Annotated in this window: 53 protein-coding genes and 2 tRNA genes (1 of these 55 running past the window's edge); 22 read left to right on the forward strand and 33 right to left on the reverse strand. The window is 45.4% G+C overall.

Features of this window, described 5'->3' with window-relative positions:
• On the reverse strand, nucleotides 1-260 hold a 260-nt coding region (locus UF05_RS14495; protein ID WP_048852542.1), incomplete at its 3' end, for a transposase.
• 18 nt (nucleotides 261-278) lie between these two features.
• On the opposite strand from UF05_RS14495, the gene UF05_RS14500 reads away from it, so the two are divergent.
• On the forward strand, nucleotides 279-644 hold the full coding sequence (locus tag UF05_RS14500; RefSeq protein WP_231583817.1) for a tyrosine-type recombinase/integrase: 366 nt from the start codon (nucleotides 279-281) through the stop codon (nucleotides 642-644).
• A gap of 187 nt (nucleotides 645-831) precedes the next feature.
• Here the strand turns inward: UF05_RS14500 and UF05_RS14505 are convergent.
• From UF05_RS14505 to hppD, 8 genes are all read right to left on the reverse strand, one after another.
• Nucleotides 832-908: transfer RNA gene (locus UF05_RS14505), tRNA-Val, on the reverse strand.
• Between the two features lie 32 nt (nucleotides 909-940).
• Nucleotides 941-1,017: transfer RNA gene (locus UF05_RS14510), tRNA-Val, on the reverse strand.
• A gap of 179 nt (nucleotides 1,018-1,196) precedes the next feature.
• Complete coding sequence (locus tag UF05_RS14515) at nucleotides 1,197-1,535, reverse strand: hypothetical protein (RefSeq protein ID WP_021486447.1); 339 nt, start codon at nucleotides 1,533-1,535, stop codon at nucleotides 1,197-1,199.
• Between the two features lie 118 nt (nucleotides 1,536-1,653).
• The gene (locus UF05_RS14520) at nucleotides 1,654-2,313 is read right to left on the reverse strand and encodes a DUF2726 domain-containing protein (RefSeq protein WP_025516687.1); all 660 of its coding nucleotides are present in this window, start codon (nucleotides 2,311-2,313) and stop codon (nucleotides 1,654-1,656) included.
• A 186-nt stretch (nucleotides 2,314-2,499) separates the two neighbouring features.
• Nucleotides 2,500-3,168 (reverse strand): maleylacetoacetate isomerase, encoded by a 669-nt coding sequence (gene maiA, locus UF05_RS14525; protein ID WP_005454866.1) that lies wholly within the window; start codon nucleotides 3,166-3,168, stop codon nucleotides 2,500-2,502.
• 21 nt (nucleotides 3,169-3,189) lie between these two features.
• Nucleotides 3,190-4,227, reverse strand: coding sequence for a fumarylacetoacetate hydrolase family protein (locus UF05_RS14530; RefSeq protein WP_020840518.1), 1,038 nt, complete (start codon nucleotides 4,225-4,227; stop codon nucleotides 3,190-3,192).
• A gap of 9 nt (nucleotides 4,228-4,236) precedes the next feature.
• Complete coding sequence (locus UF05_RS14535; RefSeq protein ID WP_025558189.1) at nucleotides 4,237-5,367, reverse strand: homogentisate 1,2-dioxygenase; 1,131 nt, start codon at nucleotides 5,365-5,367, stop codon at nucleotides 4,237-4,239.
• On the reverse strand, nucleotides 5,360-6,433 hold the full coding sequence (gene hppD / locus UF05_RS14540; protein WP_017448597.1) for a 4-hydroxyphenylpyruvate dioxygenase: 1,074 nt from the start codon (nucleotides 6,431-6,433) through the stop codon (nucleotides 5,360-5,362). The genes UF05_RS14535 and hppD overlap by 8 nt, the downstream gene beginning before the upstream one ends.
• An 815-nt stretch (nucleotides 6,434-7,248) precedes the next feature.
• Here hppD and UF05_RS14550 point away from each other — a divergent pair.
• The 7 genes from UF05_RS14550 (at nucleotide 7,249) to UF05_RS14580 (ending at nucleotide 16,052) form a co-directional block, all read left to right on the forward strand.
• Nucleotides 7,249-8,355, forward strand: a complete 1,107-nt coding sequence (locus UF05_RS14550; protein ID WP_025516695.1) for a M20/M25/M40 family metallo-hydrolase — start codon at nucleotides 7,249-7,251, stop codon at nucleotides 8,353-8,355.
• A 267-nt stretch (nucleotides 8,356-8,622) separates the two neighbouring features.
• Nucleotides 8,623-10,233 carry a peptide ABC transporter substrate-binding protein gene (locus UF05_RS14555; RefSeq protein WP_045545108.1) on the forward strand — a complete coding sequence of 537 codons (1,611 nt, stop codon included), beginning with the start codon at nucleotides 8,623-8,625 and terminating at the stop codon, nucleotides 10,231-10,233.
• A gap of 166 nt (nucleotides 10,234-10,399) precedes the next feature.
• Entirely contained in the window at nucleotides 10,400-11,320 is a 921-nt protein-coding gene (gene oppB, locus UF05_RS14560; RefSeq protein ID WP_045545107.1) for an oligopeptide ABC transporter permease OppB, read from the forward strand.
• A gap of 9 nt (nucleotides 11,321-11,329) precedes the next feature.
• Nucleotides 11,330-12,262: an ABC transporter permease subunit gene (locus UF05_RS14565; protein ID WP_025537636.1), complete on the forward strand. Its 933-nt coding sequence runs from the start codon at nucleotides 11,330-11,332 to the stop codon at nucleotides 12,260-12,262.
• Between the two features lie 10 nt (nucleotides 12,263-12,272).
• Nucleotides 12,273-13,256: an ABC transporter ATP-binding protein gene (locus UF05_RS14570; RefSeq protein ID WP_045545106.1), complete on the forward strand. Its 984-nt coding sequence runs from the start codon at nucleotides 12,273-12,275 to the stop codon at nucleotides 13,254-13,256.
• Nucleotides 13,257-13,265: 9 nt separating this feature from the next.
• A complete protein-coding gene (locus UF05_RS14575; protein ID WP_045545105.1) occupies nucleotides 13,266-14,246 on the forward strand; it encodes an ABC transporter ATP-binding protein in 981 nt (326 codons plus the stop codon).
• Between the two features lie 9 nt (nucleotides 14,247-14,255).
• Nucleotides 14,256-16,052, forward strand: coding sequence for an aminopeptidase P family protein (locus tag UF05_RS14580; protein ID WP_045545104.1), 1,797 nt, complete (start codon nucleotides 14,256-14,258; stop codon nucleotides 16,050-16,052).
• Between the two features lie 248 nt (nucleotides 16,053-16,300).
• Here UF05_RS14580 and UF05_RS14585 read toward each other — a convergent pair whose 3' ends face one another.
• The gene (locus UF05_RS14585) at nucleotides 16,301-18,745 is read right to left on the reverse strand and encodes a collagenase (RefSeq protein WP_045545103.1); all 2,445 of its coding nucleotides are present in this window, start codon (nucleotides 18,743-18,745) and stop codon (nucleotides 16,301-16,303) included.
• 307 nt (nucleotides 18,746-19,052) lie between these two features.
• On the opposite strand from UF05_RS14585, the gene UF05_RS14590 reads away from it, so the two are divergent.
• Entirely contained in the window at nucleotides 19,053-19,493 is a 441-nt protein-coding gene (locus UF05_RS14590; RefSeq protein ID WP_025547428.1) for a hypothetical protein, read from the forward strand.
• A gap of 110 nt (nucleotides 19,494-19,603) precedes the next feature.
• On the opposite strand, the gene UF05_RS14595 is transcribed toward UF05_RS14590, so the two are convergent.
• The 7 genes from UF05_RS14595 to UF05_RS14625 all read right to left on the reverse strand — a co-directional run bounded on the left by UF05_RS14595 (nucleotide 19,604) and on the right by UF05_RS14625 (nucleotide 27,407).
• Nucleotides 19,604-20,452 (reverse strand): ABC transporter permease, encoded by an 849-nt coding sequence (locus UF05_RS14595; RefSeq protein ID WP_005455010.1) that lies wholly within the window; start codon nucleotides 20,450-20,452, stop codon nucleotides 19,604-19,606.
• Nucleotides 20,453-20,454: 2 nt separating this feature from the next.
• Nucleotides 20,455-21,735 (reverse strand): ABC transporter permease, encoded by a 1,281-nt coding sequence (locus UF05_RS14600; protein WP_031817933.1) that lies wholly within the window; start codon nucleotides 21,733-21,735, stop codon nucleotides 20,455-20,457.
• On the reverse strand, nucleotides 21,732-22,853 hold the full coding sequence (locus tag UF05_RS14605) for an ABC transporter ATP-binding protein (protein WP_045545102.1): 1,122 nt from the start codon (nucleotides 22,851-22,853) through the stop codon (nucleotides 21,732-21,734). Before UF05_RS14605 ends, UF05_RS14600 begins: the two co-directional genes overlap by 4 nt.
• Before the next feature lie 72 nt (nucleotides 22,854-22,925).
• Entirely contained in the window at nucleotides 22,926-23,840 is a 915-nt protein-coding gene (locus tag UF05_RS14610) for a dihydrodipicolinate synthase family protein (RefSeq protein ID WP_045545101.1), read from the reverse strand.
• Between the two features lie 56 nt (nucleotides 23,841-23,896).
• Nucleotides 23,897-24,871, reverse strand: coding sequence for an ornithine cyclodeaminase family protein (locus UF05_RS14615; protein ID WP_045545100.1), 975 nt, complete (start codon nucleotides 24,869-24,871; stop codon nucleotides 23,897-23,899).
• An 80-nt stretch (nucleotides 24,872-24,951) separates the two neighbouring features.
• The gene (locus UF05_RS14620; protein ID WP_005480736.1) at nucleotides 24,952-26,025 is read right to left on the reverse strand and encodes a polyamine ABC transporter substrate-binding protein; all 1,074 of its coding nucleotides are present in this window, start codon (nucleotides 26,023-26,025) and stop codon (nucleotides 24,952-24,954) included.
• Nucleotides 26,026-26,150: 125 nt separating this feature from the next.
• Nucleotides 26,151-27,407 (reverse strand): NAD(P)/FAD-dependent oxidoreductase, encoded by a 1,257-nt coding sequence (locus UF05_RS14625; protein ID WP_031851138.1) that lies wholly within the window; start codon nucleotides 27,405-27,407, stop codon nucleotides 26,151-26,153.
• Between the two features lie 110 nt (nucleotides 27,408-27,517).
• On the opposite strand from UF05_RS14625, the gene UF05_RS14630 reads away from it, so the two are divergent.
• The 6 genes from UF05_RS14630 (at nucleotide 27,518) to UF05_RS14655 (ending at nucleotide 33,967) form a co-directional block, all read left to right on the forward strand.
• The gene (locus UF05_RS14630; RefSeq protein ID WP_020903878.1) at nucleotides 27,518-28,519 is read left to right on the forward strand and encodes a 4-hydroxyproline epimerase; all 1,002 of its coding nucleotides are present in this window, start codon (nucleotides 27,518-27,520) and stop codon (nucleotides 28,517-28,519) included.
• Nucleotides 28,520-28,537: 18 nt separating this feature from the next.
• Complete coding sequence (locus UF05_RS14635; RefSeq protein ID WP_045545099.1) at nucleotides 28,538-30,064, forward strand: aldehyde dehydrogenase (NADP(+)); 1,527 nt, start codon at nucleotides 28,538-28,540, stop codon at nucleotides 30,062-30,064.
• A 167-nt stretch (nucleotides 30,065-30,231) separates the two neighbouring features.
• A complete protein-coding gene (locus UF05_RS14640; RefSeq protein ID WP_005480641.1) occupies nucleotides 30,232-30,906 on the forward strand; it encodes a GntR family transcriptional regulator in 675 nt (224 codons plus the stop codon).
• 24 nt (nucleotides 30,907-30,930) lie between these two features.
• On the forward strand, nucleotides 30,931-31,695 hold the full coding sequence (locus UF05_RS14645; RefSeq protein ID WP_031854220.1) for a hypothetical protein: 765 nt from the start codon (nucleotides 30,931-30,933) through the stop codon (nucleotides 31,693-31,695).
• Between the two features lie 294 nt (nucleotides 31,696-31,989).
• Nucleotides 31,990-33,573 carry a S41 family peptidase gene (locus UF05_RS14650; RefSeq protein ID WP_045545098.1) on the forward strand — a complete coding sequence of 528 codons (1,584 nt, stop codon included), beginning with the start codon at nucleotides 31,990-31,992 and terminating at the stop codon, nucleotides 33,571-33,573.
• A 73-nt stretch (nucleotides 33,574-33,646) separates the two neighbouring features.
• The gene (locus UF05_RS14655) at nucleotides 33,647-33,967 is read left to right on the forward strand and encodes a hypothetical protein (RefSeq protein ID WP_020840499.1); all 321 of its coding nucleotides are present in this window, start codon (nucleotides 33,647-33,649) and stop codon (nucleotides 33,965-33,967) included.
• A gap of 67 nt (nucleotides 33,968-34,034) precedes the next feature.
• On the opposite strand, the gene rlmF is transcribed toward UF05_RS14655, so the two are convergent.
• From rlmF to UF05_RS14690, 7 genes are all read right to left on the reverse strand, one after another.
• Complete coding sequence (rlmF, locus tag UF05_RS14660) at nucleotides 34,035-35,162, reverse strand: 23S rRNA (adenine(1618)-N(6))-methyltransferase RlmF (RefSeq protein ID WP_045545097.1); 1,128 nt, start codon at nucleotides 35,160-35,162, stop codon at nucleotides 34,035-34,037.
• The gene (locus UF05_RS14665; protein WP_005454903.1) at nucleotides 35,149-35,664 is read right to left on the reverse strand and encodes a M48 metallopeptidase family protein; all 516 of its coding nucleotides are present in this window, start codon (nucleotides 35,662-35,664) and stop codon (nucleotides 35,149-35,151) included. The genes rlmF and UF05_RS14665 overlap by 14 nt, the downstream gene beginning before the upstream one ends.
• Before the next feature lie 149 nt (nucleotides 35,665-35,813).
• On the reverse strand, nucleotides 35,814-36,623 hold the full coding sequence (locus tag UF05_RS14670; protein ID WP_005455037.1) for a LicD family protein: 810 nt from the start codon (nucleotides 36,621-36,623) through the stop codon (nucleotides 35,814-35,816).
• Nucleotides 36,624-36,629: 6 nt separating this feature from the next.
• Nucleotides 36,630-37,676 (reverse strand): NAD-dependent epimerase/dehydratase family protein, encoded by a 1,047-nt coding sequence (locus UF05_RS14675; RefSeq protein ID WP_079766678.1) that lies wholly within the window; start codon nucleotides 37,674-37,676, stop codon nucleotides 36,630-36,632.
• Nucleotides 37,669-38,385: an IspD/TarI family cytidylyltransferase gene (locus UF05_RS14680; RefSeq protein ID WP_005454982.1), complete on the reverse strand. Its 717-nt coding sequence runs from the start codon at nucleotides 38,383-38,385 to the stop codon at nucleotides 37,669-37,671. The genes UF05_RS14675 and UF05_RS14680 overlap by 8 nt, the downstream gene beginning before the upstream one ends.
• A gap of 9 nt (nucleotides 38,386-38,394) precedes the next feature.
• Entirely contained in the window at nucleotides 38,395-39,534 is a 1,140-nt protein-coding gene (locus UF05_RS14685; RefSeq protein ID WP_045545096.1) for a polysaccharide pyruvyl transferase family protein, read from the reverse strand.
• Nucleotides 39,535-39,538: 4 nt separating this feature from the next.
• Nucleotides 39,539-41,029: a flippase gene (locus tag UF05_RS14690; RefSeq protein WP_045545095.1), complete on the reverse strand. Its 1,491-nt coding sequence runs from the start codon at nucleotides 41,027-41,029 to the stop codon at nucleotides 39,539-39,541.
• Between the two features lie 305 nt (nucleotides 41,030-41,334).
• On the opposite strand from UF05_RS14690, the gene UF05_RS14695 reads away from it, so the two are divergent.
• Nucleotides 41,335-41,565, forward strand: coding sequence for a glutaredoxin family protein (locus UF05_RS14695; protein WP_005454961.1), 231 nt, complete (start codon nucleotides 41,335-41,337; stop codon nucleotides 41,563-41,565).
• Nucleotides 41,566-41,619: 54 nt separating this feature from the next.
• Here the strand turns inward: UF05_RS14695 and UF05_RS14700 are convergent, their stop codons facing one another.
• Nucleotides 41,620-42,489 (reverse strand): LysR family transcriptional regulator, encoded by an 870-nt coding sequence (locus UF05_RS14700; protein WP_029852156.1) that lies wholly within the window; start codon nucleotides 42,487-42,489, stop codon nucleotides 41,620-41,622.
• A gap of 106 nt (nucleotides 42,490-42,595) precedes the next feature.
• On the opposite strand from UF05_RS14700, the gene UF05_RS14705 reads away from it, so the two are divergent.
• From UF05_RS14705 to UF05_RS14715, 3 genes are all read left to right on the forward strand, one after another.
• Nucleotides 42,596-43,819 carry an MFS transporter gene (locus tag UF05_RS14705; protein WP_017448620.1) on the forward strand — a complete coding sequence of 408 codons (1,224 nt, stop codon included), beginning with the start codon at nucleotides 42,596-42,598 and terminating at the stop codon, nucleotides 43,817-43,819.
• A gap of 50 nt (nucleotides 43,820-43,869) precedes the next feature.
• Nucleotides 43,870-44,451, forward strand: coding sequence for a DUF1415 domain-containing protein (locus UF05_RS14710; protein ID WP_015296612.1), 582 nt, complete (start codon nucleotides 43,870-43,872; stop codon nucleotides 44,449-44,451).
• Nucleotides 44,452-44,564: 113 nt separating this feature from the next.
• Entirely contained in the window at nucleotides 44,565-45,140 is a 576-nt protein-coding gene (locus tag UF05_RS14715; RefSeq protein WP_005454856.1) for a nucleoside triphosphate pyrophosphohydrolase family protein, read from the forward strand.
• 78 nt (nucleotides 45,141-45,218) lie between these two features.
• On the opposite strand, the gene btuD is transcribed toward UF05_RS14715, so the two are convergent.
• The 8 genes from btuD to cobT all read right to left on the reverse strand — a co-directional run bounded on the left by btuD (nucleotide 45,219) and on the right by cobT (nucleotide 53,451).
• Nucleotides 45,219-45,986: a vitamin B12 ABC transporter ATP-binding protein BtuD gene (btuD, locus tag UF05_RS14720; protein ID WP_029801432.1), complete on the reverse strand. Its 768-nt coding sequence runs from the start codon at nucleotides 45,984-45,986 to the stop codon at nucleotides 45,219-45,221.
• Complete coding sequence (gene btuC, locus UF05_RS14725; RefSeq protein WP_023667280.1) at nucleotides 45,973-46,968, reverse strand: vitamin B12 ABC transporter permease BtuC; 996 nt, start codon at nucleotides 46,966-46,968, stop codon at nucleotides 45,973-45,975. Before btuC ends, btuD begins: the two co-directional genes overlap by 14 nt.
• An 82-nt stretch (nucleotides 46,969-47,050) precedes the next feature.
• Nucleotides 47,051-48,079 carry a succinylglutamate desuccinylase gene (locus UF05_RS14730; protein ID WP_020840491.1) on the reverse strand — a complete coding sequence of 343 codons (1,029 nt, stop codon included), beginning with the start codon at nucleotides 48,077-48,079 and terminating at the stop codon, nucleotides 47,051-47,053.
• Nucleotides 48,080-48,509: 430 nt separating this feature from the next.
• A complete protein-coding gene (locus tag UF05_RS14735) occupies nucleotides 48,510-50,309 on the reverse strand; it encodes a M3 family oligoendopeptidase (protein ID WP_020840489.1) in 1,800 nt (599 codons plus the stop codon).
• A gap of 144 nt (nucleotides 50,310-50,453) precedes the next feature.
• Nucleotides 50,454-51,068: an alpha-ribazole phosphatase gene (gene cobC / locus UF05_RS14740; protein WP_005480583.1), complete on the reverse strand. Its 615-nt coding sequence runs from the start codon at nucleotides 51,066-51,068 to the stop codon at nucleotides 50,454-50,456.
• Between the two features lie 12 nt (nucleotides 51,069-51,080).
• Nucleotides 51,081-51,614, reverse strand: coding sequence for a bifunctional adenosylcobinamide kinase/adenosylcobinamide-phosphate guanylyltransferase (gene cobU / locus UF05_RS14745; protein ID WP_045545094.1), 534 nt, complete (start codon nucleotides 51,612-51,614; stop codon nucleotides 51,081-51,083).
• The gene (locus UF05_RS14750; protein WP_045545113.1) at nucleotides 51,611-52,363 is read right to left on the reverse strand and encodes an adenosylcobinamide-GDP ribazoletransferase; all 753 of its coding nucleotides are present in this window, start codon (nucleotides 52,361-52,363) and stop codon (nucleotides 51,611-51,613) included. The genes cobU and UF05_RS14750 overlap by 4 nt, the downstream gene beginning before the upstream one ends.
• 44 nt (nucleotides 52,364-52,407) lie before the next feature.
• The gene (gene cobT / locus UF05_RS14755) at nucleotides 52,408-53,451 is read right to left on the reverse strand and encodes a nicotinate-nucleotide--dimethylbenzimidazole phosphoribosyltransferase (RefSeq protein ID WP_045545093.1); all 1,044 of its coding nucleotides are present in this window, start codon (nucleotides 53,449-53,451) and stop codon (nucleotides 52,408-52,410) included.
• A 682-nt stretch (nucleotides 53,452-54,133) separates the two neighbouring features.
• Here cobT and UF05_RS14760 point away from each other — a divergent pair.
• From UF05_RS14760 to sbcB, 3 genes are all read left to right on the forward strand, one after another.
• On the forward strand, nucleotides 54,134-54,829 hold the full coding sequence (locus tag UF05_RS14760; protein ID WP_045545092.1) for an NAD(P)H-binding protein: 696 nt from the start codon (nucleotides 54,134-54,136) through the stop codon (nucleotides 54,827-54,829).
• Nucleotides 54,830-55,021: 192 nt separating this feature from the next.
• Nucleotides 55,022-56,395: an L-cystine transporter gene (locus tag UF05_RS14765; RefSeq protein WP_020840484.1), complete on the forward strand. Its 1,374-nt coding sequence runs from the start codon at nucleotides 55,022-55,024 to the stop codon at nucleotides 56,393-56,395.
• 155 nt (nucleotides 56,396-56,550) lie between these two features.
• On the forward strand, nucleotides 56,551-57,671 hold the 5' portion of the coding sequence (sbcB, locus tag UF05_RS14770) for an exodeoxyribonuclease I (protein WP_024702674.1). It continues 301 nt past the right edge of the window; only the first 1,121 of its 1,422 coding nucleotides appear in the window; the start codon lies at nucleotides 56,551-56,553; its stop codon lies off the right edge, out of view.

A 57,671-nucleotide genomic window follows, 5' to 3' on the forward strand; every position in this document is an offset into this window, starting at 1 on the left:
GTGGCGGCCTTTTTTACGATATCTAGCTCTTCTGCTTGTTCTGCCAACTGTCTTTTGAGTTTGGCTACTTCAGCAGCTAGCTCTTGTTCTCGCTGACTGGTTGTAGTGTTTTTCTTTACAGTCTTGCGCCAAGCGTAGATCTGAGATTCATGTAAGGAGAGCTGTCTTGCTGCCGCAGCGACTCCCACTTTCTCTGCTAGCTTCAGAGTTTCGGCTTTAAATTCAGGAGAATGGATAATACGTTTCTTCTTGTTTGTCATGATTCACCTCGTTAGTGATTGTACTCACTTAACTCGGTGTCCAAAACTGGTGGTGCGGATCATTGCCCTTACGTAGTGCATCGTAGACCTGCAAGAAACAATAATATCGCTAAGCAGTGTGACCACCGTTACCAAGTAACCAGTCGCATGATCAGCGAAACATTTTCCAAAGTACGCGACGAACTCGGTTTGTACTCTAACGTAGAAAAAGCTAAGCGCCCTACTTTCCATGAAATCCGGAGACTATCGGCAAAACTCATCGATGAAATGGGTGTAAATCCTCGCCAACGCATGGCACATGCCAGTGATAGAACCACTCAGATTTACACTGATACTCACGACGTAGAATGGCATGAAGTACCAGCCATAAGCGTCGCAATATAGCCCATTTCAAGCGCTGTACAAACTACTGTATTTTACCACCCTTTTACCACCCCCTCGAACTTTACTCAGTACTAACGCAGAGTAATAACAAGGGGAGAAAAAAGGACAAAAGAAGGAGTTTCACTTGAATATCAATAAGTTACAGACACAAAAAAGCCCACCAGAAAGGTGGGCTTCTTCTAAAATTTGGTGGGTCCGGGCGAACTCGAATCGCCGACCCCTACCATGTCAAGGTAGTACTCTAACCAACTGAGCTACGGACCCAAATTTTTTATTCCTGACCATTCAATTCAGAATGGTGCGTCCGAGTGGACTCGAACCACCGACCCCCGCCATGTCAAGGCGATACTCTAACCAGCTGAGCTACGGACGCATATCTCTGGAACGAGAAGGATATTAGCTATATCCGATCAGGGGTGCAAGCATAAATTCATCAACTTTGAATCGTTTGGTGAAAATGTAAACTCAACACCCGTTTTCAGATGATTTTATCGGCAAGCCCTTCGTCTATTGGGGATAAAAGTGTGATCTATATAACTTTTACGATTTTGTTCAATTGTCGTAAGGCACTTCACTTAACATCCAAATTTGTAATGTCTGGGAAATATCAGGGCAAAAACCAAACAGAATTTGATATTTAGGCTCAAATGGCTCACCAATGTAGGTAGTGCGGATCAGTTTACCCGTTTTGACATCGACTTGAGTACTTACTCTGCCTTTAAAGTTTTGGAAAATCACAAACTGCTCGCTGTGATAAACCATCTGTTCACGATAAAACAAAAAGTGGTCTTGTGGCGTCTCCGTCAGTTTGCACTCCAGCGGCTTTAAGCTCTGCATTCCTTGCACGTGTGGAGCTAGCAGCAACAGTACAAATATCCATCCATATCGCATACGACTTCCCTATTCCGCTTTCTTTCTCAAAGTATAGGTCTTGGCGTATTGGGCGATACAAAAAAGGCTTTGATCTACACAAATCAAAGCCTTTAGGTTTATCGTTTGATTGGTTGTATTAGTCGTCAGACTCAAACACCACATTGTAGTTTTCAGTGTAAGTACAATTAGGTTGACGACTACAGGTGAAAAATCGTCGTCCTTTAAATTCACCTTGGCTGGCAGTTTTGATGATCATAGGGCTGCCGCATTTCTTACAAAAACGCACTTCTTTCTCAGGCTCGATCAAATCAATATGCGCTGCCAACAAACGGCGTAAACGCCCCACTTGATAACTGTGTTTTACTGAAGTCCCGATCAGAGGCAAGTTGGCAGATTTACATACGTGCATCAGCAACTTCTGACGCTCCACCTTGCCTTTATTCAATTGCTGCCCGTTATCAAACTCGATAATCACGCGCGGTTCTAACGTTCTGGGATCACAAATTACGTAGTCGAAATAACTGCGCGAGATGCGATTATTGGCCACGAAAAACTGCTTTTTATTCTTGATGTCTTTCGGAGCAACCAAAGTAGACATGTTCACCTTGGCAAACACGACAGCATGCTCTCCAACTGCAGCTCTTAGCGCATTGAAAAAAGCACCTTCTTGCCCTCTTAGTAACGGGCCTTTCGCACGATATGGATAGTCACGCGTGTCATCGTGCTTAATCACGTACTTTTGAATAATAAAGAAGAATACAACCAGAAGAACAACAATGATAAAGATGTTGGTCATAGATAAAGTGCGCCCAAAACAACTAGTTGCTCAAAGCGTAAATGGAAATGCTATACAGAGCAACAAAACCTATCAATTTTGAGGTGCGATGACATAAGCCATGAAGAAAAGTTCGCGGAGGATAAGCAGAAACAAGCCAATCTTTCTAGGGATTGGCTCTTGTACGTTGTGCCTGATTAACAATCATTAAGTGTTAGCATCTGGTTGATTGTCTGGCATGGCATCAATGAAAGTTGGCAGCTGGTTGCAAGCATCTACAATTGCGTTGATAACCGGATAAGGCGACATATCCACTCCAAAACGTTGCGCGTTGTAGACTTGAGGCACAAGGCAAATATCAACGATGCATGGTGAGTCAGTCACACTGTATTTACAGTTTCCATGCTCTTCTCGATATTTGGCCAGTTTCTCTTCTAACGCAGCAAAGCCTTGTTTGATCCAGTGATGAATCCACTCCTCTTTCTGCGCTTGTTCACAACCTAATGTTCCTTCCAGGTACTGCAAGACACGCAGATTGTTTAAAGGATGAATTTCCATGGCGATGTCCTGCGCCATCGCCAACGCTTGATAACGTAATGGCGTTTGTTCAGGAATGACCGATACATCTGGGTAGTTTTCTTCAAGATATTGAATGATCGCGAGCGACTGGTTTAAGCGTAAGTCGCCATCCACCAGCACAGGTACCAGCTCTGAGGCGTTAAGATCGTGGTATTGCTCATTGTGCTGTTCACCGCCATTGCGAACTAAGTGAACAGACACTGAATCATACGCCAGTTGCTTTAAATTCAAACATATACGCACTCGATATGCCGCCGAAGATCGCCAATATCCATAAAGAATGATGTCATCGCCCATGGCTTGTCCCTATTTTGCTGTTTAATGTTTCAAGTATTGACTAACTTGCTGATCAATAGCACCAAAAATAGTATTACCTTCAACATCAAACATCTCAAGTTTGATCGAATCACCAAACGACATAAAGTTTGTCGTTGGCTTGCCATCACGAATGGTTTCGATCATACGGACTTCAGCGATACATGAATAACCAACGCCACCTTCCTCAATCGAAGTGCCATGGTCAGTGCCTTGCTTGTTGGACACCGTGCCAGAACCGATGATTGCGCCAGCCGATAGTGGGCGCGTTTTTGTGGCATGAACGATTAAGTCTGCAAAGTCAAAAGTCATATCAACGCCAGCATTAGGGCGACCAAACGGCTTGTGGTTGTAGGTGGAAACCAATGGTAAATGAACTTTGTTTTCATACCATGCATCGCCCAATTCATCAGGGGTAACCGCTACAGGAGAAAACGCTGAAGACGGTTTAGATTGGAAGAAACCAAACCCTTTTGCGAGCTCCGCAGGAATCAAACCACGCAGCGAGACGTCGTTCACCAACATAATGAGACGAATAGACTCTTGCGCCTCAGCAATACTTGCGCCCATCGGAACATCGCCAGTTACAACGGCAACTTCGCCTTCAAAATCGATACCCCATTCGTCGCTGGCAAACTCAATATTGTCGCAAGGGCCAATAAACGCATCTGAACCACCTTGATACATCAGAGGATCAGTCCAAAAACTCTCTGGCATTTGTGCACCACGGGCTTTGCGAACTAACTCGACATGGTTGACATAAGCACTGCCATCCGCCCACTGATAAGCTCGAGGTAACGGAGACTCACAGTAATGCGCCTCAAACTCTTCAAACCCAGTGACCGTGCCATTGTTCAGCGCGATGTAAATTTCTTCCAACTGTGGTGCAACAGCTTCCCAATTATCGAGCGCGACTTGCATGGTCGGTGCTAGATTTCTCGGGTGGAAAACTTCTGTTGCGGGCACGCAGCGCGTTAAGTCTTTGCTCACGACCATCAACAGACCGTCTCGAGTGCCATTTTTCTTGGTTGCTAATTTCATCCTTGCCCCTTACTTCTCTTGCCAGCTATAGACGTATTCTTTGTTTTCTACTTTATCCAGTTCATCCGAGAACTGGAGTGCATGACGGGTATCGATCATGACTGCGACCTCATCCGTAAACTTCTTCTTATATTCTCGACCCGCTTTAAACGCTTTAGGATGTGGGCCATGAGTAAAGCCTGCCGGATGAAACGTTACCATACCCGCTTCAATGTTATCGCGACTAAAGAAGTCACCTGCGTGGTAGAACAACACTTCGTCATAGTCATCATTGTTATGGTAGAACGGTACTTTAAGTGCACCAGGGTCGCTCTCAATTGGACGAGGAACAAACGTACACACTACAAATCCCGCTCCTACAAATGTAGTATGCGCCGACGGTGGTAAGTGGTAGCGATGTGACATAAGTGGACGTATATCACGCCAATTCACTTTCACTACTGCTAAGTCGCCATGCCAACCAATCGCGTCTAAAGGATTAAACGGATAGGTAATCACGCTGACTTTATCGTGGCGTTTAACCTGAACCTCAGTGCGGTTTTCAGAATATTGCGCACGAAACTCATCATTGATAGACGGAACTTCCAACACCGCAGGGTCAAATACCGCGTGATTCCCTACCATGCCCTTTTCAGGTAAGGAGTACGCTGCATCGGTGTTTTCAATCATGAGAATGAACATGGGTTCACTCGGTTCTAAACGCCAACTCGTTGAGCGCGGGATCATGACGTAATCCCCTTCGCTCACTTTCAGATGACCATAGTCACAGTAAAGATCTGCCGTGCCTTGGTGGATGAACAGCAGCTCGTCGCCATCGGCATTTCTTACCAAGAAATCCATCTTTTCATCCATGCGCCATACACGTATTTTACAGTTAGCGTTGTGCAATAGGTGCGGTACTGACCAAGGAGAGATTTGACTGGCTTTATCCACTAAGGTGAAGTCAAAAGCGCGTGGGCGTAAGTCACCTTCCCACTCACACCAACCGGTTGGCGCATGTTGATGATGAAAATGTGCCGCAGGGCCGAAAAACCCACTTCGGCCAGCTTCACGTTCATAAATTGCCTCATCCGGGAAATCCGCATGTGCTTGTTTAGAGCACACTCCCTCCCGATGCGGAAATGTGATCCATTTATGCATCGCTTAGTACTCCTCGGCGAATTTGATCTTCTTCAATCGATTCAAATAGCGCTTTGAAGTTACCTTCACCAAAGCCTTCATTGCCTTTGCGCTGAATGATTTCAAAGAACACAGGGCCAATAACAGTCTGAGTAAAGATTTGCAGCAAGATTCCGTCTTTCATTGGCGCGCCATCAATCAAGATCTGCAAATCACGAAGTTTGCTGACATCCTCAGTATGGCCTTCAACGCGCTCATCGACTTTCTCGTAGTAGGTGTCTGGAGTTGGCATAAAGTCCATACCGCGGTCACGTAACGTTTGCACCGTTTGATAGATGTCATCCGTTGTCAGAGCGATATGCTGAATACCTTCCCCGTTGTATTCGCGGATAAACTCTTCAATCTGCGATTTGTCATCCGAGGATTCATTGATTGGAATGCGGATTTTGCCACACGGCGCCGTCATTGCGCGGCTGACAAGGCCGGTCAGTTTACCTTCGATATCGAAGTATCGAATTTCTCGAAAGTTCCCGATGCGCTCATAAAAACCAGACCATACATCCATATTACCTTGCTTAACGTTGTGCGTGAGATGGTCTATCTCGTACAAGCCAACGTCTGATTTTGCTAAGCGATCGTCTGCATCGTCATAAAAACGGAAATCGACGTCGTAGATGCTCTGCTTGCCATAACGATCAACGAAATAAAGCAAGCTTTCACCAATACCGTAAATGGCAGGGATACTCAGTTCCATCGGACCAATTTCAGTTTTGTACTCTGTGCCGCCGTTTTGAATAGCATGTTCAAGCGCAACCGTCGCGTCTTTCACACGAAACGCCATACCACATACAGATGGGCCGTGAACTTTAGCAAACTCCTCCGCCTGGCTATGAGGCTGGGCGTTCACGATAAAGCTGATGTCACCTTGTCGATACAACCATGCTTCTTTCGAACGATGTTTGGCTATTTCAGCAAAGCCTAGCGATGTAAATAACGCTTTTAGTTGTTCAATGCCTTTGCTGTCAGCAGCTGTGTATTCAACAAACTCAAATCCGTCTGTACCTAATGGGTTGTATGTGTCCACCATGACTTTCTCCTTGCGTCACTAATTTGTTTACAGCCTCACTGAGCTGTTTGAACTGATTTTTCTAACTTGGCGCAGGTAGAGAGAAATTGGAATACATCAGCCGAAATCTCTATTTCTATGGGTCTTACGGAGAAATGTAAAATTAATGTTACACCACAAAATCATCAATACATTCGGTTAAAAACAACCACAAATCCAATTAAATTTCAATAAATTAGGTTGATATTTTTCGATTTACGCCACACCACCGAATGTAAACAACTTGTTACCATGGTGATTTTTATTGGCACCTAGCGACTTTAGATAAGTCTTTGGTTTCATTTAAAGAGAGGTTGGAGAGAGTGAAACAAGCGAGAGTTTCAAAACAACAAAGCGCACGTAAAAAGCGGCCAAGCTCTTATTGAACTTGGCCTATCCAGTTGGCAGTGCGAGGATATGAGTAAACAGAGACGTCATTAATCCACAAATGTGATTTTGCTTCAAATACACCCCACTTATTTACAGTGCACCTTGCAGCAATTATTGACTGCTTTCATTAGTTACATATTTGCTTCGAGCCATAGTGCATTACTGTCTCCGCTCTCAATTACCAAATTGTCACTTGCTAAACCACTTTCGTGATTGCGTCGTCACTTCTGGCATTATCCTCGGTCAGAATCGTGTCAGGCAGTGATTTTCTTTGATTCAACGCAGCTTCACCTACATAAAGCTGTGCAATAAGAGAGATTCTGTTCCCTTTCGAGTCCGTGCCATTGATTTCGAATTCACATCGTTTCTCGGTATCGCCCTCGACCCCAAAAGAAAGAGACACCCAAATGACACAAATTAATCAAGAACGTCTAGTTGAACATTTCTGCCAACTGGTTCGTATCGACAGCGAATCTATGAATGAAAAACAAATTGCAGAAACGCTGGCTGAGCAACTGGGCGAGTTAGGTTTTACTGTTCACAAACTTCCTGTACCAGAACACATTTCTAATGGCTTCAACGTGTACGCACGTTTAGAAGGGAAAAAAGAAGGCTCAATCCTAATGAGCTGTCACATGGATACGGTAACGCCGGGCATTGGTATCGAACCAATCATCGAAGACGGTATCATCCGCTCGAAAGGCAACACCATTCTTGGCGGTGACGACAAATCTGGCATCGCTGCCATCATGGAAGCAGTGCGCTGCATCCAAGCTGAAAATCTAGAACACAAAACGCTCGAATTGGCGTTCACTGTACATGAAGAAGGTGGCCTGTTCGGTTCTGAATACTTCGATATGTCTCACGTAACCTCAACAGAAGCGATCGTACTGGACACAGGTGGCCCAATTGGAACTATCGTAACGGCTGCTCCGGGCCAACAAAAGATCGTCGCAACCATCAAAGGCCGCCCTGCACATGCAGGTCTTGCACCGGAAGAAGGCATCAGTGCGATCATGGTTGCGGCAGACGCAATCAACCAAATGAAACTGCTTCGCATCGACGAAGAAACCACAGCGAACATCGGCATGGTCAACGGTGGTCAGGCAACCAACATTGTGATGCCAGAGCTTAAAATCGTTGCTGAAGCTCGCTCTCTAAATGGAGAGAAACTAGAAGCCCAAGTCAACCACATGATTTCAACATTTGAGTCGGTATGCGAAAAACATGGCGCAGAAGTCGAAATCGAATCTAGCCGCGCGTACGACGCCTTTGTTATCGAAGAAGACAACGCGCACGTAACCGCAATCAAAGCGGCGTTTGCAGATATGGGTATCGAAGCGTTCACGAAAGGCACTGGCGGCGGCAGCGATGCGAACAACTTCAACAAGAAAGGTCTGACAACCGTTAACCTATCTACGGGTATGGCTAAAGTGCACACCACTGAAGAGTTCATCGCCGTTGACGATATGGTAAAAATCTCTGAGTTCGTTAAGCATTTTTTGGTGAAGTAGCCTCACTCAAATATTTAGATTAACTTCCGACTTTCATCCCCTTCTCGCCCTGCGCGAAGGGGATTTTTATTTTTGCCCTCCATAAATATTCTTCCCTTAATGCCAACTTGGCAATCAACCGCGATAAAAATTCTACTAGCTCACTTTTTGAGACCGAACAGCCCGACTTTCAGCACCTTGTTACAACCATGTTAAAACTCGATTGTGCAGACAATTTATACAATATACATTTTGAACACCTTTCAGGATGAATAGAGTGAGACAAGGATGAAATTACCTAAACTACTTTTGCTAGCATCGATAATGAGTCCGATACTGGCTACACCGAGCTACGCAGTGCCGTATCCGGTTGGTGTGACGCTTGCAGAGACGCAAGAAATTACACTCAACAACGGGGCGGAAGTCACCTCTATCGATCCTGCAAAACAAGCCGCGGAGCCTGCGTTCAACCTTGGTCGAGACTTGTTTGAAGGCTTAACCATTCAGGACAAACAAGGCAAAACGATTCCTGGGATTGCAGAATCTTGGACGGTGAATGACAACAATACGGTTTACACCTTCCACTTGCGCGATGCGAAATGGTCAAACGGCGACGCAGTGACCGCTCAAGATTTTGTCTATAGTTGGCAACGATTACTCGACCCTAACACGGCATCACCTTACGCTTGGTTTGCCGCCATACCGAATATCCTAAACTCGCAAGCCATTATGAAAGGCGAAGCAAAACCTGATTCATTGGGAGTGAAAGCGTTGGATGAAAAAACCTTCCAAGTCACTTTGGAGCAGCCAATTCCGTTCTTCATAAAACTCCTGAGCCACCCCGTTCTTGCTCCGGTTCATCAAACAACGGTAGAGGAACACGGCAGTAACTGGACACAACCAGAAAACATCGTAACCAACGGCGCGTTTACCGTTTCGGAGTGGAAGGTAAACGAGAAGATGGTAATGAAGAAAAACCCGGACTATTGGGATGTAAACAACGTCGTCCTAGATAAAATCACTTGGCTGCCGATCGGTGATGCGAATGTCGTGCTAAATCGCTACCTAGCAGGCGAAATTGATCAGGTCATGTCGATTCCTGCCGCACAAAAAAGGAAACTAATAAGCAAACTGCCTCAAGATGTGGCTGATACAAGTGCTTCGCTCAGTTCGACTTTTTACTACCTAAATACGCAAGAAGGACCGACCAAAGATCGTCGAGTTCGCCAAGCCCTCTCCTACGCCATTGATCGCAATCTACTGACTGATTCGATTTTAAGAAATGGTGGCATTCCGATGTTCACGCTAGTACCACCGCAAACCGATGGGTTTCAATCGCACACACCGGAATATTCAAAGTGGGACCAAATCCAACGAATTGACGAAGCAAAGCGTTTGTTAGCAGAGGCAGGCTACAACCAAAGTAACCCACTTAAGTTGACGTTTACCGTCCCGACTTTCTCGATGGATGTAAAAATGGCGACAGCCATGGCGGGCATGTGGAAGAGCCGTTTAGGCGCACAAGTCACCATCAAGCAGTTGGAACCTAAAGTCTTCTATGCCTTGAAAGAACCCACAGAAATTACGCGCGGCGGTTGGACAGCCGACTACAACGAGGCATCGACTTGGTTAGATATCTTCGTCTCAAATGGCGAGTACAACGATTCACGTTACCACAACCCGAAATACGATGAGTTGATGTCACAATCTAAGACCATGAGCGACCCATCTGAGCTGTATCTGCAAGCAGAAAGCATGTTGATTGATGATATGGCGATCATTCCAGTTTACCGTCCCGGCAACGATCAATACCTGATCAAGCCTTATGTCGGTGGCTACGAGCGCACTAACCCCGAGTCCTCGTACTACCGCAAGAATGTCTATGTGAAAGTCCACTAAAGGCATGTTTCGGCCTGTGTCGATAAGGTAACTAGCACTGACATTGCCAATACATGGCATACCTTCTCGAACCTCTCTTTCCTCGGTAATGAGCACAGGCCAATTTTTTTCACCTTTTATTCGACGCGGCAGGATGTGGCGTCGTTTTACCAAAGGATGATGGATCATGATTTGGTACATTCTGAGACGGCTAGCCATCGCCGTTCCAACCTTACTGTTTATTGCACTGGTTTCTTTCTGGTTGATGCACATCGCGCCGGGTGGCCCGTTTGATATGGAACGCCCAATGCCAGAAATCGTGCGCGCCAACATCGAAGCAAAATTCCACCTTGATGAACCGTTTCTGGTTCAGTTTTGGATTTACATTACAAACTTTGTGCAGGGTGATTTAGGCCCAAGCTTTGTTTACCAAGACTTCTCTGTCACTCAACTGGTCGCCCAATCTTGGCCCGTATCGGCAATGCTTGGGGTGCTTTCTTTTAGCATCTCAGTCCCACTTGGGATGCTGCTCGGCACTATTGCCGCATTAAAGCGCAATAGCCGTTTGGACTACGGATTAATGACACTCTCGATGACGGGCGTGGTTGTTCCTGCTTTTGTTTTGGCTCCCGTGCTTGTCACCATTTTTGCTATTCAACTTGGTTGGCTCCCCGCAGGTGGCTGGGAAGATGGGCAATTAGCTTTTCTTGTTTTGCCGGTATTAAGTCTTGCCATTGGATCAGTCGCTAGCATCGCGCGTGTCATGCGCGGCGCGATGATTGAAACCCTCAATCAGCCTTACATTCGCACCGCAAAAGCGAAGGGATTATCGACCGCCTACATATTGTTCCACCATGCCCTGCGTCCGTCATTGATCCCCGTCGTCGCCATGCTCGGGCCAGCGTTTGTCTCTGTCGTGACGGGCTCTGTCATCATCGACATCTTTTTCGGCACTGGTGGTATGGGCCAGCACTTTGTCTCTGGTGCACTGAATCGCGACTACGGCTTAGTCATGGGCATCACCTTAATTGTCGCCTCACTCACCATCATCTTTAATCTTGTGGTCGATTTGTTGTACACGGTGATCGACCCACGTATCCGAGTTTAGGAGTCAAACATGTTATCGATTAAAAAACTGGATACTCAATCTTTACAAGACCAAGTCGTAGACAATATCGAAGCGGTGGAAGGTCGCAGTTTGTGGCAAGACGCCTGGGCTCGTTTTCGAAAAAACCGCGCCGCGATGACATCGATTTATGTGCTCGCATTCATCACTTTGTGCATCACGTTTGGCCCCTCGATTGCGGCCTTTGGACACGATGAGATTGATTGGGACGTACTCGCCGATCCATACGAACTAGGGAAGCCATCACTTAGCAGCGGCCATTACTTTGGTACCGACGATCTCGGCCAAGACCTGTTTGCCCGCACCATGCAAGGCGGTCGCCTTTCAATTTTAGTTGGCTTCGTGGGCGCGTTAGTCGCCGTCGTTATCGGAACGATTTGGGGCAGCATTTCAGGCTACCTAGGCGGCGTCGTAGATAGCGTGATGATGCGCATCATCGAAGTGTTGGATTCAGTACCATTTATGTTCATGGTCATCCTTTTCGTCACCCTCTTTGGCAACAACATCTACCTGATTTTTATCGTAATTGGCATGGTGTCATGGTTGGGAATCGCTCGCGTGGTACGCGGCGTGACCTTCGGGATTAAAAAGCGCGAGTTCATCGAAGCGGCACATTCCATTGGCGTGTCAAAGTTCACCATCGTTCGTCGTCACGTGCTGCCAAACGTATTGGGAATTGTAATGGTCTATTCATCGCTCATGGTGCCCGGTTTCATCATGTTTGAATCCTTCTTGAGCTTTTTAGGCTTAGGCGTCCAACCACCCGACACCAGCTGGGGAATACTGATTTCCGAAGGCGCAAAAACCATTGATGTTGCCTTGTGGATGCTACTCTTCCCATCCCTATTCTTGGTCACAACCCTATTCTGTTTCAACTTCATCGGCGATGGCTTACGCGACGCTCTTGACCCAAAAGATCGATAAGGACAACTCCATGCTATCTATTGAAAACATGAACGTGCGCTTCGATACGCCAGACGGACAAGTCCAAGCGGTCAGTAACCTTTCCTACTCTATTAAAGCAGGAGAAACGCTCGGCATTGTGGGTGAATCAGGCTCTGGTAAAAGCCAATCGGTATTTGCGCTGATGGGGCTCACCGCCGACAACGGTAATGTCTCCGGTGAAGCCTTATTTCATGGCGAGAACTTACTCTCAATGTCCAAGAAACAGCTCAACCGTATTCGCGCAGAGAAAATCGGCATGATCTTCCAAGATCCCATGACCTCTCTGAATCCATTTATGAAGATAGGTAAACAGCTAAGCGAAGTGTTGATGGTGCACAAAGGCATGAGTCGCAAGCAAGCCATCGCGGAATCAATACACATGTTAGATGCGGTGCGAATCCCATCGCCGGACACTCGCCTGAATCAATACCCGCACGAGCTGTCTGGTGGCATGCGCCAACGTGTGATGATTGCCATGGCGCTCCTGTGTAAACCAGAGCTGCTCGTCGCTGATGAGCCAACCACCGCATTGGACGTGACCGTACAAGCCCAAATTTTGACTCTGTTACGTGAGTTACAAAAAGAGTTTAATACCGCGATATTGCTGATCACGCACGACATGGGCGTTGTTGCCGAAATGTGTGACCGCGTGTTGGTGATGTACGGCGGACAAAAAATGGAACAAGCGGATACGGACACCCTCTTTGCTCAGCCCGCACACCCTTATACCCAAGGCTTACTGAGAGCAATTCCGTCGATCACCGAAGACATGCCTCGTTTGCCAACCATCCCTGGCAATCCACCGAGCGCCTTGATTAACCACCAAGGCTGCCCGTTTAGAGATCGCTGTGATTACCGACTCGCTCGCTGCCAAGCCGAAACGCCGAAGTTTATGCCGCTCAATGGTCGTCAATCCATCGCCTGCCATGTCAAAGCCCAAAGCAGCATTTCACTCATCCACCTGTCGGCTTAAGGAAACGTTATGAATCAGAAAGAAGTGTTATTGTCCGCTCGCGACCTGCAAGTGCATTTTCCTGTTTCGCGACACCTCATTCCGAGCCGAAGAAAGATCGTACAAGCCGTCAACGGCATCGATTTGGATGTTTATCGAGGCGAAACGCTCGGCATTGTTGGCGAATCAGGCTGCGGAAAATCCACCTTAGCACGTGCTCTGCTGCGCTTAGTTGAACCCACGCACGGTAAGCTCACTTGGAAAGGTGAAGACATGCGTGGCTTCAGCAAAAACAAGTTAGCACGTCGTCGCCAAGAATTTCAGATGATATTCCAAGACCCATCGGCGAGCCTCAATCCGAGATTGACGATTTCAGAATGTATCGCAGAGCCGTTACTCACACACCAGCCTCAACTTAAACGCGCCGAAGTCGAAAAACGCGTCATTGAGATGATGGACAAAGTGGGTCTGTTGGCAAGCCAACGTAACCGATATCCGCATGAGTTTTCTGGCGGTCAGTGCCAACGTGTTGGCATCGCGCGAGCCTTAATCCTCAATCCGGACTTGGTGGTGTGTGATGAACCCGTCAGCGCATTGGATGTCTCGATTCAAGCGCAGGTCATTAATTTGCTCGACGACCTTAAACAAGAAATGGGACTGACACTGGTGATGATCGCTCATGACCTAAGCGTTGTGCGCCATATCAGCGACCGAGTGATGGTGATGTACCTTGGCAAACCAATGGAAGTGGGACGCTACGACCAAGTGTTCGACGATGCTCAGCATCCCTACACAAAAGCATTGCTTTCTGCGGGGCCGATTGCCAATCCGCAACTTGCACGCAACCGCGACATCCAATTGTTGCCCGGAGACCTCCCCTCTCCGCTCAACCCACCAAGCGGTTGTGTTTTTAGAACCCGATGCCCAGAAGCTACGGAACTATGTGGGCAGCAAAGCCCTGTAAAAACAGGCACTGAGCAACATCATATTTACTGTTCAAACATGATTTAGGACGTTTTCATGAATACAACAAACTCGGTTAACCAACGCCTTTCATCGCTACGCGACGCAATGGCAAACTACAAGGTTTCGGCCTACATCGTCACAAACAATGATCCCCACAATAGTGAGTATTCCGCTGACCATTGGGCTGGACGCACGTGGATTTCTGGCTTTACTGGCTCGGCTGGTAATGTCGTCATAACTCAACAAGGCGGTGGATTGTGGACAGATGGTCGCTACTACATTCAAGCAGAAGAACAATTGCATGGAACAGGGTTAGACCTTTTCAAAGCGCGTCAGCCGGAAACCCCCACCATTCCTAAATGGCTTGCGAATACCCTCGACGAAAACAGCGCGATTGCCGTGGATGGACGCTCGATCAGCTACGCATTTTACCAAGAGCTTAAACAAGCGCTTGAGCCAAAGAACATCGAGATTGTTCTCGACCTCGATCTGATAACGCCAATTTGGACTGACCGCCCGAGCAGACCGAGCGCAGAAATTTTTGACCATCCGGTTGCGTTTTCTGGTGTAGAAACCAAACAAAAACTCGCAGATATTCGTAAATGGCTCAATGAAAACCATGCGGACTGTTTATTGGTTTCAACCCTTGACGATGTGATGTGGACACTGAATATTCGTGGCGGTGACACGCTTTACTGCCCGGTTTCAGAGTCCTATCTTATCGTCGAACGAGACCGCGCAACGGCGTTCATCGATAAACAAAAGTTACCAGCCGAGATAGAGAAGAAGCTGACTGCGCAAGGTGTGAGCGTTCGTCACTACGAGTACGTCAGCCAGTATTTGAATCAGCAATGTGAAGGCTTGTCGCTTGCTTTTAGCCCGGTTTATACCGACAGCTTGTTGGTTAACTCCATTGAGCAGAACCTTTCACTAAAGCCAATGGCTTGCCCCGTCACCGACATGAAAGCCATCAAAAATCAGACCGAGTTAGCCAATCTCGAACAGTCATTGACGGACGATGGTGTGGCCGTCGTGAAGTTCATGAGCTGGTTAGAAGACCAAGTCCCAAGCGGGCTTGTTACTGAGCTGTCAGCCGAGGCTCAATTGAAAAGCTATCGCCGTCAAACCCGCCATTATGTGAGCGACAGTTTCCGCACGATTGCGGGCTTCGCCGCACATGGCGCGAAAATGCACTACGCCGCCGATGAAGAAAGCAATGCCGTTGTCAATGAAAGCAATTTCTTCCTTGTAGATTCTGGCGGTCAATACCTTGGCGGCACAACAGACATCACCCGTACTTTCCACTTCGGGTCACCGACCATTAAACAGCGCAAAGACTACACGTTAGCGCTGAAAGCGGTCATCCGACTGACTCAGACTCAATTTATGAAAGGCTCTACGGGTGCCAATCTCGACATCATGGCGCGAGGTGTGCTGTGGCAACATGGTATTGATTACAAATGCGGTACAGGACATGGTGTGGGTATTTGTTTGAATGTCCATGAAGGGCCACAAAACTTCTCGCAAAGCCACCGCGAAGTTGAGCTAAAACCTGGCATGGTGATCACCAATGAACCCGGTGTTTACCGTGAAGGTGAATACGGTGTTCGGATCGAAAACATCATGAAAGTGGTTGAAGTCGAGCAAAATGAGTTCGGTATTTTTTATGGCTTCGAGACCATTACGCTGGCACCAATCGCCACGAACATGCTTGATGTCTCTTTGCTAAGCCATGATGAAATTAACTGGCTAAATCAATACCATTCTCGCGTCTACCAAGCACTCAACCCATCTCTTGATGAGCACGACAAAGCTTGGCTTCAGCGCGCAACTCAGTTTGTAGAGCTTTAGACAAACTGCCCTATCTCCCGATTTCATTTTCATTTCAAACTCCCTGTTTGATTGCCAGCCTTCGGGTTGGCTTTTTTTATCCGACTATGTGCGCACCTCTTCTTGTTGCTGAAAGCTTTTCTTTGCACAAATAAATATGATTAACACTCATTAGTCGTCACAGAAAGCACTAAATACGCTCCGCCGATGACCAGATACAAAAACGCCCTGCCAATATGACAGGGCGTCTATTTGTGTCAAAATGCGCGTTACTCTCGGCAAGCTTCCGCGTCAAAATCTACAACAATCGCGGCATTTTCAAAACTGCCAGAGACTTTTATGTAGCCCCAATAATTGGCTTGGTTTGAAACGGTTATGCACTCTTTGTTACCAGCATTGTCTGACCAACCATGTAGGTTTGAACCATCTGGCCAGCCTAGATTGCTGTATTCAATTTTGAGGTCACCCGTGCCATTGCCAGTTGAGATAGCAATATTCGCATGTTCATTAACTGCCGGCACACTCAGCCAAATGGTTTGCTGATTTGACAAACAGACAGGCTCGCCAGCATTTAAACGACCACCACTCACTTTGCTTTGTACCGCGCAATTTTGCGGAAGCGTACTACTACCGCCAGTCGCCGAAACCGTCACATTGTGGGTCGCGGTAGCTGTCAAACCGTCATTATCTGTCACTGTTAAACTGACCGTGTACTGACCTTCACTCCCATATTGGTGCGTCGGCTGGGTTTGTGTGCTGGTCGTGCCATCACCGAAGTCCCACAACACACTGACGATTTGCCCGTCTGTATCCGTACTGTTCTCACTGCTGAATGTAATGCTTTCACCGACTTTTCCCTCATTGTTTGCGGTTATTACTGCATTAGGAGCGCCACCTGAAACCAATGACTGTTGCCACTGTTCAAACTCGCTCTGGTATAGGTTTGCCCATTGATTGATGGTCGCCTTGTAATTGCTCCAATTACCTTGGCGTGTTTCCACCAGCATTTGGTTTACATCATCTTTATGTCGTTCGAACATAAATCGAACGGCCAGATAGCCCCAGCGATAAATTCGGTCAACATCAAAGCCATCGTATGTGGTTTCAAAAACCTCGCTCAAGGTGTAAGTTGAGCCGTCTCGAATCGTATCTAACGCCGCTTGATTGTCTTTTTCGTTTGCGATGTATTCTGCAATGCCTTCACTCCACCACACTACCTTTTCAGTTGGATGACCAAAACCGCCATAAAGGTCGAATCGGCCATCTAGGTAATGCACGTATTCATGTTCTAAGTTCCAAACAAAATGGTCAGGGTTCGCGTAAGACGCTTCATAAGCGACAAAGTTAGGAATATTGCCCGGCTTGGACGGATCACCTTCAAGGTACATGCCGCCGTTGTTGGTACTGATATCAAAGATTGGCCCCGCATATTTGCCGTAGTCATCGCTGGAATCAAAAATATTCACTTGAAGCTGTGTATTATGATCATCAGCGACTGGCTGCTCGCCTGTTTCCAAAGATTGATGAAAATACCCTTCTTCGTAACCCATTTTGTTACAAGCGGCCACATGCTGCTCTTGCGTCATGTTTTGCGACAGAATACGGATGGTTGGGCTACAAGTGTAGGTTTGCGATAACACCAAACCTTTGAGCTTGGTTTCGAAATCACAAATTCCGTACTCGCTGCATTCGGCGTAGTAGGAGACCGTATCCGCAGCAGCAAGCCAAACGGCATCGCCTTTTCCGTACATCTCGTAGCGAGCAAAAATATCTTTTAACTTGCTACTCACCGTTGTGGCGGCACTGCCCGAATATTTGGTCAGACGCCCCAATTCGCGACCCGCATTTGCCACCATGAACTCGTCACTCGCTCCTATCGAGGACTCTCTCAACGCAAAGTCACCCAATGCTTTTGCAAGTTCGGTTTGGTTACCGATGGTTTGCAAATATTGGTCGTTCCACTGACCACCAAATAAGATGGTGAACACCCCATTCACCGCGTTGCGCATGTACCAGTTTTGAGCGTATTGGTCATTCCAGCGCGTCAGCCACTCCGTCACTTGCGGTAAATAAGCGTGTTGCAGCCCCGCACTGTCCATCGTAATGATCACTTCACTTAATACCTTGCCGTGCGGGTCGCTGTTTTCGTAAAAATTAGCGTTGTTTACAAACGCGTCTACCGCCTCTTGCACTGCGGGCGTGACCCAAGAAACAAACGAGATATTGTTGTTGTAAAACTCGGCGTAATAGCCAGCGCGCAAATACAAGTACAAGGCTTCAAGCTCATCACTACCACCGCCAGTATAGGCCTTCGCCAAAGTCACCGTATGCTTTGCCACGTTGTACATGTGGTCAGAATTAAACGCCGCTTCTTGCACTCGGCTTTGAGCAGAGAACAGCTCGTTGATGCAACTTGCACCTTGAGTTTTTATCGCGCTGATCAAGTCGTTGCTGTTTGTGGTTGTGAACGATTCTACGTCACAAACCACGCTTTCCGCTTCAACCGATTGGGTAGCCCGCGTACGTAACGTCTGTTTCGGTAGCTGTGGTAACAATTCAGTCGGTGCATACTCAGGCTGCGCCGTTTCTACACCATGTTCGTGCTGATGATGTTCAACTTTCTCTGTGACTTGCGCTACTGGCTCGCTCATTGCGAACGCAGCAGTGCTGCTCAAGGTTGCCGCGATCGCGACGCTGAGGGTTTTCAGTTCCATCTTTGTTCTTCTATATAATGTGTTCCTTAAATGCCGATACCACGTGACATCACTTCGTGCTCTTTTCACAACAAAGAGCATCCTCATATAAATCTGATTGAGCTTTAAAATAAACAATTTGTTAACAAACAAATTTAGCGGTATCACTTTTTAGTACCCAATTCGCCACACTACGAACTTTATTAAAATCGATTTGCTCAATAGACTTTGATGAACTAGCACTTAAAGACGCTACAACGAAGGATTTTGGCGTTATGAAAAAACCAAGCTACACTATCGCTCTCCCAACATATTTAGAATGAAATCTATGACCGATGCCGATATCGAACTTCAGCACCTGTGGTTAGAAATCCAGACGCAACGCTGGCAAAACGTGTCCCGTTTTTTATTCAGTTACTACTGTTATAAAAACAATTTAGTAAATAAAAACAACAAGGTTTGTTGGGAAACAGCCCGTGATTCGTTGCCAGCCTCTATCTGCCTTAAAACTCGTAAACAAGCGGTGATTGAGCCTTTAATTCCTGAAGAAACCGTGGTTGGTTTGCTCAAAGCCATCAGCAAAGATGGAGAGATGACGTTTGATGTAATGACGGCTACGCTTAACGCGTTTTTGCACTATGTGGTGATCAGCAAACAGGAGAAGCTACAACTTAAACCCAACATGCCAGCGAGTTGGTATCAGCAGCATCACAAGCCTGTATTCGCCCGTTTTGAGCAAGCGGGAATAGAAATTCAACAAATCAAATAGCCCCCCTATCGAGCCGCAGACGTAAAAAAGCGCCCACAAGGAGGCGCGTTCGGTCAAAATGGTGAGTAATTCCTGGACGAGAAAGCTCTGAGCAACCGAAAAAGGCTTATTTATTCTTGAATCCCACGAATACGGACATTGCGTCTGCGTAAGATCTCCAACGTCACGAGCAAACACACGGACATAAAAATCAGCAAGGTTGCAACAGCCAAAATTGTCGGGCTGATTTGTTCTCGGATCCCTGACCACATCTGCCTTGGGACGGTTTTTTGTTCTGCGCCTGTTAAAAACAACGCCACGACCACTTCATCAAACGACGTGCCAAACGCAAACAATCCACCGGAAATCATGCCGGGACGGATCAACGGAAAAGTCACGTGCCTAAAGGTATAAACCGGATTTGCGCCCAAACTGGCCGCCGCTTTGACGAGGCTTTGATCAAAACCACTCAGCGTCGCGCTCACTGTGATCACGACAAAAGGCGTACCTAGCGCGGCATGCGCTAAGATAATGCCAAAATAAGTCTGAGATAAACCCAACCGAGTGTAGAAAAAATACATCGCAGCGGCAGAAATAATCACAGGCACAATCATTGGAGAGATCAGCAACGCCATAATGGCATTTCTAAACGGCAAATTGCTGTTGGCTAGTCCCAATGCGGCTAACGTACCCAGACCCGTCGCGATCAAAGTAGCCATGAGCGCAATAAACGTGCTGTTTTTGAGTGCCAATAACCACTGCTCATTGGTGAACATTTCTTGATACCAGCGTACCGAATAGGCGTCTGCGTCCAAGTTCAGCATACCTTCTGTAAACGTAAAATAAGGGGTGGCATTAAACGACAAGGGGATGATTGTCAGAATAGGCGCAATGAGAAAGAACAGCACCAGTCCACAAAATACCAAGTAGCCTGCGTAAGCCATTCTCTCACTTTTTGAAGCGTAGTTTGGTAGTGCCATGGTTATCCTCCTACCTTAATGTTATTTATGCCAACCACACGGTTAAACACATAAAACAGCGCGAGCACGACAAACAAAAGCAGCCCACCTAACGCCCCCGCCATTCCCCAGTTGAGCGAGGTTTGCATGTGGTATGCAATCATATTGGAGATCATTTGCCCACTCCTTCCTCCCACGAGTGCCGGCGTAATGTAAAAACCAATCGAAAGAATGAACGTGAGCAACGCTCCAGCGCCAATACCCGGTAAAGTAAGCGGCATGTAGACTTTGACGAATGCAACAAGAGGGGTCGCCCCTAAGGAACGAGCGGCGCGGAAATACGTTGGACTGATGCCTTTCATTACACTGTAGAGCGGCAGAATCATAAAAGGCAATAAGATGTGTACCATAGAAACAACCGTACCAAAGGTATTGTGTATCATCTGAATTCGCTCAGACGTTAAACCAGACCAAATCAGTAAGTCATTAATCACCCCCTGATTTTGCAACAACACAATCCAAGAGGTCGTACGGACCAATAGGGACGTCCAAAAAGGCAGTAGCACCACAATCAACAGCAAGTTGGCGCGTTTGTCTGGCAAGTTTGCTAACAGATACGCCACGGGATAAGCCATCAACAAACAAATCACGGTAATTAAGATCGACATCCAAAAGGTTTTAAAGAAAAGGTCAACGTAGATCTGCCGTTTTTCTGGTTGCGCTTCAATCTCGCCCATTTCGTTCACCTGCATATCCAATGCCGCAAGGTAATGGTTGACGGTTATCGCACCGCTCAGGTTCTTAAAAGCAACCCAATGTTTTGCATCCGTCCAGCGTTTATCGAGCCTACTCAGTTCATTTATTGACGTAGGAAGCACTTCTAAACGAGACAATTTTCGTCCCGTTTTCATCATCAAACTGCGCATGCCAGAGACTTCTATGTTCATGCGATTGGCGATTTTAGGCAGGGCTTTGGTCTCATACAGTGCCAGCAGCTCAACCGAAAATGCCTCTACCACTTCGGAATCTGGCAATCCTTGATAATCCCAATGCGCTAACGCTTGGATTGTTTTCGGCAAGGCCTGCGGAATATCTCGGTTGTCGATACTGCGATAAAGCATTTCTAAAATAGGAAACGCAAATGTGAGCAAAATAAAGCATACCAACGGCAACGTCAGCATGATTGAGCGTAGGTTTTTATTGCGCTCCGCTTTTTGCAGTTGGGCTCTGAGATCGCTCTTTTGGTGATTCACATGTCGTTCGATTTCCAGCACCGAATCTAACGAAGTTAGCTCTCGACTCATGCCGCCACCTCTTCGCTTTCTGGTTGAATCGCATCTAGCGCATGGCAATCTGTACTTTGCCACCCAATTCGACACACCGTTCCCGGAATAAGGTTCAGATGCGTTCGGTTGTCGTTCGGCACTTTCACGACAAACTGACCAACCAGTTCAACGTCGACCACTAACCGATAATGATCACCGTGATAAATTAGCTCACGCAGCACGCCTTCAATTTGGTTATCACACGATTCGTCATCAGGCTGGATGGAAATTTTCTCTGGTCGAATAGACAAGGTGGTGCGCTCGCCGTTTTGGGTCACTCGAACCGGTTTGGCAACGAAGTGAGCGGAGCCGACCTGGACTTGGCATCGCTCTGATTGCCACTCTTTTACCACACCAGAAAGCTGATTATTTTCACCAATAAACTGAGCGACGAACGCGTTACTCGGAGATTCATACAGTTCCGTTGGCGGGGCAAGTTGCTGCACTTCGCCTTGATTAAAAACTGCGATTCGGTCAGACATAGTGAGCGCTTCATCTTGGTCATGCGTGACATACAAAATCGTAATGCCGAGCTTTTCGTGCAGGTGTTTAATCTCCATCTGCATTTGCTCACGAAGTTGCTTGTCCAACGCGCCCAAAGGCTCATCCATCAGGACGAGTTTCGGTTCAAACACAAGCGCTCTCGCCAACGCGACACGTTGTTGCTGCCCGCCAGATAACTGCTTTGGATAACGGCTGGCAACGTGCCCCAACTCGACCATGTCCAGTGCGCTCTGTACTTTATTTTGAATGGTTTGATTATCGAGCTTGCGCACTTTTAGAGGAAAAGCGAGGTTCTCCGCAATCGTCATGTGAGGAAACAGCGCGTAGTTTTGAAATACCATTCCGATGTCGCGTTTATGTGGCGCGAGATTGTTTACCGGAACGCCATCAATGTAAATCTCTCCGCCTGTTGCCGTTTCAAAACCCGCTAGCATCATCAGACACGTTGTTTTGCCTGATCCAGAAGGCCCCAACATGGTGACAAACTCTCCGGGTGCTATGTCTAAGTTGAAGTCTTTAACCACCAAGTTTGCACCGTCGTAGGTTTTTTTAACATGTTGAAAGCTCACATAATCCTTGTTTGCTGTGCTCATGGCATCCCTCCGTTCATTTTTGTATAGCGAAAATAAGTAGAGCGCCACAAAGCGCCCTACTCACTAGCTCAATTACAGATTGTATTTTGATAGGTCTAAGCGGGTAGCAAGCGCGTGCTCCACCATCTCGATCACTTGTTGACGCTCCTCACCTTTAAGCAGTTGGCGCGGTGCACGAACTTGCTCTGAACCACGGCCACACACTTGTTCAGCAAGCTTAATGCACTGAACCAGCGTAGGAATGGTGTCGAGACGCAGCAGCGGTAAGAACCAACGGTAAATTTCTAACGCTTCTGCATAACGGCCTTGGCTCGCCAGCTTGTAAATTGCAACTGATTCTTCTGGGAACGCATTGGTTAAGCCAGAAATCCAGCCTGTCGCTCCTAACATCAGCGACTCAAGCGCAATATCATCAACACCGCTGAACACGGTAAAACGATCATCGAACTTGTTGTAAAGCTCAGTGATACGACGCGTGTCGGTAGTCGACTCTTTGATTGCAACAATGCTGTCAAACTCAGCCAGCTTCGCCATGATATCGAGATTTACATCGACGCCGTACGCAACAGGGTTGTTGTAAATCATGATAGGCATCTCTGGTGTCGCTTCTGCCAGCGTGCGGTAGTAATCATATGTTTCGCTTTCAGACGTGCGGTAAACCATCGCAGGCATCACCATACACCCGTCGATACCAATTTTGTGCGCGTCTTGCATGTAATCGATAGCCGCTGTGGTAATTGACTCTGCCGTACCAGCAATAAGAGGAACACGACCATTAACCACTTCTTTGGCAGCTTGTAGCACCTGACGCTTTTCTTCCGGATATAGCGCGCAGTTCTCACCTACCGTACCAAGGCAAATAATGCCGTTCACACCATCTTTAATTTGGTTATCGATAACGGTTTGTGTTGCGTCTAGGTCAATGGACTGATCTTGACGAAACTGCGTACTGACCGCCGGATAAACACCTTTCCAATCTACTTTCATGAACTCCCCTTCCTTTATGTATATTGTATGCAATTTATAAAGACGAGCGAAAATGCTCAAATTTGGCTTTCAACGCCATGTTTTAACAACACCGCTTTTACTGCGGCTAAATCAGCCAAGGCACTGCCAACCGATTTATATAAGGTAATCACCTCGTCACTTTGACGCCCTTGCACTTGCTGAGCGCAAAGCTCAGGCAACTCCCCATAAATGTCTTCAGGTGTGAATACCCCCTCTTGTATTGGGATCAGCAAATCTCCCGCTTCCGCCAACACATTAATGCGACTGTCGACATACACATTCGCTCTTTGCACCGAGACAGAATCGCATTCACGCTTGTCTAAGTCGTGATTGCCGACCAGATCAATGTGTGTTCCCGGCTGCACATCAAAGCCATTAAATAAAGGCTGAGCAGACGCAGTAATGCAACTGATGATGTCGACTTGATCAATCACTTGCTCAACGTTTTCGACCACAGACACAGAGAACTGGCGCTCTTCTGGCAGTGATTGATATTCAGAGGAAGACAGAATCTGATCCACCGTTGAGGCAGCCTTTTCTGGGTTTCGTCCCCAAACATAAACTTGTTTGAGTGGTCGAATCGCTGCGTAAGCCCACGCAAAATAAGGGGCTAAGTTGCCAGTACCACAAATCAACAAGCGGGAGGCATTTTTGCGCGCTAAGTAATCGGCGGCTAAAGCAGATGCGGCAGCTGTACGCCAAAAAGTTAAGACTTTACCGTCCACCAGCGCGATAGGTTCGCCATCTCCGCGTTTGAAGACCAACAACTTAGATGCCAAAGTATCTTTGCCTTGCAGAGGATTCTCAGGAAAGTAAGTAAATGCCTTAACGGCAATCAGTTCTTGGTTCCATGCAGGCAGTAAAGCAAAAGCTTCATAATTCCCCTCTTCTAATGACATCACTCTGCGCTGCGGAATCGTGGCAGGCTGCGCATAGATGTCTCGCATGGTTTCAATCAAAGAGTGCATACTCAAACTTTGCGCGACTTGCTGTGCATCGATGACTTTCATCACTTCTCCAAAATAGATACGTTGAGTTCCAATGTGGGGTTTAACTCATCAATCGAGAAATAAACCCCTACAGTTAACGCCTAATTAAGCAGCCAAGTATTGAACTCTTCATTCAACTCATCGGCATAATCAGACCACCATTCGTCGTTAATCAAAAACGCCGTTTTAAAGTTCTGAGGCGCGGTCGGCAGGTTCGCCAGAATCTCTGGGCTTACTTCCGCGGAGGAAGACTTACGAGTCGGGCCATACGCGACGTATTTAGCTTGATCTGCCAAAGGCTTAGTACCCGAAGAAAAAGCAATGAAATCGAGGGCAAGTTTGGTATTCGCGCTTCCTTTAGGAATAGCCCAGCCGTTCATATAACCCATTTGGTGATCCCAAATGATGCGAAATGGTTGGCCTTCATCTTTACGCGCGTTGTGTATCCGGCCATTGAAAGCAGACGCGATTACCACTTCTTTATCTGCCAACATTTGTGGTGGCTGCGCACCTGTCGTCCACCAAAGCACTTGCGGTTTGATGGTGTCGAGTTTGGCAAAGGCACGTGCTCGCCCCTCTTCAGTTTCTAGTAGGCGGTAAACTTCGTCAGGTTTAACGCCATCGGCCAACAATGCCCATTCAAGGTTACCTTGAGGTTGCTTTTGTAGTGCTCGTCGACCGGGAAAGTTTGTTAAATCAAAAAGGTCTGTCAACTTGGTTGGAGCCGTTTTGCCTTTGAAAGCATCCTCGTTCACCGCTAAGACGGTCGATACGACGATGGTGTTAATCGCACACTCGTGGATCGCCCCATCGATAAAATCCTCTTTTGCTGGTGTCCCGTCAGCGCCGGGAGGCAGAATACTGGGGTTGACGGGTTCCAAAAGCCCTTCCGCGCAGCCTCGAACAATGTCTGGTTTATCCAGCGAGACCAAATCCCAACGCACGTTGTTTGCTTCTACTTGCGCTTTAATCTCCGCCAAACCGCCACTGAAATCCTCCGATACGATCTCAACACCAGTCTTTTGGATGAATGGTTTATGGTAAGCCTCTACTTGGCTTTTGGTGAACGCGCCACCCCATGAGACGACCGTTAGTTTATCTTCAGCGTATGCCGAGGTACCCAACAGCATTCCCGAAATCAACATCACCAGTGGTGTTTTCGTCATTCGTGACATGGTTTACTCCTTTGGTTGTTTTTCTGGAGGTATCCGTTACGGCTGTTGGATACCACTTTTTTTGTTAAATTTTCGTTAACATTAGCATTAAATATATTTTATACAATATTTAATTTTAAAATTTTTTAGGCAAATCGTTGTAGTGTGAACGGCGCAATATTCACCGATGTTGGCTTATCTGCAACGAGCTCAGAGATTAGGTCTGCAGTGATCGCCGCTTGAGTCAATCCCAAGTGCTGATGACCAAATGCCAGCAATATCTTGCCATTAAAACACTGGTCGATTACTGGCAACGAGTCGATTGTTGAAGGTCGATTTCCCATCCACTTTTCCTGTTGTTTTAACGGATTTAAACCGGACTCAAACATAGCGTTCCCCTGCTGATACAACATCTCTGCGCGCTTCATGTTTGGTGGCGATTTCACATCGGCATACTCGACCGTTCCCGCCAAACGTAAGCCTTCAGACATGGGCGTCATAATGAACTTTCTGTCGGCAGAACTGATAGGAAACGGCAATGACTCACGCTTGTCATTCATCATGAGATGGTAGCCTCGCTCAGCTTGTATCGGGACATTCACACCGGTTAACTGGCGAACCAAAGCTTTAGAATGAACACCCGCTGCGACCACAATTTTGTCAAAAGACATTCGCTGAGTATTGACCAAGACATCGCCGTTTTTACTTACTGCGTCTACTTCTTCATGGACAAGTTCCCCCCCGAATTTTTCAAATGCATTACTTAGCTCAACGCAGAGTGCATAAGGGTTTATTGTATGTCCTGTTTCTGGAAAAAAGACGCCAAACCGAACCTTTTTGCTGAGTTCAGGAAGCCGACGTCGGATTTCGTTTTGCGTCCAAAGGTCGTACCGAACACCTTGTTCCGCTAACGCATCAAGCGTACTTTGATAACCTTCAAACAAGCTTTCACTTTCAAACGTCAACAGTGAACCATCCATCTTAATCAGCCCACTTTTTCCGATCGAATCTAATAGCAGATTCCAACTCTGAACGGCTCGCGTGTTAAGGCTTGTTATCGCCTGCGTGGAAGCTTCTGCCGCTGAAGGTTTCGCTTTCAATAAAAAACGTATCATCCAACCGACGGTATTGGGCAAGTCTTGCCAACGAATAGAAACTGGACTTGTCGAACTCAATAACATCTTAGGTAATTGAGGGATCAAGGCCGGCGTGGCAAGAGGAAAAACTTGCTCGGTTGCGATGTGGCCGGCATTTCCTTTCGAGCAACCGTTGCCCACTCCATTCGGATCAAAAATGGTGACGCGATACCCCTGCTGTTGCAGTTTTAAGCCAATCGACAAACCGATGATTCCCGCCCCTATAACCGCGATGCTTTGATTTCTGAGTTCTTCCTTACCCAACATGAATATGCTCCAAGTCACATTTGAAAAAGTAGATTGTATACAATATATTTTACATTACGATAACATCAAGCTCATTCGATTCAACCCATTTCTTCAGCAAGGAGAGAAAAATGAGACAAGGAACCTTTTTCTGTATCGATGCCCATACCTGTGGAAACCCAGTGAGATTGGTGGCTGGTGGTGTTCCACCACTTGAGGGCAACACGATGAGTGAAAAGCGTCAGTATTTCTTAGAGCATTATGATTGGATTCGACAAGCACTGATGTTTGAACCGCGTGGCCATTCAATGATGTCGGGCTCCGTTGTTTTACCGCCTTGCAGCGACAATGCAGATGCTTCCATCCTTTTTATTGAAACCAGCGGCTGCCTGCCTATGTGTGGACACGGCACCATTGGTACCGTGACCACCGCCATCGAAAATCGTTTGATTACGCCGAAAGAAGAAGGCCGTTTGATCCTCGACGTGCCAGCCGGCCAAATAGAAGTCCACTACCAAACCAAAGGTGACAAGGTCACGTCAGTAAAGATTTTTAATGTTCCAGCTTATCTTGCGCATCAAGATGTCACGGTTGAAATCGAAGGTTTGGGAGAAATCACGGTAGATGTCGCTTATGGCGGCAACTACTACGTCATTGTTGATCCACAAGAAAATTATGCGGGACTCGAACACTACTCCCCTGATGAGATTTTAATGCTCTCCCCCAAAGTGCGCACCGCCGTTTCTAATGCAGTGGAATGCATCCATCCAAATGATCCCACGGTTTGCGGCGTTTCCCATGTACTTTGGACAGGGAAACCAACGCAAGACGGCGCAACGGCTCGCAATGCCGTTTTTTATGGCGATAAAGCACTCGACCGATCGCCATGTGGAACCGGCACGAGCGCACGCATGGCGCAATGGCACGCGAAAGGAAAACTCAAATCAGGCGAAGATTTCGTGCATGAAAGCATCATCGGCAGCCTATTTAACGGCCGTATTGAGGGTATCACCGAAGTAAACGGACAAACGGCGATTTTGCCGAGCATTGAAGGTTGGGCACAAGTGTATGGCCACAACACCATTTGGGTCGATGATGAAGACCCGTACGCGTACGGATTTGAAGTGAAATAAGGACAGTAAGGAAGAACAATGAATTCGCAAAACTCACAGGTGTTTTACGCCACCAACGCCTTTACCGGTGAACGATTAACGACGCTGTTTCCCGTCCATGGAGAGATGGAAGTTAACCAAGCTGCAGAAGCAGCAGACAAAGTTGCACGCAGTTTTCGCCGACTCAGCAACGAAAAGCGCGCCAACCTACTCTGCTCTATTGCGTCAGAGTTAGAAGCAAGACGTGAAGATATTGTCGCGTGTGCGCATTTAGAAACAGCGCTTCCACAGGCACGTTTAGAGGGAGAAGTCGGCAGAACGGCTAACCAGCTACGATTGTTCGCAGAGGTTGTAAAATCTGGCAGTTATCATCAAGCCATCTTCGATACGCCAAATCCTGAACGCCAACCTCTACCAAAGCCTGACATTCGTCGCCAACAAATTGCCATTGGCCCTGTCGCCGTCTTTGGTGCTTCGAACTTTCCGTTAGCATTCTCAGCCGCGGGTGGCGATACCGCATCTGCACTAGCGGCTGGCTGTCCGGTTATTGTTAAAGGTCATACCGCGCATCCGGGAACGAGCCAAATCGTCGCCGAATGTATTGAAAACGCACTGAACAAAGAAGACCTGCCTTCAGCTATTTTTACTTTGCTTCAAGGTAACAAACGTGAACTTGGCCAAGCGTTAGTGACACATCCAAAGATTAAAGCCGTTGGTTTCACAGGCTCAGTTGGCGGAGGGCGCGCCTTATTCAACCTTGCTCAACAGAGACCGGAGCCGATCCCTTTTTATGGAGAACTCGGTGCCATTAACCCAACCTTTATTCTCCCAGAAGCGATGAAAAACAACGCCTCACTTGCAGAGCAGTTTGTCGCATCAATGACCATGGGTTGCGGCCAGTTTTGTACAAAACCGGGAGTAGTGTTCGCGTTGAATACTCCAGAAACACAAGCCTTTATCGAAACCGCTCAGGCTTTGATTCGTCAACAGTCCCCTTCTACGCTTCTCACTCAAGGTATCCGAGAAACCTATGAGAACGAAGTCGTAAAGCGAGCAGCTGATCAGGGTATTAACGTGACTTACTCTCAGGCTGACTCTCCAAATGTCGCCTCTGCGCTGTTTGTCACCGACAGCCAAAACTGGCGCACAAACCCAGAATGGGAAGAAGAGATTTTCGGCCCTCAATCAGTGATTGTTATCTGTAAGGACTTCGAGGACTTACTCGATCTAAGTGAAACACTGAGCGGCACGCTCACCGCTACCATCCACGCGACTGAAGCAGATTCATCACTCGCTGAGCAGTTGATTCCATGCCTGGAAGAAATTGCCGGACGCCTGGTGTTCAATGGCTGGCCAACTGGCGTAGAGGTTGGTTATGCGATGGTTCATGGTGGGCCGTATCCTGCGTCGACCCATGCGGCATCAACCTCTGTCGGAGCAGAGGCCATTCACCGTTGGTTACGCCCGGTCGCTTACCAAGCGTTGCCAGAAAGCTTGTTGCCCGATTCATTAAAAACATCTAACCCGTTAAACATCCAACGCGCTATCGACGGTAAAACATCATAGCAGGCAACATACACTTAGCTAAATGGTTCAAAAAGGCACCAGTTGGTGCCTTTAAATTCACTCTACTTCTCAAAACCTTATTTCGTAGTTGGCTTAAGCCGGAAAAACAATAAACTACTAGAGTTAAATGGATTGGATACAATATTTATTTTTGAGGGGAGCCTTCAATGTCACAAAAACCTGTTTTTAAGACGCGTACTCAGCTCGTTGAAGAAGCAATTCGAACTCAGATCCTGAAGGGCGAGTTAAAAACTGGTCAGCCTTTACGTCAGGATGCGTTAGCAAAAGAGTTCAATGTCAGCCGAATTCCTGTGCGTGAAGCACTAGTACAATTGGAAGCGCAGGGTTTAGTCAGTTTCGAGCCACATAAAGGCGCGACAGTGACTGAACTGTCTCCAGATAAAATCGATGAGCTATTTGAACTGCGTGCGGTTGTGGAATGCCACATTCTGGAACGTGCGATTCAAAACATGACGGATGAAGATCTAGAACGCGCTCGTGAAGTTCGTGAACGTTTCGAAGCTGTGGTAAATAGTGGCGACGAAGTGGAAGAATGGAGTAACTATAACTACGAATTCCACAAAGCGTTATACGCACCTGCCAACATGCCAGAAACCATGGATGTGATTTACAACTTAAATACCAAATGCGATCGCTACATTCGTATGCAGTTGTTATTCACCACAGGCATTAAAAAAGCGGAACAAGAACATTTGACCTTGTTTGAAATGTGCCAGAACAGAGATATTGATGGCGCAAAATATCTGCTGAAAAAACACATTCTAGAAGCAGGTACAGCTATTCGTAACTTGCTGTTAGAAAGACAGAGCCCAAATAACTAAACAGATAACTTAGGGGAATCACGGATGAATGTTGGACCTAAATTTCTGTTGGCGGCACTGCGACAAAAAATAAAAGACGAAGGGCTGTGTTACAGCTCTTTATCAGAGAAAAGTGGCATTCCTCTCTCGAGTATTAAACGCCACCTTCACAATCCCTCTCTCGGATTGGATAAAATTCTCCTCTACCTAAACTACCTAAATACTGACCTGATCGAGCTAGCCAATTTAGCCAACCTACTCCAGCATGAAAACGAACAAATGCTGACGGATGAACAAAGTGCACTCTTTCTCAAACACCCCTACCTCCTCGACTTCATCTATATGGTGACATCTCGAAATCTTGAGCCGAAAAAGATTGCGGAAATGTACAACCTAACAGAGACAAGCCTGCGTTTTTATCTCCGCATTGCAGAGATTCTCGGTTATGTGGAAGATTTCGGTGATGGTTTGTTTTATCGCTCCGGCCGCCGATTTTTGATGGAAGAAGGCTCAGATCTCGACTCTCTATTTCGTAAACGTTTTCAGAAAGAATCGCTTTCGCATGAAGTCAGCCCCGGTATTTGTATTGGTCGTATTCGTCTGACCGAAGCACAGCGATTGCAGTTAGAAGATGATGTTTACAATAAGCTGGTCAAATTCAATGCGCTCAATACCTCCAACCAAGATGGCGAGTTGACTAACGTTTTAATGCGTTGCACTCCAGGAACACAAATATTTTTCTCTGACGGATTACCCAATATTGATGGGGATTTATTAAAGTATGTTTCTCAGCTCAATCAACGTGTTTAAATTAAATCGCACATACCAATATTAATTCCAGACTTAAAATAAATTGAACAAGTCAGTATACTTGGTCAAACCAACCCATTTAATTGACATTAAATTCTGTTAAAACACGTCATTTAAATATCCACATATAAATATACTGCTAAAACACTAACCTACCTTCCGTTAAACCTATCACAATATTTAAATATAAATTTGCGCATAAACAATTGAAATTTATACATTCATCAATGCTAAGGAAATAAAAATAAGCAGATTAAATAATTATAAAATTATCACTTGTAGGGACATACAAATATGAAATTTCAGTATTCTATTGCAACGGCAGTTACTCTAGCGTTATTACAAGGCTGTGGTGGTGGCGACGGCGCTTCTCCATCCATCAATACGTCAACCAATTCGGCATGGACACAAGGCGATTACAGCAAAACCTCTAACGAATTTGCCAACCGATGTGAAACGCCAAGAACGGGCTTAGATCCGTACGCGGGTTACCAGCCATACCCAGACAAAGCAGGTTCAGCGTTGCAAGAAAAACTCTTTTTGCGTGCTTTTACCAATGAAACCTACCTTTGGTACGATGAAGTTCCGGATAGAAACCCAAGCTTTTACAGCAGTGTCATTGCTTATTTCCACTCACTCGTGACTTCTGAAACAACTGCAACTGGAAAAACGAAAGATCGCTTTCACTTCGCTATTCCTTATGAAGATGAAATGAAATCCTCACAATCGGGATTGCTTGCTGGGTTTGGATTTAATTGGTCGTTCATTCAAGCGACAGAGCCTCGAGACGTTCGTATTTCTTATACGGAAGACAACTCTCCAGCCGCATTAAACGGTATTGTTCGTGGAGATAAGTTAATAAAGATTGGCTCAATCGATGTGGTTAATACTTCAAACAACGCAGAAATTAACACGATTAATACCACACTATTTAGTCCAGAAATAAATAAAGAGTATTCGTTTACATTTGAAACCGTAGATGGATACAGAAAGTCAGTAATACTGAAAGCCGCAGATGTTGCGACTTCTCCGGTTCGTAATGCGAAAGTCATCGAGCACAACGGTAAAAAAGTCGGTTACCTGCAATACAACTCGTTCGAGCCAAGCGCACAAACACCGCTCATTAACACCTTTAATAAATTGGCAGAAGCTCACGTTGATGAAATTGTTGTCGATTTACGATACAACGGCGGCGGTTTAGTACTGCAATCTTCTCAAGTGGGATACATGCTCAGCGGCGCGGATAAAAATCGTGTCTTTAGTGAGCTAATTCACAACGATAAGATCATGAAAACCATACCTAATGGCGACAATGTATACCCATTTACTAACGTAGCCATCGACTGGGCAGCAGGCAAGTTCTCAGACCAAGTGTTGCCTACTCTAGGCAAGCAGCAAGTTTATGTGCTGACCTCTGGCGGTACTGCCTCTTCAAGTGAATTACTGATGAATGCACTGCGAGGTATTGATGTTAATGTTATCCAAATTGGCTCAACCACAATGGGTAAACCTTATGGATTCGCACCTGAGCAGAACTGTGGCACCATGTACTACACCATTCAGTTTAAATCTGCGAACGAAAAACAATTTGGCGACTTTGCCGACGGTTTTGTTCCAACACCTAAGAGCCAAATTAGCAGCAGCCTTGGTTTAGATAATCGAGTTGAAGGTTGTTGGGTAGATGACGACCTAACGAAGCCGCTAGGCGATACATCCGAGCGCATGCTATCTGCCGCACTCAACTACATGGATACAGGAACTTGTCCACAAGTGTCGCCTGCGAGTTTCAACACAATGCCACTTAACAGCGACTCTCCAGCACTTAAGGATCACCGTTCACCACTAAGAACAGAGGCTATACATGTTGAGATCAACTAGATCAAGGCGCGCAACAGCTATAAGACTTTGTGCTTGTCTTGGACTAACACTACCGATTTTGGGGTGTGAAGCAATGTCACGAGAACCTGTTGAAGCCTTAAGCACTAAAACCACGCCGGAGGCCGTAACGGAAGTACAAGCTGCGATTGCACAAATTCAAGGTACGCCAGCACCGAGAATCGCAAGCAACGTATTTGAATCGTCTCCGCACTTGTTGATTGAGAAAGGCAAAGTAAAAGGCAAGGATAACGTGCTACTAGACGGTAGCTATACCGATTTTCCTGACCAGTACACATTGCAGATTCGCGGTACAACCTGCGGACTGTTCTACGCGAAAACAGACCAGTTTGTGCCACTAACAGCACTGAATTGTGAACCAGTCACCAAACGTTGATCAAAAAGCCCGCTGAAAACTGCGGGCTTTTCTTATCTATTCTGCTGAACAAATATAACTGATAAAATTATTTCAGCTCAATCCAAGTCTTTCTTTGCTGCTTGTCCATGAATGACCAAGCCATAAAACGGCTGATCTTTTGGCCTTGGCTCATTTCCACCACACGAATCGCTTTAACACCCAGCTTTTCTAGCTGCTTGCGCATCGGACGCACGTTGTCTTTTTTCGAAATCAACGTCGTAAACCACAGCACTTGAGAGCTGAATGCTTGGCTTTCATTGGCCATTCGACGAATAAACGCCGCTTCTCCACCTTCACACCAAAGCTCAGCGTTTTGACCACCAAAGTTCAACGTTGGCTTGCGCTGCTTCACTGGGCTATTTTGCGGCTTGACCCCTTTTTTGCGCTGGTTTGCTTTTAGGTTGTCTAGTTTACGCTGACTGCCCATCGCTGCATCTTCTGCTGAGCGATGAAACGGTGGGTTACAGGTCGTCACATCAAAGCGATCATTTGGCTGAATTACACCGCGATAGATGTGTGACTCACTCATTTGTTGTACGAGTTCAATTTTTCCGTTTAACGCGACGTTGCGTTCAACGATATTGGCTGCGGAGTCTATGGATTTCGGATCAACATCGCTGCCCGTATAGTGCCAGCCATATTGAGTAACACCGACGATCGGATAAATACAGTTTGCGCCAACACCCACATCCAGCGCGCGTACGTTCTGATGACGGTATTTCCCTTTGACTTCACCATCAAGCAGTTCTGCCAGCCGGTGAATGTAGTCCGCTCGACCAGGAATTGGTGGACATAAATAGTGCTCAGGAATATCCCAAAAATCAATGTCGTAATACGCCGTGAGAAGTGCTTTGTTCAGCATTTTCACTGCATTCGGGTCAGAGAAGTTGATTGAATCCTCGCCTTTAGGATTCTTGATAACAAACGATGCCAGCGATGGCTCACTGGCGATTAGCTTTTTGAAATCATAACGACCACGATGCGCATTACTTTCATGCAAGCCACTTTTAGCAATCTTGATAAAATCCACATCGCTCTTTTCTGCCGATAGTTTCGCTTTCACTGCTGCTTTCTTTTTTACACGCTTCGGCTTGGCCTTGTTAACGTCGTTATCATGCTTTGGCTTAGCTGCTTTAGACGGAGCCTGTTTCGCGTTGTGGCTATTGTTCTTCATTCGAATTCGCTTTTAAATCGAGGTAAATCATAAACAGACGAGCATCAAATTCGAGTTGGTGATACTCAGGTTCCATGTAACAACACAGTTGGTAAAACGCTTTATCGTGATTCTTCTCGCGAGTATGAGCCAGCTCATGCACCACTAACATTCGCAATAATGCCTCCGGCGCGTCTTTGAAAACGTTTGCAATACGAATTTCGTTTTTTGACTTAAGCTTCCCGCCATGATTTCGGCTAATCACACTATGAAGCCCAAGCGCGTTGTTCACCGCATGAATTTTCTTATCGTAGACTACTTTACTGATTGGTGAGGCTTTCTTCATATAGCGGTTTTTAATCGCTATTGCATACTCGTAGAGAGCCTTCTCGCTTTTGATTTGGTGTCTATCTGGATAGCGCTTTTCGAACCAAGGGATCAGTTTTCCATTGTCGACCAATGAGCTCACCTGCTCAACGATGTTCTGAGGATAGCCTTGAATGTATCGAAGTGACGGATGCATGAGTGTTAAGTCTGCTATGACAAAATAAAGGCGCCAATTCTAGCTTTTATCAATCTGTAATACCAATAACAGTCGACCGTACGCAACTTTAACAGGGATAAATTGTTGTGTTATTGCCTAACCTTGTAGAGAAGCTAGGCATAACGAGACTACATAGGAAGCAAGTGCTCTTTGATAAAACCTACGTTATCGTGGTTTTCTCTATCCTGTTCTTTTGGCAACTGCATGTAGTCACCATAAATCATGGATAGGTAATCATCGTATCTAGCGATGCATTTATATTGACGATCTTCAAATGGGCACGAAGTATAATCATGATAAAGCGATGACTCCGTAAACTCTTTAGCAAGGTAACTGCTGCCAATGCTCACGGCATAACCATCATCATTAACTGAGCATGTTGAACACAACCCTTTGATTGCTGATAGAAACCATTTTTTAGGCAAAAGCTTTAAACATTTTTGAAACAACCGGAATGCGATATTTACTATTGGGTTTGCCCTATCATGTCTCGAACGTTGAATACGAGCGAAAAAGTTGATCGCTTTCATTAATGAAAAGCGTAACTTTGCTGCCCCCTTCTCTTTACCAAGGCTATCAATAGGAAATATATCAATATTGATCCCGACGCCTTTAATTCGCCCGTTCGAAATAACAGAATCATTCAGAGATAGCTTGCTGAACAAAAACGGATAAGGATTGTGCTTGGTGTCCAAATTGAAAAACGTGAAATCAGGATACTCTTTGGCAAAATTTTGCAACAGGTATTCGTAATCTTCCCTTGGCATCATAATATCGATGTCATCATCCCAAGGAATGTAACCTTTGTGACGTATCGCCCCTAACAGCGTTCCACCCGCCAGCGAGTACTCCAAATCGTGACGCTCACAAAACAGATGCACTCTATCTAAAATAGACATCTGTACGCTTCTGAGCTGCTCAAATGTTAGTTTTTTCAATTTAACTTACCTAATAAACTCGATGGTTTTCTCTAGACCAGATTTCAGATCAACCCTTGGCTTCCAGCTCAGAGCTTCAATTTTCTCCGTACACAACTTGGTTCTTTTATATTGACAATACGCATTGTCGTTAGATATTTCATGCTTAACAGAAGAAATGCCACCGCCTAGGTCCGAAAGGAGGTTTGCCAGTTGCAATATAGAAACTTCTTCCGTTTCATTGGCAATGTTGTACGCAGTATTTACCTCACCTTTTAACAACACCAAAAGCATTGCTGATACAGCATCTGTGACATAGCAAAATGAGCGCAGCGCACTTCCATCGCTTTTCAGCATTATTGGTTGATTATCTATCACGCAACCAACTAAATCTGACATCACGCGTCCATCATTTAGGAACATACCTGGCCCGTAAGAATGAGCGATTCGCACTGCAGTGAAAGGAACGTCATGCTGAATGGCGTAGCTTTGTAACAATGTCTCAGCCATTCTTTTACTCTCTGGGTAGCAAGATCTTGAGTCCAATGGGTCAAAGCTGCCAAAGTCCCTTTCGCGGATCAGCTCTTGACTCTCTAAGTTTCCATACACTTCACGAGTGGACATGAACAAAAAGTTTTTTACTCGTTTGTTTTTAACGAGCTCAAGCAAATTCATGGTTCCAACAACGTTGGCCTGAATAATCCCAACAGGATCATGTTTGATATGATATGGGCTTGCATTGCTCGCCGCATGAATAACGAAATCGACTTCGTCATCAAACTCAATCGGCTGGCAAACATCTTGGTAAAAACATTCAAATTCACCGGTCAGCTCACCAAATAAGTCTTGAACTTTCTGTTCACTACGGGCTAACAGCAAAACTCTGATGTTCAGTTGATCTTTTCTATTGAGATAAACAAAAAAGCGAACCATACAAGCTGCAAGCATTCCTGTCGCACCCGTAACAAGTACAGTTTTATTTCGCAACGAACCCCATGACTTTTGGCTCAAGTACAATTGCTCGTTATCATCACTGATGATGTTAATCCGATTATTTTTCATATAATTAACCAAAAACCTGTAGATTTTCCTGCGTATCGATTATTGCCTTAAAAATAAAGAAATCGATGGGTGACGTGATTTTAATGTTTTCAGAAATGCCAGAGACTAGGCGGACATCGTATCCGTACTTTGTCATCAACGAACATGAATCGATCGCTTCGGTGTAACAGTCCTCACGCGCTTGACGATGTACTTTAAGAATATCGCGCAAATAAAAGCTTTGTGGCGCTTTCGCTAATCGAGATAACGAACGATCGTGAACGTCTTTCACGACGTCTTCATTGTCGACAAGGACAAAGGTCTCTACTGGAGGACAAGTAGTGATCGCACTACCGTGACTTTTGACCGCTTCGATATTTCGGTTGATAATTTCGTCATTGATTAAAGGTCGAACGCCATCATGAATCAATACAACAGAGTTATGATCAAACTCTTCTTCTATCTTACATAAGCCGTTAAATATCGACTCCTGACCAGTTTCACCACCGGGAATAACAAACTTCACTTTCTGAATATCAAATTTGAACAACAGTTTGCGTAAATAATCGATCCACGGTTCAACGCAAACTACAACAATAGCATCAATGTTTTTGTTCTCTTCAAACTTCTCAAGTGTGTATATAATTACTGGCTTGTTATATAGCTCTAAAAACTGCTTCGGTTTAGTGCTGTTTTGCATTCGGGTTCCGACACCACCAGCAAAAATCAAGGCAACATTCATAATTCACTCCTAAATCATAGATATCATTTTGTTAATGCTAGTGTTCACCGTCTCTCTATATCGTTCATAGTGATTAGGTTCGTAACCTTCCGCGACAGACAGGGTTAAGCGATCAATGATCTCATTTGCATCAAAATCTTGATGAGAAAAGAAACGTTCTGGATAACCTATACACTCACCGAACATTTTGACTTTGTTGTTCCAAACAAGCCCTACAACCGGAACAGTCAACGAATAAGAAATAATGCAGGCATGAAGTCGAGCGGCAATTGTGCATTTAAATGTTGAAATAAGCTCAACCAGCTCTCTTGGCGTTTGTGGCTCAATAACGTTTAGTTGCTTCCCTAGATAGGTCTCCAGATCTTCTAGAATATCTACGTCGCTTTTCAAGCCATTAGTAAACAGCTGATAAGATTGCCCTCGAGCTTCCAGTTCTGAAATAAGCGAGGCATATAGCTCGATAACTTGCGTTCTATCCAGATCAATACCGTTATCTTTGAAGATCCTTGCACGCACCAATCCAAGCCCGACAACATCTCGCGATTTTTTCTGTACCCCATAAACTTCTGAGCTGAAAACTGCTGAATCTGCAACTTGAGCGGTTTTGATGTACCCGTTTTCTATGTAGCCATCATTGAGTAAGCTCAAATCATCACGTGTCGTAACCATTTTTATAGCACTATGATTCAGACTTTCTTTTAACAATCGACATTTGTAGTTGCTTTGGTCATAACCTTCGACGCCCACAGCGTTGAAAAAAATCGGGCATGGCTTATTCGCAACCGTGTCAACTAAAGCAGAAATATGCGCCCAACAATCTTGGTACTTAAACTTAATCATTCCTCCGCCTGCAAATACAATTGCAGACGCATCATTAAATTTATTTTTGTAATCTCGTTTATAACAGCCGACTTTATAATCAAACGATGAGCTAGAAGATAGTCTGCTTAAAATTTTATTTATTACTTTTCTTTTTAATTTTTTAAAACTATTAAATTCATTTGAATAATTTAGGTTAAACCTTTCAACAGAGAATTCATTATCTATAATATTCTTCTTTATAAGATATTCTGCACTATCTGCTATCACTTGATCACCAAGGTTTGTGTCATGTGTATAGCCAACCATCACCAACTTTTTCGCTGTCATGCTCTTATACCTTTAGTCTTATCATTTTCTTTTCTTCTACACCTAACACCAGCCAATACGTTAAAAAGCTAATCATCCCGAATGAAACCAAAGTGGTAGAAATAAACCTTAAAATACTTTGCTCGAAACTTATCGTTAGTAAAAACAATACGGCTATCGTTGGTATTAGTATTTGAAGCGCTTTGTTGATTACAAACAATATATATTTCTTAATGGATAACCCGGCTTTGATCTTGAGAAAAGCGAGCCTCATTCCACAAGAAACTACCTCCATAAAAATGGAAACAACGATAACGGTGTAAGGGGGATAACCTAACGATAGGAAAATATAGGCCAATGGCACAGTTAGCAGCAGCACTGACCCAATTGTTGACTGGTAAGCCTTTACGTCTCCGGTTGCTTGTATAGCCGTTTGAAGACCAACCGTCGTAAGGTTTACAAACGCAAGTACTAAAAATAGCTTGATAAAAGTCAGTACACCATCAGGATAATCTCCCAACCATATCGACAACATAAAATCTGTTTCAAAAAAGATCGGCAGCGCGATGACTGAGTAAAGCAACAAGCTAAAACGGCTTGCTAACATGGATAAGTGGAGCATTTCCTCCCTATTACCCTTACTTTCTGCCTTTACGATTCTTGGATTGAATGCTTTCATAATGTTAATGCTAAATTCCTTTAGCTTTCCATTTACTTGAACAGCAATGGCATAAACAGCATTGATATAAACGCCAAAGAAGTTATTGAGCACAACAGCTAAGCCTTGAACTCTAGCAACGCCACAAATGGCACCAAACGAGTTCCAACTCGTGAAGCCAATCATTTCTTTAAATAAGGCAATATCTAATTTGAAGTTTAGAAGGTTACATTCTTCATATTTAATCCGACAGTAAGCCACCTTCATAATAAGCATTGTCCAAGAAACTGAGACAAACAACGTTCCCAGAGCGACTAGTTGATTTTCAAAGAGGATAATCAAAAATGCCGAAATCAACTTAAGCAGTGATTCAAAAACACTAAACACAGCATCAATACCTAAATCTTCATTGGCATTAATTTGCGCATTAAATGGCACGGTTACTACAGATGCTAATACGCCGACAGCCATAACCTGGTATAAAGATTGGGCGGAAGAAACAACTGATACTGGTATGTTAATTAAATCTTCAAAAATAAAAGTTTGCAGCGAAAATAACAGTAAAAAAATAATCATAGCAACAACAATATGTAGCGATTTTGTGGTAGCAAAGACGCTAGTTCTTTTTTCTAACTGTTGGGTACTGTAAAAAGACAAATAACGCTGACTTGATGTTGTCATTGCTCCATTTAAAAACAGCATTAACGCCAAAACGCCGGCAATAAGGTTGAAAATACCGTAGCCTTCAATACCAAGTTGATGGAGTAAAACACGTACCATATACAGGTTAACTACGGTCGTAATTAGCATTTTAACGATCTGAAAAAGAGTATTTTTCGCGACCCGCTTCCCTGACATTTTCTCTTCCGAACTTAAAGTAAAACTCGACGTTTAAGTGAATTAGTTACAACAATTCATAAAAACATCATATCAATGCAACAATTAGCATTCAGATAGTAGATAAAAGGATATTTAAGTTCTATTGCTACAGGTACCAATCAAAGCGTTTGGTACTTTTTCCCAACCTTACGTTCTTTATTGGCATTACATTTTTATGACTTTCACTTTCCAAACCTCATTCTTTTACTCAACAAATCAAGTTCTGGAGAGTTGAAGAAGCATATAGTAGACTTCGCCTCCCAATGATAATGGAGAGAAATTCAATGAAACGTGTCGTTCTTTACGTCAAAGACAAATGCCCTCACTGCAAAGATGCTCAACGTTATCTTGATTCGAAAAACATTAATTACCGCCTTTGTAACGCGAAAATGCAACGTGGTCGTAAAGAGCTTGATGCACTTGGTGCTCGCTCTGTGCCTGTATTGAAGATTGGTGACCGAGTCATGATCGGTTGGAATCCGAAGAACTTCGAAAAGATGTACAGTGGCAGTTAATCGCCTATAAATGGATAGTGACAAGAGCTTCTGAAATAAGAAGCTCTTTTTGTATCAGACGTAACGTTTCACAAAATCAATAAACGTCCGATCTGCGATAGATAAATACCCTTCTTTTCGCCAAGCTAGTGCCAAATCGAGCGTTACTGGTGGATGAAACGGAATGCCAACAACCCCCTTCTCGTTTTGAGTAACAAGCTCAAGCAGGGCCGTAATGGCAAACTCCTGCCTGACGATGCTCAATATCAGAGGCAGCAAGTTGGTTTCAAAGGAAGATTTCATGCTGAAACCGTGCTCTTCACTGACATGGTCTAAGAATTCTCGATGAAAATATCCGTGCTGAAACATCACCAATTCATGCTCGAAAAACTCATCAAACGTTATGGCTTCGCGCTGCGCTAGCTCATGCTCGGGAGCAACAACGGCCACCATTTGGCTGCTGAACAAATGGTCCGTTTCTAGATCTTCAGGTACGTCGTCACAGCTGATCACTCCGATATCGAGTTGTCCATTGAGCAACATTCGACGAATAGACTGAGTGCCAGCCTCAACAAGCGTCAGTTTTAGATCGGGAAACTGACTCTTAAACGCCATCACGATGCGCGGGAAGAAGTAACTCCCCATCATAGAAGGCGTGCCGAGGCGAACTTCTCCTTTCGCTAAACCTTTTAGTTCATCAATAGCTAATTGTGCATCGTGCAGTTGTTGAATCACTCGCTGCGCGTGAATGAGTAAGGTTTCCCCCTCTTTCGTTAGGCTGATTTTCTTATCTTCACGACGAAACAACGTCACGCCGAGTGACTGTTCGAATTTTTTTATCGAAATGCTTAACGCTGGTTGCGCGATATGAAGTGCCTTAGCTGCGTGAGTGACATTGCCATGCTCAGCAACAGCCAGAAAATGTTTCAGTTGTCTCGATTCCATAAGATCAAAAATATATCGTATCCATATTTTTAATATATTTTTTTAATCCATATCCAACTGATAGATTGATCACAATCTCCCTTATTGCTCCTATCAGGCAGGAAACATGGTCAGCTTTGGTACTCCGGAATACAAACGCATTACGTTATCTCTGGCGCTTGGCTCTTTTTTGGTTTTTTCTAACCTATACCTTTTACAACCTATGCTGCCGACCTTCGCAACGCTGTTTTCCATTTCAGAAACGCAGGTTAACTGGTTGTTTGCTGCCTCAACGTTAGCGCTTTCATTCAGTTTGGTGCCAATGGCGGTCTTGTCCGAATCCATTGGTCGTAAGCCAGTCATGATGGTTGGCTTATTCTCTATTCCTGCCATTTCTGCGTTGATGCTACTCGGAGACTCATTTATATTTTTGGTGGCATGCCGAGCATTAATCGGAATCGCTTTAGCCGCATTTGCCGCTGTTGCCGTCGCATACATGGCAGAAGAACTTGATAAGCACGCATTTTCAATGGCCATTGGTACTTACATTGCAGCAAACTCATTAGGTGGTATCGCAGGACGTATTAGCGGCGGTTTGTTAGCAGATAACTTTAGTGTCGATGTCGCCATCGAAGTCATGATGGTTGTAACACTGATTGGCGTAATCTGCGTTCACTACTTACTGCCAAAACAACGCAACTTCACACCGTCATCCAGCAGCTTAAGGCACCAAAATCGCGCCATTATTGGTCACTTCCGAAATCAGCGGGTTTGGTTTGCAATGCTCATCGGCGGCCTTAACTTTGCGTTGTTCGTCAATCTTTACTCCGTGATGGGCTTTCGTTTGGTTAGCGCGCCGCACAACGTTCCGGTCGGTCTAGCATCGTTGATATTCATCTGTTATCTGGGAGGAACTTTTTCTTCTCGATGCGCAGGGCATTGGAGCAAACGTTACTCTTCTATTCTAGGTATGTTCTTAGGCGCTGTGGTTAGCATGGCAGGCATGTGGATTGCGGCTTTTGAGAGCCTCGCCGCTATGCTTATCGGTCTTCTGCTGATTAGTTTTGGCGCGTTTTTTACCCATACTTTGGCTTACGGCTGGGTAGGCCAAAACGCAACACAAGCAAAAGCAACCGCAACAGCTTTGTACTTGGTGCACTACTATGTTGGCGGAAGTTTAGGTGGTTTTTTATTGCTCTACTGTTGGCAACATGGCGGTTGGTCAACCGTACTGCTTGGCGGAAGCGTTTTGTATGCCGTGATGTTTGCTGCCATTGCCTACTTAAAACACATTTGTGAAAGCGTAGATACCGACAGCAACACTGATGTAGCAAGCTTGGGAAGAAGTTAATCGACTTCTCTGCTATGCTTGCGCCAAATTCATAAAAGCAAGAAAGTCGTATGCCAACGCGCTCAACACAAGAAACACCGAATACAGATATTAATGCGATCACGCAACAAGTCGATCAATGGCTTAATGATGTCGTGATTGGTCTGAATTTGTGTCCTTTCGCAGCAAAGCCGCAGCGTAACAAACAAATCAAGATTTTTGTCAGCGAAGCAACACAAGAAGAAGCGCTGCTTGAGGATATTCTGCTGCAACTTATTGAACTCAGCACCACCGAACCAGAAAAGCTGGAAACAACATTGGTCGTCGTACCTAACATGCTGCAAGATTTCTGGGACTACAACTTCTGCATCGATTGGGTTGAAGGACTGATCAAACAACAGGATTGGGAAGGTATATTCCAAGTGGCGACTTTTCATCCCGACTATTGCTTCGGTGGTGCAGCGCCAGAAGATGACGAGAACTTAACCAATCGATCACCATACCCAATCTTCCATCTTATACGAGAAGAGAGTATGGAAAAGGTGTTGAAGCACTACCCTGACCCTGAGTCTATTCCCGACACAAACATCGCGCGAGTTTCTGCTCTTTCAGAAGAAGAACGTAAAAAGCTCTTCCCTTATCTATTTCGTTAAGCCACAGTTTAGAACCTCAAGAGACGATTTCTAATCAGTTAGATTCTGATCTCTTGGGGATTAAAGTGCGGTTTGGTATCATTGCCCCTTCAATCGATTCAATGGACATTAGAATGCAACTGTCAAAGCTAACCCAAGAGATTTTTGATCACTTATACCGTGACATCACCGAGTTCCGTAGTACGTTCGACCTACCAGTCGCAGACGCTGCAAGCCTAGATGCACAAGCAGACACACTACACACCTCTTTGGCGATCGAAGAGCTAACAGAGCTAGCAGAAGCAGATTGTAAAACTGAACAAGCCGATGCGATTGTAGACAGCGTTTACGTTCTAATGGGTCGTCTAGTTCACCTTGGTCACAGCAAAGTAGAAGATAACCTAGCGATCAGCTACCTCATTGATCTTTTACTGAACGTTGCAGTAAACCGCGGAATCGACTTTATTCCTTGTTGGGACGAAGTTCATTCAAGCAACATGAGCAAAGTATGCCGCAATGAGCAAGAGTATACTGAGACCGAAGCCTTCTACGCAGAGCAAGGTATCAAGTTGATGGCTGTACAAAAAGGCGAATACATCATCGCAAAATGTGCACAAGACTTCGTGTCTGAAGGCAAAACCGTACGTAAAGGCAAAGTGCTCAAGTCGGTTTACTACCGTCCTGCGGACTTAAAACCGCTAACTCAATAAATACTTGGTTAAGTATTCAAGAAACAAAAAAACGACCTTATACGGGTCGTTTTTATTTTATCAGCACAAACCTAGGCTCTAATCGAAGATCAAATACGGTCTCTCGTCTATCATCACTTTTCTGACCTGAGTTTTGAACACTTCAGCGAGACCAGTCTCGGAAAGCACCTCATCCGCCCTGCCCGACGCATGCAACACACCATTACTGAGCAATAACACTTTGTCGGCATGTTTAAGGGTGCGATTCAAATCATGATTCGCCACGAGCACGCTAATACCTTGCGCCGCGATAGCATTGATTAACTGATACAACAAACCTTCTTGAGCGATGTCGAGCGGAGCGGCTGGCTCATCTAAAATCAACAACTGCGAGTATGGATTTATCGTTCTCCACACTTGTAAGCATACACCCGCTAAGCGTACGCGTTGCCACTCGCCTCCTGATAGCGTTTGAATGCTGCGGTGCAACTTATCTTGCAGTTGGACGAGCTCGACCACCATATTAACGGCATCACGAACTTTACCATCAGTGATCGCAGTGCCACTTGGCAAGGACAACGCAAGATATTGAAAAACATCGACGTTAAACGCAGGTCTAGATTGCTGACATAAGTAACCGCGAACATGAGCTTGTTCCGACAAAGATAACGTAAGCAAGTTTTTGTCGTCCACATGAACTTCACCGCTCGCTCCATCTCTGCCAGTTAATGTGCCAGAAATCGCTGCGAGTAACGTACTCTTACCAGAGCCGTTTGGTCCGACAACGTGGACGACTTCGCCAGCTTTGCATTCAAATGAAAGTGGCAGCAAACGACTTCCAACCGCTATATGCTTAACGCGCATCATGACTCTTCACCAACATCCAAATGAAAATAGGCGCACCGATAGAAGTCGTCATCACACCTAAAGGCAGTTCTGCGGAATCCAGCAATAGTCGCGCACCAATATCTGCAAAAACAAGCAAAGCTGCGCCAGATATTGCCGACAGTGGCAACAAGTAACGGTTTTCTGTGCCAAACGCTAATCGCAGCAAATGCGGAACCACCAAGCCAACAAAGCTAATGATGCCACCTAATGCGACGGAGCAACCAACCAACACTGAGATGGCTAAAATCAACTTCCAGCGCATCTGATGAACATCGACACCGAGTTGAGTGGCATGAATCTCTCCAAGCATTAACTTATCGAGCGGTTTACCTTGGCAACATAGCCAAACTAGAACAGGGAACATGACTAATGTTACCGTGTGCTGATACCAACTCGCGCCACCAATGCTCCCCATAAGCCAGTACATTAGCTGGCGTAGGCTTAAATCGTCACTGAAGTAAAAAGCCCATGTCACGATGGCACTGGATAAAATACCCAACGCGACACCGACTAACAGTAAACGCGCTGTCGTGAGATGCATCGCCCGAGCAATACCAACCAATATCAGCGTGAACAACATCGAGCCAGCTATCGCCGCAAGCATAAAGATCATAGGCGTTGGCAGCACAGGCAATGCAAACATCACCAAAACCATCGCCAAACTTGCACCACCAGAAATGCCAAGCACGCCCGGCTCTGCCAGCACATTCCCCAACAAAACTTGTAGTGTGGCACCAGATACGGCCAATGCAGCTCCTATCATTGCTGCTGCGACCAATCTTGGCAGACGCAAATCCAGTAATAGCTTTTGCTCAAATACAGAGAGGGATTGAAAAGGAGAAAGGAAAACCTCCCCGACCATCAAATGAATAGTAGAGAGTAAAACGAGTACGACTGACATAATCACGAGATTACGCTGCCAGCGTCGCTCCTTGTTCAAGATAAGTTGTTGAAAATCCATAGTGGCCGATAAAAACAAACGAGGCTTAACCTTACAGTTAAGCCTCGGTAGATTGCAATTAACTTCTAAGAGTAATGTTGGATTAATCGTAAACCAACTCACCCTCTTCAAAACGCGTTTTCACTTCACAAACCATCAGTGCGGCACGTTGACCAATAGCAACATGACGATTTGGGAAGACAATCGCTTCGTTGTCATTTTTAGCCATCAGAGGCTTGTCGCCATCATGACCAAAGACTTCACCATGAACAAACGAAGTAAAATTCTCCACGTTGTCGTCAAACATGAAATCGAAATCATCATGCAAGCGGACGATAGTGCGACTTACGCGATATTTAATACACGGTTTCGATAAGTGCTCTGGCTGAGCTTCTGCAATCAAATTACGCAGAGCCAAGTCAAATGCCGTTAATCTGTCCAGAGCGTTTTCACCAATTCTAGCGACGCGGCCAAGCTCCATCGTTAGCGCTTGTGCACCGTAATTCTCAGCACTGTACCAACTGAACGTACTTGATGGTGAATTGGATAACAACACAGCTTCAATATGCGCACTATCGAGAAAATCCACCAACGCTTTGCTGCGAACTGGGTGGCGCGTTTTTGGGCTTACCGCAAACGTGTAATGTTTCGAACCACGAATAGCACAATGCAAATCCAGGTGCCAACGCGTTTTTGGTTCTGTATCTTGATAGAAATCTCGCACCAACAGTTTCAGCGTATCAGCAATCGCCAGTTCTTTCGTTGGTTCGTGCTCTTTGTCATCGAATAGACGATTGAGGTTTTCTTCTAGGAATCGTGTATGCGCCAGAGTTGACTCAGGGTGAGCAATAATGAATAGGCAACGTGCATCGACTTTCTGGAATCCAGATTCGATGTCTTTAATGATCGAATCCACCAGCTCCATCGGTGCGGTTTCATCCCCGTGAATACCACAAGAGATGATGATGTTCTTCGTTTCCTGAGTCGGGTTTTCAGGAATGACTTCTAGCACACCACGCTGATAGAGTTTGAGTTGTACGCCGTTTGATAGCACCTGCTCCGCTGGCGCTACATCAATATGAACATCTAACGTGTCAGTTAAAAACGATTGGCGAAAGAGAGACTTCGTCATGCGTTACTCCTTAATAGCACGGCGGGCATGTTAATAAATTGTACAAAGGATTTTTGTTGCTGCGATCTCACTTATGAGTAGAAACCGTTAAATTTATCAAAAATCCGATACCCATTTGCGCCATGCACTCAAATCAAGCATTGAGGCGTTTATTTTTTAAACAATTACAAAGTGTTAGGGCTGTGAACTTTACCACAGCCTTCTGTAAGATCATTATGATTTGATCAAGTTTGAGTGTCTGTTAACCTTTTGAGCCGATTTTTTCGGCGGTGTGCGGGTTCTTTATACAATACATAGCCATTTGCTTTGTCACTGTTTCTATGAACAAACAGCTATGCGAACCAAAGAAACCGCCAGTACCACCAAATAGTTCGAACTGAAGCCCTATCCGAGCAAGATTCATCGACTAGGGTCCACAGAACTCAACCTCCTATTGGCTACGCTGCGCAAGTAGGCGTTCAAACTCATCGACTTTGTAGCGTACAAGCTCCACGCTTTGTTGCCAGAAGTCTGGTTTGGTTAAGTCCATCAATAGATGTTTTTCAACCACCTCTTCTGCCATCATGTTGCCAGTATCACGCAGTAAATTAACGTAATCAATGTAGAAGTTTTCACCTTTAGCTTCACGTTGCGCATAAATGCCTTTACTGAACAAGAAGCCGAATAGATACGGATAGTTATAGAAACTCACATCGGCAATCGAGAAGTGCAGCTTACTTGCCCAAAAATAGGGGTCAGCTTCACTCATCACGTCTCCGTACCAATCTTTCCACGTTTCTGACATCAGATTACAGAAATCCTGAGCGGTTAATTCCCCCTCCTGACGACGTTCGTAGAATGCTTTTTCAAACTCGTATCGAACAGGAATATTGATCATTAACGCCAGCGCAGAAGACAGCTCTTCCCAAAGCATTTCGAGTTTGTCGTCCACACTTTCTGCTTTCGAGATCAAATGATCGCGTACGATATTCTCTGCAAAAATAGATGCGGTTTCTGCAAGTGTCATTGGGTAGTAAGTTTGGCAAAGCGGCAGATCTCGAATAACCCAGTTATGGAAGGCATGACCAAGTTCGTGAGCCAATGTCATCAAATCAGAACGGCTACCACTCCACGTCATGAATACCAACGGTGTGCGCGTGGCTGGTAGTTTAGTGCAGTACGCCCCCAAACGTTTATTGGCATTTGGCGCGGCATCAATCCAACCGTTTTGAACCATTAAACGCACAAACTCAGACATCTCTGGGTTGACGGTTTCAAACGCTTCGCAAATCACATCGATTGCTTCATTGAAATCGTAGACTTTAGCATCACCGCTTAATGCAGGCATTGCAGCAAGGTGGTTCCACGGCTTCATCTCATCCAAACCGTGCACTTGCGCCATCAATTTACCGGCTTTTTGACCAATATCACGACTGTCCTTCGCCACTTTCATCATGGCAGCCAAGGTTTCAGATTGAATGCGGCTACCGTACAAACTTGGATCTAAAAAGTGTACTTCTCGCTTAGTCGAGCGCTTTTTGTTTTCAGTTAAACGCCAGCCTGCAAGTGCATTTAAAATCGCAGCGAAAGACTCTTGGTGCGTTTCCATTGCTTTTTGGACGCCACGCCATGCCGCTTCTTGGCGGTCAAACTCTGAACCGTAAAGGATACTTGCAGCTTGGGAGAAACCGAGCTCTTCAGTAGTGCCATCAGCATGGTCTAACGTAACCTTTAACGAACCCGTCAAGTTGTCGTACAAATTGCCCCACGCAGATTTTCCGTCCACACTCATCGCAGCTAAAAGCTTCTCTTCTTCCATACTCAAGCGCGTATCTGCCAGTTTTCTCGACTCCATAATAGAGAAAGCTTGACCGCTGATGTCTGGATTTTCGTGATCGAGAACGCGAGCAATGAACTCATCATCTGCATGCGTTAAGGTAAGTTCGAAAGCACTAAACGCTTGAGACAATTCAGAGAAAATACGCATCATACGGCCAGAAAGCGCTTTCGCTTCGGCGTTAGTAGCGTTCACTGATGAGTAGCAATTTGCGAAGTTGTAGACCGTGCCCGCCAAGCGACTTGCTGCTTCGTTGGTCAGAATGGCATTTTGCATCACTTCAACATTTTCACAATCTTGCGATTGCTTATTCAGCAGGTCAATACATTGCTCAACAAGTGCGATATCGTCTTGAATTCGAGGGTCGGCAAGGTCGTTGTAAACGATGGATAAGTCCCAACTAGGAGTGGTCATTTTTTAGAGTTCCTTTTGATGTAATCGAATCGGTCTTTCCTCTTCCTCCTAACAAAATAGGATCTAGAAAGCCGATTTCTTCCATGACTAGGGCTGCTTTTCTTCCTTGATTTGTTTCGCGTTGAAGGCCAACAGCGCCTGATTTTAATCTTCTACAAGAGGCACGCCTATTGAACGAACTGAGGCGTAAATTTGGTCATCAATAGTAATTGTTATATGAGTGACTGAGGCATTTCCTATCGCCAATGTCGAATACCATTGAGGATTGCGCCAATCCACGCCCAAAACATGAGCGAGAATTATTCGAATTACGCCACCATGCGTGACAATTAACAAGTTGTCATTGATATCGTTAATGATTTGAGACCAAGCGCGACTAACGCGCTGAGAAAATGTGCTTAAGCTCTCGGCATTAGGCAACGAATGGTGAGCGGGTGATTGCCAAAAGGCATCGAGTTTTTTCCAATGTTCAGTAAGCAAATCAAATGGCATGCCATCGAAGTCACCAAAGTCCATTTCTTGCAGATCGTCTTCGGTGGTCATTGGCAACAATTGTTGCTCAGCTAATATTTGCGCCAAATCGTGACAACGAGAAAGCGGCGACGATATTATCCCCGCTACGTCGTATCCTTTGGTTTTCCAAGCCATGGCGATTTGCTGCTGCTCGGCCTCTTTCACTTTGAGATCAGTCTGACCATGTAAGCCAGGCGCTGCGTCTACTTTTCCATGACGCATAAGATAGATATTGAGCGTTTTCATTCCCTTCGTATCCTATTCTTTAAGAACCAATGGCAACCCTGCCGCAACAAACGTTACTCGAGAGCATACTTGAGCAAGTTGTTGATTCATGCGCCCTGCATTATCAACAAAATAGCGGCTCACAGCACCCAGCGGCACGATGCCCATTCCCACCTCGTTAGAGACAAAAATCAGTGTCGCGCGAGAATTTTCAACCGCTTGAATGAGCTTTTCTATCTCTTGTTCTAATGACTCGTTACTGCAGACTTCACCTAGCTCAAAAATCCAGTTGTTCAGCCACAACGTTAAGCAATCAATCAATACAACGTCATTAGCATCAAAATGAGCAAGTAAATCAGGAAGTCGAAGGTGGCATTCGTGTTCATGCCACCCTTCCCCACGTTGAGCTTGATGATGCTTAATCCGCTCTCGCATCTCATCATCAAATGGCAACGCAGTAGCGACATAATGTAATGACTTGTTCTGCTTTGCGGACAACTGTCTTGCGGTTTGTTCAGCAAGTTTCGACTTTCCTGAACGAGCACCACCGAGAATTAACTGCTTCATATATTTTGATAAAACGCGATTAGAGTAAGGTAAACCAAGAGTTCAGAAAGCTGCTGCGCTGCACCTAAGCAATCGCCAGTAAAACCGCCAATGCGCTTAGTCAGCCAACGTTTGAATGCAAATCGAAATGCAAACAAAACGATGACGATAAATGATGTCTGCATTACCCCGAGAAAGAGCGAAACCACGCCCGCAGTAAACAGCAAAATGGCAACTTCAGACGAGGACTGCTTGTTCGCAAGCGGCTTGCTTTTCGAGGTGTCACTGTCACTCACATAAGGCATGTCGTAAATTAGCGTTGCAGCGAGGGCACGACTCGTGGTGTAGGCCACAACAATAACGAGCCAAAAATCAGGCAAATGAACCAACTCGCTCCAAAGGACAAACTTAGCCAACAACGCCATCACTAATGTTGCGGCGCCATAAGTCCCGATGCGGCTGTCCTTCATGATAGAAAGACGACGTTCAACCGTCATACCGCCGCCAATGCCATCCGCCATATCAGTCAAACCATCTTCGTGAAAAGCACCGGTGAGCAACAGGCTGAACGCCATGGTTAATACAATAGCAACAGAATCAGGGAAAATAAGTTGAGTGAAGTAGAACACAAGCGCGCAAAGCACACCAAGAATCACACCAACCAAGGCAAAATATCGCCCGGCTTGGTTCATGCGCTCTTCGCTGTAAGGTAAATCAGTCGGCACTGGTAAGCGACTAAAAAAGCTCACTGCCAAGAGGAATAGCTCCATTTGATAGCGTAGCGTTGCTTGTCGTGAACTTTTTGACTCAGACACTAAACCGTTACTCCTGCACTCTCAAAACTGGCCATTTTATTATAGAACTGCGCAGCGGCCTTCAATAGCGGCAATGCCAACGCAGCACCTGTTCCTTCACCGAGGCGGAGCCCTAAATCCAGCAAAGGTTCGGCTTTTAATGACTCCAATACAAACTTGTGTCCGTTTTCTTCTGAACGATGTGCAAACAGCATGTAATCACGTGTTTCTTCGTCTAGTAACGTGGCAACATACGCCGCGACAGAGACAATAAAACCATCGACAAGCACTGGCGTTTTTAAACGCTTCGCCTCAAGGAACGCCCCGACCATCTGTACGATTTCAAATCCACCAACTTGCGATAATACGGCTTTGGCGTCTAGACCTCGACAACGACTTACCCCTTGAGCAACCAACTTTAACTTTCGGCTCAACTGCTCTGAGTTGATGCCCGTACCAAGACCAACACAGTGGTTTACCTCAAGCGGGCTGAGTGCCGCCAATAATGCGGAAGCCGAGCTGGTGTTTCCAATGCCCATCTCGCCAAACATCAGTAAGTTAGAGCCTGAATAGATGGTGCTTTGCGCCACTCTTGCACCATATTCCAAACCAAGCGCCACTTGTTCAGAAGACATCGCCGCTTGCTTTGAAAAATTGGCAGTGCCATTTCCTAAACGCTGCTCAATTAAATTCGGATGAGATTTAAACTCAGGAACCATGACTTCGATTGGCGCAAGCATACCGCAGTCAATCACTTTGAATTCGATTTGGTATACATCGCAAAAGCAGTTAATTGCAGCACCTCCAGCAAGGAAGTTTGCAACCATTTGCTGGGTAACTTCACTCGGTGCGATGCTAATGCCTTCTTTTGCAACACCATGGTCGCCAGCAAACACCAACATCGTTGGCTTGCGAATAACAATCTCTTCAACGGCTTGTGCTTGATCTTGGCTTTGAATCAACGCTAACTGCAATGCGACTTTTTCTAGCAACCCTAGAGCACCTAAGGGTTTGGTTTTGTTATCAATGCGCGTTTGAATATCTGCGGAAAAAGAGCAATCCATGTTTGGTATTCCTTCAAGTAATTGGTGTTCGTTCGATAGAAACGTTGTCTACAGTTGCGTATGCATTACGACGAGACAAGATAAAAGGCTGACGACGAATGAGAGAATAAGTGTACGCCTCTTTCATTCTATTTCATCTGATTTTCTCTTTTTGCTGATGTTTTTAGCATTCCGACTGTCATATTGATAAGAATATTATTCTAGGTAGCTGTTTTTACATAAATAGAAAAGTGATACGAATACATATCACCTGGATATCCGGCACAAAAAAAACAAGCCCATACAACCAAATAAACCATTGAAATATATAACCAAAAAACAAAACAAAGTGACTAAAACCAAGCATTTATAACATGTCTAACACCTAATAAACTCAAAGACTGGCACAACAAATGCTTGAATTAATTCGTCCCAATAAAATGGAGAGAACTATGTTTGCCAATCAAAGTCGTCGCCCTGCTAAGAGAAGCAAGCCCAAACCGCAGCGCAAAACCCGGCGCTCAATTCCCTTATCACTCTCCTGAGCCTAAGACCCGTAAATAACGGGTCTTTTTTTAACATGCGATATCGAGCTCGCCACTGCACAAATTTGATGGAGAGTTGCGGCTTATTCTTGCTCTTTCAGCGTGTTGGCATAAGCTACTAATGCCTAAGCACTTGTTCTCTAAAGAGGAAGCATTCAATGACAAACGATGTCAACACTTGCGTCATCATCGCTGGCGCAACTGGGTTAGTCGGCAGCAAAGTGGCCGAAAACCTCATTGCTCAGTCAGGTATTTCTCATTTGTACTCCCTCTCCAGACGCCCACTTAAAGACATTTATGACCCAACAAACAAGATCATTCCAATCATTGATGCAGAGCTCACTATTCATCAATGGGATGAAAATCAAACAACGCCCGATATAGGTTTCATTTGTTTGGGCACGACTCTCAAGCAAGCAGGCAGTAAAGAAAACCTACGTAAAGTCGATGTCGAACTGGTCACTTCGGTCGCACAGCAAATGAAAATGGTCGGCGTAAAACGCCTTGCCGTGGTGTCTAGTTTAGGTGCCAATCGTTCCTCTCCTTCTCACTATCTTGCTTGCAAAGGACAAATGGAGCAGAACATTGAAAAAATGGGATTTGATGAAATGGTGTTTGTGCGTCCTGGCCCTTTAGTTGGTGAACGCGATCACCCGCGAAGTGATGAAAAGCTTGTTCAAGCTTTATTCAAAGTCATTCGCCCACTTATGATAGGGAAATTATCTAACTTTCTACCGATTAAAGCCGAAGAAGTGGCCAAAGCGATGATTTATCAAGTTTACAGTTATCAGGAAAATTCGGTTGTTTATCTACAAAGAAAAGAAATGCTCGACCTACTGCATCATTACGACTAGTCATTTTGCTTAAAAATCACGCTAAACAGTAAGTTCACGAGATTTATCTCTCATTTTTATATTCATTTTAGATCTATCTAATACCTGTTTGTCATTTTTAAAGTTATATCCTGAGCGTTATCTTACGGTATCAGTATATAACCCCGTATAAAAAACAGTCGGCGTTTCACGCCAGATTGATAAGGTCAGATTATGGATTTTGCAGTGATAGCCTCTCTTGCCGTGTTTATAGGCATATTATTCTTTCTTTTTACCCAGCAACAAAAACAGAACACCCTTTCTCGTCTCGTTTTAATTGGTCTTGTTACTGGCTCTCTATTTGGCTTGGCTCTTCAGCTTATTCACGGTGAAGGCAGCGACGTCATTTCGAAAACACTAGAATGGGTTGGTATTGTTGGTAGCGGCTATGTCGGCTTGCTAAAAATGGTGATCATGCCACTTGTGTTGGTTTCGATGATTTCTGCGGTAGTAAAACTGGAGAAAGGCGGATCACTTGGCAAAATATCTGGTCTGACGATTTCTGTGTTGCTTGTCACCACAGCAATTTCGGCTTTGATCGGTATTCTTGTTACTTCTGCGTTTGGTCTGTCAGCAGAAGGGCTAACTGAAGGCGCTCGTGAAACGGCTCGAATTGCGGTTCTTGAAAGCCGAGCGGGTACAGTAAGCGATCTAACCATTCCACAAATGCTAGTAAGCTTTATTCCGACAAACCCATTTGCAGACTTAACGGGAGCACGCTCAACCTCAATCATTGCTGTTGTCATTTTTGGTGTACTAACTGGTATTGCAGCTCGCAAAGTAATGATAGAAAAAGAGGAATTGGAATCACCAATTCGCACGTTTGTTGAAGCGGCTCAATCTATCGTTATGCGCTTAGTAAAAATGATCATGGCGCTTACACCTTACGGTATTGCTGCATTGATGGCGAAAGTGGTTGCGACCTCAAATGCATCCGACATCCTAAACCTACTTGGTTTTATCGTCGCGTCATACGTCGCTATTGGTTTGATGTTTGTTGTGCACGGCATTTTGGTTTCATTCGTTGGCGTTAGCCCTGTTGAATACTTCAAGAAAATTTGGCCTGTATTGACGTTTGCGTTTACATCTCGCAGTTCGGCGGCAACCATCCCATTGAATATTGAGGCGCAAGTAACCAAGCTCAATGTGCCACCAGCGATCGCGAACCTATCTGCTTCTTTCGGTGCAACAATTGGTCAGAATGGTTGTGCGGGTATCTACCCTGCGATGCTAGCTGTGATGGTAGCCCCAACAATGGGTATTAACCCACTAGACGTAAACTTCATTCTTTCTCTGATTGCGATCATTACTATCAGTTCGTTTGGTATTGCGGGCGTTGGTGGCGGCGCAACATTTGCGGCATTGATTGTTCTTCCAGCAATGGGCTTGCCTGTAACGATCGCTGCACTTTTGATCTCAATTGAACCTCTGATTGATATGGCTCGTACTGCGCTGAACGTTTCTGGCTCAATGACGGCAGGCACCATTGCAAGCCGAGTGTTGAAGTCCTCAGAAGCTGAAACGGCTTTTGAAGAAACGAAAGCCTAATCCTTATTTGCTGCCTAAGCAGACAAATGCAAAACTTCAAGCCGGTGGTTCGCCATCGGCTTTTTCATTTTCACAACTTCACCTTGCATCTTTCGTTGCTAGTCAAGGCGTTGAATGGTCTAATACTCTTATCGGTTCCGTAAACGGTAAGCAGAATGCACCAAGATAATCAGCCCACTTTTTTCTTCTTTGACTACGAGACTTGGGGTACAAATCCCGCGAAAGATCGTCCAAGCCAATTTGCTGGTGTTCGCACAGATGAAAACTTCAATATCATCGGCGAACCTCTGGTGATGTACTGCCAGCTTCCTGCTGATTATCTACCTTCTCCGGAAGCTGCATTAATTACGGGTATTACGCCACAAAAGGCGATGCAAGAAGGTCTATCCGAGCCTGAGTTCATTGCTAAGATTCACGCCGAGTTATCGAAACCCAAAACCACCAGCCTAGGCTACAACAGCATTCGTTTTGATGACGAAGTGACGCGTTACACCTGTTATCGCAACTTTATCGACCCATACGCGTGGAGCTGGCAAAACGGCAACTCGCGTTGGGATTTGCTCGATGTATTGCGAGCATGCCATGCGTTGCGTCCTGAAGGCGTAGAATGGCCAGAGAATGAAGACGGCTTCACCAGTTTCAAGTTAGAACATTTATCGGTTAAAAATGGCATTGAGCACAGTAATGCGCACGACGCGATGGCTGACGTTATCGCAACGATTGAGATGGCTAAGAAAGTCAAAGCCGCGCAGCCAAAACTGTTCGATTACTTCTTCTCTATGCGCCATAAACGTAAGCTGAATGAACTGGTTGATATTGTAAACATGACACCGCTGATGCATGTCTCAGGCATGTTAGGTCGCGAACGCCAATACACCAGCTGGATTGTGCCTGTCGCGTGGCATCCAACGAATAACAATGCGGTTATTACGATTGATTTAGCCAAAGATCCGCAGCCAATTCTTGAACTTTCAACCGAAGAGTTGCACGAACGTCTCTACACCAAGCGTGAAGACCTCGGCGACCTACTACCCGTACCGGTGAAACTGGTTCACCTCAATAAGTGCCCTATTTTAGCACCAGCGAAAACGTTGACGGCGGAAAACGCAGAAAACATCGGTATTGATCGTCAGAAGTGTCTCGATAATTTGGCACTACTTCGCCAGCACCCTGAGATTCGAGAAAAACTAATCGGCTTGTTCTCTATCGAGCGTCAATTTGAAAAAAGCGATGATGTGGACACTCAACTTTACGATGGCTTCTTCTCTCCAGCCGA

Source organism: Vibrio sp. S457-15 (genome assembly GCF_000960545.1).
Lineage (GTDB): Bacteria > Pseudomonadota > Gammaproteobacteria > Enterobacterales > Vibrionaceae > Vibrio > Vibrio parahaemolyticus.

Coding starts and splice junctions, on each gene's coding strand:
- UF05_RS14685 (WP_045545096.1), bottom strand. CDS start 39,534: ATGACAGCGAAAAAGTTGGTGATGGTTGGCTATACACATGACACAAAC.
- UF05_RS14665 (WP_005454903.1), bottom strand. CDS start 35,664: ATGCATCCGTCACTTCGATACATTCAAGGCTATCCTCAGAACATCGTT.
- maiA (WP_005454866.1), bottom strand. CDS start 3,168: ATGGGCGATGACATCATTCTTTATGGATATTGGCGATCTTCGGCGGCA.
- cobU (WP_045545094.1), bottom strand. CDS start 51,614: ATGAAGCAGTTAATTCTCGGTGGTGCTCGTTCAGGAAAGTCGAAACTT.
- cobC (WP_005480583.1), bottom strand. CDS start 51,068: ATGAAAACGCTCAATATCTATCTTATGCGTCATGGAAAAGTAGACGCA.
- UF05_RS14570 (WP_045545106.1), top strand. CDS start 12,273: ATGCTATCTATTGAAAACATGAACGTGCGCTTCGATACGCCAGACGGA.
- UF05_RS14565 (WP_025537636.1), top strand. CDS start 11,330: ATGTTATCGATTAAAAAACTGGATACTCAATCTTTACAAGACCAAGTC.
- UF05_RS14580 (WP_045545104.1), top strand. CDS start 14,256: ATGAATACAACAAACTCGGTTAACCAACGCCTTTCATCGCTACGCGAC.
- btuC (WP_023667280.1), bottom strand. CDS start 46,968: ATGGATTTTCAACAACTTATCTTGAACAAGGAGCGACGCTGGCAGCGT.
- UF05_RS14610 (WP_045545101.1), bottom strand. CDS start 23,840: ATGAAAGTAGATTGGAAAGGTGTTTATCCGGCGGTCAGTACGCAGTTT.
- UF05_RS14650 (WP_045545098.1), top strand. CDS start 31,990: ATGAAATTTCAGTATTCTATTGCAACGGCAGTTACTCTAGCGTTATTA.
- UF05_RS14630 (WP_020903878.1), top strand. CDS start 27,518: ATGAGACAAGGAACCTTTTTCTGTATCGATGCCCATACCTGTGGAAAC.
- UF05_RS14635 (WP_045545099.1), top strand. CDS start 28,538: ATGAATTCGCAAAACTCACAGGTGTTTTACGCCACCAACGCCTTTACC.
- UF05_RS14620 (WP_005480736.1), bottom strand. CDS start 26,025: ATGTCACGAATGACGAAAACACCACTGGTGATGTTGATTTCGGGAATG.
- rlmF (WP_045545097.1), bottom strand. CDS start 35,162: ATGAAGAACAATAGCCACAACGCGAAACAGGCTCCGTCTAAAGCAGCT.
- UF05_RS14595 (WP_005455010.1), bottom strand. CDS start 20,452: ATGGCACTACCAAACTACGCTTCAAAAAGTGAGAGAATGGCTTACGCA.
- UF05_RS14760 (WP_045545092.1), top strand. CDS start 54,134: ATGACAAACGATGTCAACACTTGCGTCATCATCGCTGGCGCAACTGGG.
- UF05_RS14530 (WP_020840518.1), bottom strand. CDS start 4,227: ATGAAATTAGCAACCAAGAAAAATGGCACTCGAGACGGTCTGTTGATG.
- UF05_RS14700 (WP_029852156.1), bottom strand. CDS start 42,489: ATGGAATCGAGACAACTGAAACATTTTCTGGCTGTTGCTGAGCATGGC.
- UF05_RS14600 (WP_031817933.1), bottom strand. CDS start 21,735: ATGAGTCGAGAGCTAACTTCGTTAGATTCGGTGCTGGAAATCGAACGA.
- cobT (WP_045545093.1), bottom strand. CDS start 53,451: ATGGATTGCTCTTTTTCCGCAGATATTCAAACGCGCATTGATAACAAA.
- UF05_RS14515 (WP_021486447.1), bottom strand. CDS start 1,535: ATGCGATATGGATGGATATTTGTACTGTTGCTGCTAGCTCCACACGTG.
- UF05_RS14590 (WP_025547428.1), top strand. CDS start 19,053: ATGACCGATGCCGATATCGAACTTCAGCACCTGTGGTTAGAAATCCAG.
- UF05_RS14550 (WP_025516695.1), top strand. CDS start 7,249: ATGACACAAATTAATCAAGAACGTCTAGTTGAACATTTCTGCCAACTG.
- btuD (WP_029801432.1), bottom strand. CDS start 45,986: ATGATGCGCGTTAAGCATATAGCGGTTGGAAGTCGTTTGCTGCCACTT.
- UF05_RS14575 (WP_045545105.1), top strand. CDS start 13,266: ATGAATCAGAAAGAAGTGTTATTGTCCGCTCGCGACCTGCAAGTGCAT.
- UF05_RS14655 (WP_020840499.1), top strand. CDS start 33,647: ATGTCACGAGAACCTGTTGAAGCCTTAAGCACTAAAACCACGCCGGAG.
- UF05_RS14605 (WP_045545102.1), bottom strand. CDS start 22,853: ATGAGCACAGCAAACAAGGATTATGTGAGCTTTCAACATGTTAAAAAA.
- UF05_RS14555 (WP_045545108.1), top strand. CDS start 8,623: ATGAAATTACCTAAACTACTTTTGCTAGCATCGATAATGAGTCCGATA.
- UF05_RS14615 (WP_045545100.1), bottom strand. CDS start 24,871: ATGAAAGTCATCGATGCACAGCAAGTCGCGCAAAGTTTGAGTATGCAC.
- UF05_RS14705 (WP_017448620.1), top strand. CDS start 42,596: ATGGTCAGCTTTGGTACTCCGGAATACAAACGCATTACGTTATCTCTG.
- UF05_RS14765 (WP_020840484.1), top strand. CDS start 55,022: ATGGATTTTGCAGTGATAGCCTCTCTTGCCGTGTTTATAGGCATATTA.
- UF05_RS14690 (WP_045545095.1), bottom strand. CDS start 41,029: ATGTCAGGGAAGCGGGTCGCGAAAAATACTCTTTTTCAGATCGTTAAA.
- UF05_RS14730 (WP_020840491.1), bottom strand. CDS start 48,079: ATGACGAAGTCTCTCTTTCGCCAATCGTTTTTAACTGACACGTTAGAT.
- UF05_RS14680 (WP_005454982.1), bottom strand. CDS start 38,385: ATGAATGTTGCCTTGATTTTTGCTGGTGGTGTCGGAACCCGAATGCAA.
- oppB (WP_045545107.1), top strand. CDS start 10,400: ATGATTTGGTACATTCTGAGACGGCTAGCCATCGCCGTTCCAACCTTA.
- UF05_RS14710 (WP_015296612.1), top strand. CDS start 43,870: ATGCCAACGCGCTCAACACAAGAAACACCGAATACAGATATTAATGCG.
- UF05_RS14695 (WP_005454961.1), top strand. CDS start 41,335: ATGAAACGTGTCGTTCTTTACGTCAAAGACAAATGCCCTCACTGCAAA.
- UF05_RS14715 (WP_005454856.1), top strand. CDS start 44,565: ATGCAACTGTCAAAGCTAACCCAAGAGATTTTTGATCACTTATACCGT.
- UF05_RS14640 (WP_005480641.1), top strand. CDS start 30,232: ATGTCACAAAAACCTGTTTTTAAGACGCGTACTCAGCTCGTTGAAGAA.
- hppD (WP_017448597.1), bottom strand. CDS start 6,433: ATGGTGGACACATACAACCCATTAGGTACAGACGGATTTGAGTTTGTT.
- UF05_RS14735 (WP_020840489.1), bottom strand. CDS start 50,309: ATGACCACTCCTAGTTGGGACTTATCCATCGTTTACAACGACCTTGCC.
- UF05_RS14625 (WP_031851138.1), bottom strand. CDS start 27,407: ATGTTGGGTAAGGAAGAACTCAGAAATCAAAGCATCGCGGTTATAGGG.
- UF05_RS14645 (WP_031854220.1), top strand. CDS start 30,931: ATGAATGTTGGACCTAAATTTCTGTTGGCGGCACTGCGACAAAAAATA.
- UF05_RS14520 (WP_025516687.1), bottom strand. CDS start 2,313: ATGACCAACATCTTTATCATTGTTGTTCTTCTGGTTGTATTCTTCTTT.
- UF05_RS14535 (WP_025558189.1), bottom strand. CDS start 5,367: ATGCATAAATGGATCACATTTCCGCATCGGGAGGGAGTGTGCTCTAAA.
- UF05_RS14750 (WP_045545113.1), bottom strand. CDS start 52,363: ATGGAGCTATTCCTCTTGGCAGTGAGCTTTTTTAGTCGCTTACCAGTG.
- UF05_RS14585 (WP_045545103.1), bottom strand. CDS start 18,745: ATGGAACTGAAAACCCTCAGCGTCGCGATCGCGGCAACCTTGAGCAGC.